Origin of the sequence: Streptomyces rapamycinicus NRRL 5491 (genome assembly GCF_024298965.1) — a bacterium.
Lineage (GTDB): Bacteria > Actinomycetota > Actinomycetes > Streptomycetales > Streptomycetaceae > Streptomyces > Streptomyces rapamycinicus.
Window position 1 is genome coordinate 6,060,399 of record NZ_CP085193.1, and the last position, 57,671, is coordinate 6,118,069.

52 protein-coding genes and 2 tRNA genes (1 of these 54 only partly in view) are annotated in these 57,671 nt (G+C 69.4%); 20 read left to right on the forward strand and 34 right to left on the reverse strand.

The window, feature by feature from the left end; genetic code table 11:
* Position 1, forward strand: a 1-nt sliver of a protein-coding gene (pknB, locus tag LIV37_RS25320) for a Stk1 family PASTA domain-containing Ser/Thr kinase (protein ID WP_020869942.1). It extends 2,012 nt beyond the left edge of the window; only 1 of the gene's 2,013 nt is visible here; its start codon lies beyond the left edge, outside the window; only part of the stop codon is in view: it crosses the left edge, with 1 base visible at position 1.
* Positions 2-93: 92 nt separating this feature from the next.
* Here pknB and LIV37_RS25325 read toward each other — a convergent pair whose 3' ends face one another.
* The 6 genes from LIV37_RS25325 to LIV37_RS25350 form a co-directional block, all read right to left on the reverse strand.
* Positions 94-834, reverse strand: a complete 741-nt coding sequence (locus tag LIV37_RS25325; RefSeq protein ID WP_254807113.1) for a class E sortase — start codon at positions 832-834, stop codon at positions 94-96.
* A 41-nt stretch (positions 835-875) separates the two neighbouring features.
* Positions 876-2,480 carry a class E sortase gene (locus LIV37_RS25330; RefSeq protein ID WP_121824527.1) on the reverse strand — a complete coding sequence of 535 codons (1,605 nt, stop codon included), beginning with the start codon at positions 2,478-2,480 and terminating at the stop codon, positions 876-878.
* A complete protein-coding gene (locus tag LIV37_RS25335; RefSeq protein ID WP_020869945.1) occupies positions 2,477-3,127 on the reverse strand; it encodes an aminodeoxychorismate/anthranilate synthase component II in 651 nt (216 codons plus the stop codon). Before LIV37_RS25335 ends, LIV37_RS25330 begins: the two co-directional genes overlap by 4 nt.
* A complete protein-coding gene (locus LIV37_RS25340; RefSeq protein WP_020869946.1) occupies positions 3,124-3,300 on the reverse strand; it encodes a hypothetical protein in 177 nt (58 codons plus the stop codon). The genes LIV37_RS25335 and LIV37_RS25340 overlap by 4 nt, the downstream gene beginning before the upstream one ends.
* 84 nt (positions 3,301-3,384) lie before the next feature.
* The gene (locus LIV37_RS25345; RefSeq protein ID WP_020869947.1) at positions 3,385-4,062 is read right to left on the reverse strand and encodes a class E sortase; all 678 of its coding nucleotides are present in this window, start codon (positions 4,060-4,062) and stop codon (positions 3,385-3,387) included.
* Between the two features lie 53 nt (positions 4,063-4,115).
* A complete protein-coding gene (locus LIV37_RS25350) occupies positions 4,116-4,886 on the reverse strand; it encodes a DUF881 domain-containing protein (RefSeq protein WP_020869948.1) in 771 nt (256 codons plus the stop codon).
* Positions 4,887-5,031: 145 nt separating this feature from the next.
* Between LIV37_RS25350 and crgA the strand changes: the two genes are divergently transcribed.
* Positions 5,032-5,289 (forward strand): cell division protein CrgA, encoded by a 258-nt coding sequence (crgA, locus tag LIV37_RS25355; protein WP_020869949.1) that lies wholly within the window; start codon positions 5,032-5,034, stop codon positions 5,287-5,289.
* Positions 5,290-5,606: 317 nt separating this feature from the next.
* Here the strand turns inward: crgA and LIV37_RS25360 are convergent, their stop codons facing one another.
* Together LIV37_RS25360 and LIV37_RS25365 are read right to left on the reverse strand one after the other, a co-directional pair.
* The gene (locus LIV37_RS25360; protein WP_020869950.1) at positions 5,607-6,491 is read right to left on the reverse strand and encodes a rhomboid family intramembrane serine protease; all 885 of its coding nucleotides are present in this window, start codon (positions 6,489-6,491) and stop codon (positions 5,607-5,609) included.
* Between the two features lie 127 nt (positions 6,492-6,618).
* Entirely contained in the window at positions 6,619-7,152 is a 534-nt protein-coding gene (locus LIV37_RS25365; protein WP_121825279.1) for a peptidylprolyl isomerase, read from the reverse strand.
* Between the two features lie 296 nt (positions 7,153-7,448).
* On the opposite strand from LIV37_RS25365, the gene LIV37_RS25370 reads away from it, so the two are divergent.
* Positions 7,449-8,171: a DUF5324 family protein gene (locus tag LIV37_RS25370; protein ID WP_020869952.1), complete on the forward strand. Its 723-nt coding sequence runs from the start codon at positions 7,449-7,451 to the stop codon at positions 8,169-8,171.
* 130 nt (positions 8,172-8,301) lie between these two features.
* On the opposite strand, the gene LIV37_RS25375 is transcribed toward LIV37_RS25370, so the two are convergent.
* Positions 8,302-9,453, reverse strand: a complete 1,152-nt coding sequence (locus tag LIV37_RS25375; protein ID WP_121824526.1) for a response regulator — start codon at positions 9,451-9,453, stop codon at positions 8,302-8,304.
* 187 nt (positions 9,454-9,640) lie between these two features.
* Positions 9,641-9,713: transfer RNA gene (locus tag LIV37_RS25380), tRNA-Ala, on the reverse strand.
* A 118-nt stretch (positions 9,714-9,831) separates the two neighbouring features.
* On the opposite strand from LIV37_RS25380, the gene LIV37_RS25385 reads away from it, so the two are divergent.
* Complete coding sequence (locus LIV37_RS25385; protein ID WP_020869955.1) at positions 9,832-10,377, forward strand: helix-turn-helix domain-containing protein; 546 nt, start codon at positions 9,832-9,834, stop codon at positions 10,375-10,377.
* 45 nt (positions 10,378-10,422) lie between these two features.
* Entirely contained in the window at positions 10,423-12,156 is a 1,734-nt protein-coding gene (locus tag LIV37_RS25390) for a serine/threonine-protein kinase (RefSeq protein ID WP_254807114.1), read from the forward strand.
* Between the two features lie 43 nt (positions 12,157-12,199).
* Here the strand turns inward: LIV37_RS25390 and LIV37_RS25395 are convergent, their stop codons facing one another.
* The 11 genes from LIV37_RS25395 to dnaA all read right to left on the reverse strand — a co-directional run bounded on the left by LIV37_RS25395 (position 12,200) and on the right by dnaA (position 26,691).
* Complete coding sequence (locus LIV37_RS25395) at positions 12,200-13,555, reverse strand: hypothetical protein (protein ID WP_020869957.1); 1,356 nt, start codon at positions 13,553-13,555, stop codon at positions 12,200-12,202.
* A gap of 277 nt (positions 13,556-13,832) precedes the next feature.
* Complete coding sequence (locus LIV37_RS25400) at positions 13,833-13,967, reverse strand: DLW-39 family protein (protein WP_003958712.1); 135 nt, start codon at positions 13,965-13,967, stop codon at positions 13,833-13,835.
* Positions 13,968-14,159: 192 nt separating this feature from the next.
* Positions 14,160-14,233: transfer RNA gene (locus tag LIV37_RS25405), tRNA-Ile, on the reverse strand.
* Between the two features lie 62 nt (positions 14,234-14,295).
* The gene (locus LIV37_RS25410; RefSeq protein ID WP_254807115.1) at positions 14,296-15,075 is read right to left on the reverse strand and encodes a DUF3566 domain-containing protein; all 780 of its coding nucleotides are present in this window, start codon (positions 15,073-15,075) and stop codon (positions 14,296-14,298) included.
* Positions 15,076-15,078: 3 nt separating this feature from the next.
* A complete protein-coding gene (gene gyrA, locus LIV37_RS25415) occupies positions 15,079-17,703 on the reverse strand; it encodes a DNA gyrase subunit A (RefSeq protein WP_020869959.1) in 2,625 nt (874 codons plus the stop codon).
* A gap of 42 nt (positions 17,704-17,745) precedes the next feature.
* Positions 17,746-19,776: a DNA topoisomerase (ATP-hydrolyzing) subunit B gene (gyrB, locus tag LIV37_RS25420; protein WP_020869960.1), complete on the reverse strand. Its 2,031-nt coding sequence runs from the start codon at positions 19,774-19,776 to the stop codon at positions 17,746-17,748.
* Positions 19,777-20,082: 306 nt separating this feature from the next.
* On the reverse strand, positions 20,083-20,643 hold the full coding sequence (locus tag LIV37_RS25425) for a DciA family protein (protein ID WP_020869961.1): 561 nt from the start codon (positions 20,641-20,643) through the stop codon (positions 20,083-20,085).
* Positions 20,640-21,782, reverse strand: coding sequence for a DNA replication/repair protein RecF (gene recF / locus LIV37_RS25430; RefSeq protein ID WP_020869962.1), 1,143 nt, complete (start codon positions 21,780-21,782; stop codon positions 20,640-20,642). The genes LIV37_RS25425 and recF overlap by 4 nt, the downstream gene beginning before the upstream one ends.
* A 57-nt stretch (positions 21,783-21,839) precedes the next feature.
* Complete coding sequence (gene gnd / locus LIV37_RS25435; protein ID WP_020869963.1) at positions 21,840-22,721, reverse strand: phosphogluconate dehydrogenase (NAD(+)-dependent, decarboxylating); 882 nt, start codon at positions 22,719-22,721, stop codon at positions 21,840-21,842.
* Positions 22,722-22,826: 105 nt separating this feature from the next.
* Positions 22,827-23,957 (reverse strand): DNA polymerase III subunit beta, encoded by a 1,131-nt coding sequence (gene dnaN, locus LIV37_RS25440; RefSeq protein WP_020869964.1) that lies wholly within the window; start codon positions 23,955-23,957, stop codon positions 22,827-22,829.
* Positions 23,958-24,816: 859 nt separating this feature from the next.
* Complete coding sequence (gene dnaA / locus LIV37_RS25445) at positions 24,817-26,691, reverse strand: chromosomal replication initiator protein DnaA (RefSeq protein WP_121824525.1); 1,875 nt, start codon at positions 26,689-26,691, stop codon at positions 24,817-24,819.
* 437 nt (positions 26,692-27,128) lie between these two features.
* Between dnaA and rpmH the strand changes: the two genes are divergently transcribed.
* The 9 genes from rpmH (at position 27,129) to LIV37_RS25490 (ending at position 33,885) form a co-directional block, all read left to right on the forward strand.
* Positions 27,129-27,266, forward strand: a complete 138-nt coding sequence (gene rpmH / locus LIV37_RS25450; RefSeq protein WP_003956500.1) for a 50S ribosomal protein L34 — start codon at positions 27,129-27,131, stop codon at positions 27,264-27,266.
* A gap of 24 nt (positions 27,267-27,290) precedes the next feature.
* A complete protein-coding gene (gene rnpA, locus LIV37_RS25455; protein WP_037954594.1) occupies positions 27,291-27,674 on the forward strand; it encodes a ribonuclease P protein component in 384 nt (127 codons plus the stop codon).
* Positions 27,671-27,988, forward strand: coding sequence for a membrane protein insertion efficiency factor YidD (yidD, locus tag LIV37_RS25460; RefSeq protein WP_020869966.1), 318 nt, complete (start codon positions 27,671-27,673; stop codon positions 27,986-27,988). The genes rnpA and yidD overlap by 4 nt, the downstream gene beginning before the upstream one ends.
* 3 nt (positions 27,989-27,991) lie before the next feature.
* Positions 27,992-29,134, forward strand: coding sequence for a membrane protein insertase YidC (yidC, locus tag LIV37_RS25465; RefSeq protein WP_020869967.1), 1,143 nt, complete (start codon positions 27,992-27,994; stop codon positions 29,132-29,134).
* Between the two features lie 15 nt (positions 29,135-29,149).
* Positions 29,150-29,659: a Jag family protein gene (locus LIV37_RS25470; RefSeq protein WP_020869968.1), complete on the forward strand. Its 510-nt coding sequence runs from the start codon at positions 29,150-29,152 to the stop codon at positions 29,657-29,659.
* 111 nt (positions 29,660-29,770) lie between these two features.
* Complete coding sequence (rsmG, locus tag LIV37_RS25475) at positions 29,771-30,484, forward strand: 16S rRNA (guanine(527)-N(7))-methyltransferase RsmG (protein ID WP_020869969.1); 714 nt, start codon at positions 29,771-29,773, stop codon at positions 30,482-30,484.
* Between the two features lie 226 nt (positions 30,485-30,710).
* Positions 30,711-31,799 (forward strand): ParA family protein, encoded by a 1,089-nt coding sequence (locus LIV37_RS25480; protein ID WP_121824524.1) that lies wholly within the window; start codon positions 30,711-30,713, stop codon positions 31,797-31,799.
* Complete coding sequence (locus LIV37_RS25485) at positions 31,796-32,941, forward strand: ParB/RepB/Spo0J family partition protein (RefSeq protein ID WP_020869971.1); 1,146 nt, start codon at positions 31,796-31,798, stop codon at positions 32,939-32,941. The genes LIV37_RS25480 and LIV37_RS25485 overlap by 4 nt, the downstream gene beginning before the upstream one ends.
* Before the next feature lie 326 nt (positions 32,942-33,267).
* Complete coding sequence (locus tag LIV37_RS25490; protein WP_020869972.1) at positions 33,268-33,885, forward strand: GNAT family N-acetyltransferase; 618 nt, start codon at positions 33,268-33,270, stop codon at positions 33,883-33,885.
* Positions 33,886-33,961: 76 nt separating this feature from the next.
* On the opposite strand, the gene trxA is transcribed toward LIV37_RS25490, so the two are convergent.
* The 7 genes from trxA to LIV37_RS25525 form a co-directional block, all read right to left on the reverse strand.
* The gene (gene trxA, locus LIV37_RS25495) at positions 33,962-34,291 is read right to left on the reverse strand and encodes a thioredoxin (protein ID WP_020869973.1); all 330 of its coding nucleotides are present in this window, start codon (positions 34,289-34,291) and stop codon (positions 33,962-33,964) included.
* Positions 34,292-34,333: 42 nt separating this feature from the next.
* A complete protein-coding gene (gene trxB, locus LIV37_RS25500; protein ID WP_020869974.1) occupies positions 34,334-35,284 on the reverse strand; it encodes a thioredoxin-disulfide reductase in 951 nt (316 codons plus the stop codon).
* A 151-nt stretch (positions 35,285-35,435) separates the two neighbouring features.
* Positions 35,436-36,416, reverse strand: coding sequence for an anti-sigma factor (locus LIV37_RS25505; protein ID WP_020869975.1), 981 nt, complete (start codon positions 36,414-36,416; stop codon positions 35,436-35,438).
* Positions 36,413-37,102, reverse strand: coding sequence for an RNA polymerase sigma factor SigM (sigM, locus tag LIV37_RS25510; protein WP_020869976.1), 690 nt, complete (start codon positions 37,100-37,102; stop codon positions 36,413-36,415). Before sigM ends, LIV37_RS25505 begins: the two co-directional genes overlap by 4 nt.
* A 36-nt stretch (positions 37,103-37,138) precedes the next feature.
* The gene (locus LIV37_RS25515) at positions 37,139-38,854 is read right to left on the reverse strand and encodes a protein kinase family protein (protein WP_020869977.1); all 1,716 of its coding nucleotides are present in this window, start codon (positions 38,852-38,854) and stop codon (positions 37,139-37,141) included.
* A gap of 110 nt (positions 38,855-38,964) precedes the next feature.
* On the reverse strand, positions 38,965-41,346 hold the full coding sequence (murJ, locus tag LIV37_RS25520) for a murein biosynthesis integral membrane protein MurJ (RefSeq protein ID WP_020869978.1): 2,382 nt from the start codon (positions 41,344-41,346) through the stop codon (positions 38,965-38,967).
* A 48-nt stretch (positions 41,347-41,394) separates the two neighbouring features.
* A complete protein-coding gene (locus tag LIV37_RS25525; RefSeq protein WP_121824523.1) occupies positions 41,395-43,752 on the reverse strand; it encodes a DUF6049 family protein in 2,358 nt (785 codons plus the stop codon).
* Positions 43,753-43,932: 180 nt separating this feature from the next.
* On the opposite strand from LIV37_RS25525, the gene LIV37_RS25530 reads away from it, so the two are divergent.
* On the forward strand, positions 43,933-45,423 hold the full coding sequence (locus LIV37_RS25530; protein ID WP_020869980.1) for a CCA tRNA nucleotidyltransferase: 1,491 nt from the start codon (positions 43,933-43,935) through the stop codon (positions 45,421-45,423).
* Positions 45,424-45,428: 5 nt separating this feature from the next.
* On the opposite strand, the gene LIV37_RS25535 is transcribed toward LIV37_RS25530, so the two are convergent.
* The 3 genes from LIV37_RS25535 to LIV37_RS25545 all read right to left on the reverse strand — a co-directional run bounded on the left by LIV37_RS25535 (position 45,429) and on the right by LIV37_RS25545 (position 48,694).
* Complete coding sequence (locus tag LIV37_RS25535; protein ID WP_020869981.1) at positions 45,429-46,766, reverse strand: MFS transporter; 1,338 nt, start codon at positions 46,764-46,766, stop codon at positions 45,429-45,431.
* Between the two features lie 85 nt (positions 46,767-46,851).
* Positions 46,852-47,934 (reverse strand): inositol-3-phosphate synthase, encoded by a 1,083-nt coding sequence (locus LIV37_RS25540; protein WP_020869982.1) that lies wholly within the window; start codon positions 47,932-47,934, stop codon positions 46,852-46,854.
* Positions 47,935-47,983: 49 nt separating this feature from the next.
* Entirely contained in the window at positions 47,984-48,694 is a 711-nt protein-coding gene (locus LIV37_RS25545) for a PadR family transcriptional regulator (RefSeq protein ID WP_020869983.1), read from the reverse strand.
* Positions 48,695-49,051: 357 nt separating this feature from the next.
* On the opposite strand from LIV37_RS25545, the gene LIV37_RS25550 reads away from it, so the two are divergent.
* Both LIV37_RS25550 and LIV37_RS25555 read left to right on the forward strand, forming a co-directional pair.
* Positions 49,052-51,736: a transglycosylase domain-containing protein gene (locus tag LIV37_RS25550; protein WP_121824522.1), complete on the forward strand. Its 2,685-nt coding sequence runs from the start codon at positions 49,052-49,054 to the stop codon at positions 51,734-51,736.
* 216 nt (positions 51,737-51,952) lie between these two features.
* Positions 51,953-53,437, forward strand: a complete 1,485-nt coding sequence (locus LIV37_RS25555; protein WP_020869985.1) for a glycosyltransferase family 87 protein — start codon at positions 51,953-51,955, stop codon at positions 53,435-53,437.
* A gap of 54 nt (positions 53,438-53,491) precedes the next feature.
* Here the strand turns inward: LIV37_RS25555 and LIV37_RS25560 are convergent, their stop codons facing one another.
* From LIV37_RS25560 to LIV37_RS25570, 3 genes are all read right to left on the reverse strand, one after another.
* Complete coding sequence (locus LIV37_RS25560; RefSeq protein WP_020869986.1) at positions 53,492-54,523, reverse strand: alanine racemase; 1,032 nt, start codon at positions 54,521-54,523, stop codon at positions 53,492-53,494.
* Between the two features lie 66 nt (positions 54,524-54,589).
* Positions 54,590-55,708, reverse strand: a complete 1,119-nt coding sequence (locus tag LIV37_RS25565; protein ID WP_020869987.1) for a lipid II:glycine glycyltransferase FemX — start codon at positions 55,706-55,708, stop codon at positions 54,590-54,592.
* Positions 55,709-55,826: 118 nt separating this feature from the next.
* The gene (locus LIV37_RS25570) at positions 55,827-56,144 is read right to left on the reverse strand and encodes a hypothetical protein (protein ID WP_020869988.1); all 318 of its coding nucleotides are present in this window, start codon (positions 56,142-56,144) and stop codon (positions 55,827-55,829) included.
* Between the two features lie 229 nt (positions 56,145-56,373).
* Between LIV37_RS25570 and rpsF the strand changes: the two genes are divergently transcribed.
* From rpsF to rpsR, 3 genes are all read left to right on the forward strand, one after another.
* A complete protein-coding gene (rpsF, locus tag LIV37_RS25575; RefSeq protein WP_020869989.1) occupies positions 56,374-56,664 on the forward strand; it encodes a 30S ribosomal protein S6 in 291 nt (96 codons plus the stop codon).
* 83 nt (positions 56,665-56,747) lie between these two features.
* A complete protein-coding gene (locus LIV37_RS25580) occupies positions 56,748-57,347 on the forward strand; it encodes a single-stranded DNA-binding protein (RefSeq protein WP_020869990.1) in 600 nt (199 codons plus the stop codon).
* Between the two features lie 85 nt (positions 57,348-57,432).
* On the forward strand, positions 57,433-57,669 hold the full coding sequence (gene rpsR, locus LIV37_RS25585; RefSeq protein WP_003978893.1) for a 30S ribosomal protein S18: 237 nt from the start codon (positions 57,433-57,435) through the stop codon (positions 57,667-57,669).
* The last annotated feature ends 2 nt before the right edge of the window (positions 57,670-57,671 follow it).

The window sequence follows — 57,671 nt, forward strand, 5'->3', positions numbered from 1 at the left end:
GCCGGCCTCCGGGCACCGTGACACGGGAAGCCCCCGGCGCCCTCTCAGGGCGCCCGGGGCTTCTCCGTGCCGGGGGCTTCCAGGGGCAGGGCGCTAGCGCAGTTCCTTGGGGGGCGTGCGGTCCGCGTCGACCTTCTCGGTGCGCTCCAGCTCGCCCCACACGATGTAGCGGTGGCGGGAGGTGTAGACGGGGGTGCAGGTCGAGAGCGTGATGTAGCGGCCCGGCCGCTTCCGGCCCGACTCCTTCGGGACCGAGTCCAGCACGTCCACGTTGTACTTCGAGGTCTCCGGCAGCGTCGCGTAGACCTTGTAGACGTACCAGGTGTCGCGGGTCTCGAAGACCACCGGGTCGCCCTCGTGGACCTTGTCGATGTTGTGGAACTTCGCACCGTGCCCGTCCCGGTGCGCGGCCAGGCTGAAGTTGCCCTTCTTCGCCCACGGCATCGCGGACTTGACCGGCTTGGTGTAGTAGCCGGCCACACCGTCGTTGAGGGTCTCGGTGGCGGTGCCCTTCTTGACCAGCACCTCGCCGTTGTGCATGGACGGCACGTGCAGGAAGCCGATGCCGCTCTTGGTGTCCAGCTTGCCCGGCCCCTGCTGCGCCCAGTGCCTGCGCACCCGGTCGCCCTGCTTCTTCGCCTCACGGTCGGCCAGGACGTTGGTCCACCAAAGCGAGTAGACGACGAACAGGGCGAGGATGATCCCCGCGGTGATCAGCAGCTCGCCGAAGACGGCGATGGCCGCTGCCACCCGTCCACGGCCGGGACGGCGGCTGGGCGTTGCGGGCGGGCCGGGGTGCCGGTCCCGCCGCTCGTCGTGGTCGGTCCGTACCACCGCGTCGTACCCCTTTTTTCTGGTTACCCGGCTGTTCCCGCTCATTCGACCAGCGCGTCCGGCTTTCCCTTGCTACGCGGCCGCTCGTCGACCATCTTGCCCCAGACGATCATCCGGTAGGTGCTGGTGAACTCCGGGGTGCAGGTGGTCAGCGTGATGTACCGCCCCGGTTCGGTGAAGCCGGAGCCGGGCGGCACCGGCTTGATGACGCCCGTGTTGGACGGCGACGTCTGCGGCAGGATGCTGCTCATCGCATAGGTGTAGTACCGGCTCTGCGTCTCGACAACGATCTCGTCGCCGGGCTTGAGGCGGTTGATGTAGCGGAACGGCTCGCCGTGGGTGTTGCGGTGCCCGGCGAGCGCGAAGTTGCCCTTCTTGTCCCACGGCATGGCGGTCTTCAGCGGGCTCTTGCCGTAGTGGCCGACCATGCCGCGGTCGAGGACCTTGTGCTTGTCGATGCCCTCCGCGATCGGGGCCTTCACATCCAGCTTGGGGATGTAGATGATCGCGAACCCCTGTCCGGGGGAGAAGGTGCCCGGATCGCGTTCGTCACCGCTCTCGTCCCACTTCTTCTGCAGGCTGTTCGCGGCGCCGTTGGCCTGCTGATGGGCAAGGATGTTCGTCCACCACAGCTGATAGGTGACGAAGAGCAGCATCACCACGCCGAGCGTGATGAACAGCTCGCCCACCACCCGGCTCGCCACCACCCCGGGGCTGTCCTTGCGCGCCCGCGCGGCGCGCCTGGCCTCCATACGGGTGCGGGGCCGGGCGTCCCCGGCGCTCCCCGCGACCTCCGCGGCCCGTGTGGCGTCCGCTTCCGCCGTGCCGCGCCGGGCGCGGGAGCCATGCTTTCCGGCGCGCTTCCCGGCCCCCTGGGCGGCCTTGCGGCGGGCGGCCCGGCCGCCGGGCGCGGGCTCGGGACCGCCGTCCGGGTCCGCCTCGACCTTGCGCAGCAACATGGTCTGGTCGGCGGGCGGTGCCTCCATTGCGCGCAGGGCGACCGTCTCGTCGTCGCCCCGGGGCGGCACCGGGGGCAGAACGGCCGTCTCGGCGGCCTCCGGGGCGGGTGCGGAGGCCTCGGCGGCCCGTGGGGACGTCTCGCCGGAGCGCGGGGACGGCCCCGGGACGCGGGTGGGTGGCTGAGCGGTGCGTGCGGCCCCTGAGGGCCCCGTGGGAGCCGTACGGGCGCGGCGACGCCCCGTGGGCGGCCCGGCGGCCTCAGCGGCCTCCTCCGGCCCCGAGGGGGCCGTACGGGCGCGTCTGCGCCCCGTGGGCGGCACGGCAGCCTCAGCCGCCTCCTCGCCCGAGGGGACCGCGCGGGCGCGGCGACGCCCCGTGGGCGACGCGGCCGCCTCGGCGGCCTCCTCCGGCCCCGCGGCGGCGGGGCGGGCGCGCCGCCTGCGGCCGGTGGGCGGCGGCACCGAGAGCGACGCGGTGCCCGTGGCGCGCCCCGTCGGTCCGGCCGGGGCGGAGTCCGGCAGGGGGTCCCGCAGGCCCTCCGCAGCCGCCGGGAACACGTCCGGGTCCCCATGGGCGCCACGCGCGCCAGGAGCGGCGTGCCGCTCATGAGACCCGTACGGCGCGTACGGGGCGGGCTCCCGGGCGCCCTGGGCGGCGCCCTCGCGCTCGGGGCGCGGTCCGGTCACTCGCCGGCCTTACCGCCGACCGCCCCGACCACCGGGGCGAGCCCCCCGGACCGCCCCACGGCATCCGTGTCCCCGCACTCCACCAGCCAGTTGGCGAGCATCAGGTGGCCCCATTCGGTCAGGACCGACTCGGGGTGGAACTGGACGCCCTCGACCCGCAGTTCACGGTGGCGCAGCCCCATGGCGATGCCGGTCTCCGTCCAGGCCGTGATCTCCAGCTCGGGGGGTACCGTCCCCCGTTCCACGGCCAGCGAGTGGTAGCGGGTGGCGGTGAAGGGGGTGGGCAGCCCGCTGAAGACGCCGGCCCCCTCATGGGTCACCAGCGAGGTCTTGCCGTGCAGCAGCTCCGGGGCCCGTCCGACGACGCCGCCGTACGCGACGGCCATGGACTGCATCCCCAGACAGACGCCGAACACCGGTACGCCGGTGCCCGCGCAGTGCCGCACCATGTCGACGCAGACTCCGGCCTCCTCCGGGGTGCCGGGCCCGGGCGACAGCAGGACCCCGTCGAAGCCGTCCTGGGCGTGGCCGAGGGAGACCTCGTCGTTCCGCACCACCTCGCACTCGGCGCCGAGCTGGTAGAGGTACTGGACGAGGTTGAAGACGAAGCTGTCGTAGTTGTCGACGACCAGGATGCGCGCGCTCATCGCGGACCCGCCATTCCCTGGTCGACCGTCACGTCGTTGAACGGCAGCAGGGGCTCCGCCCAGGGGAAGACGTACTGGAAGAGCACGAAGACGATCGCCAGAACCAGCACGAGCGAAATCAGCGCCCGCACCCATGCGTTACCCGGCAGATGCCGCCAGATCCAGCCGTACATGCCATCCCTACTCACCGATGACGAAGTCGATTGCAGCACCGGAGTGCAGCACCAGAGTAAGGGGCGAGGGGTGGGGCCGGAGGGTCAGCTGTACAAAGCCTTGGGCTTGCCTTGGGCTACGGATTGGGTCGCGTCGAGGTGTGCCCAGGTGATCAGCCGGTGGCTGTGGCCCCACTCCGGCTCACAGGTCGTCAGCGTGAGATAGCGGCCGGGGCGCCGGAAGCCGGACGCGCGCGGCACCGGATCGATCACCCCGGTGTCGGTCGGCAGGGTGCGGTAGGGCCGCCGGTCGACGCGGTAGGTGAACCAGGTGGTGCCGTCGGTCAGCACCACCGCGTCACCGGGGCGCAGCTCGGGGAAGTCCTTGAAGGGGTCGCCGTAGGTGCGGCGGTGCCCGGCGACGGCGAAGTTGCCGAGGGCGCCGAGGCGGGCGGTGCGGGAGTAGTGGCCGAGCCCCTTCTTCAGGGTGCCGGTGGCGGTGCCCTCCAGGACGGGCTTGGCCCAGTCCGCGCCGAACCGCGGGATGTACATGATCGAGAAGGAGGCGCCCGGCTCATAGCGGCGGGGCCGGGACGAGGGCTCGGCACCGGCGCTGACCGTGCCGGTGGCCCAGCGGTCCTGGAGGTGGTCGATCTCGCCGTCCATGGCGCGGTCGGCCCGTACGGAGGTCCAGTACAGGACGTAGACCACCAAAAGGATGATCAGGACTCCGACGGTGACGCAGATCTCACTGAGCGTCCTGACGATCAGCCGCGTTCTCATCGGCCCCCACTGTCCGCCCCGCTGACCCGGTGCCGCGCGCCGGTCCGCCGGTGCTATCCGATGGGCTGTGCCTGGTGCAGATCCACTGTGCCGGAGTAGCCGGGAAGAGTCACCGTGTCGTGCTGGTCGACTTTCCAGCCGAGGCCGTATGCGTCGACATAGCTGCGGTAGTTCTGGATCGCGGGCGAGGCGGCGAGGGCGGCGCCCAGCTTGTCCCGGTCACCCACGGCGGTGACCTTGTAGGGCGGCGAGTAGACCTGGCCCTGGAGGATCAGGGTGTTGCCGACGCAACGCACCGCACTGGTGGAGATCAGCCGCTGGTCCATGACCTTGATCCCCTCGGCGCCGCCCTGCCACAGCGCGTTGACCACGGCCTGGAGATCCTGCTGATGGATGACGAGATCGTTGGGCTGGGGGTCCGGGACGCCGGGGATCTGCGGGGTGGCGTTCGGCGGGGCGTCGGTGAGGGTGACGGTGAGCCCGGAGCCCTTGAGCTTCTTGGTGCCCGCGGTCTCCTCCAGCTCGGCCAGCTTGCGGCGCTCGGCCTGGGTGCTGCCGTTGTCCCGCCGGGCGAGGGCGTCGACCTCGGAGCGTATTTTGGCGGTGCTGTCGTCCAGGGTGCCGTTCTTACGGCTGCGCTCCTGGATGAGGTCGGAGAGCCGCAGCATCGATTCATCACTGCGGAGATTGGTGCCCTGGGCCGTGTTGAAACTGGTCCAGAAGATCACTCCGGCCAGTGCGAAGACCGCTCCGGTCAGCAGCCGTACGGGGCGGAAACGGGGGCGGCGGGACGCCGGGGTGGGGGAGTCAGCGGAATTGCTCAACGTACCCTTACTCCTTACGACGCCGCGGAAGGACTACGCTAACGGACGTGTGGGGGAGGGACGTGGTCCCCGTCGCTGTCCCGCCCCGGCGCCGTCCGTACACATCCCCGCGCGGTCACGCAGCGCATCGACAGGAGAGTTCCTCGTGCCGAAGTCACGGATCCGCAAGAAGGACGACTTCACGCCGCCGCCGGCGAAGCAGGCAGCCAGCATCAGTCTGAACAGCGGCCGCCGGTGGGTGGCGCCGCTGATGCTGGCCATGTTCCTGATCGGCCTCGCGTGGATCGTCATCTTCTACGTGACCACGGGGGACATGCCGGTCGAATCGCTGGGCAACTGGAACATCGTGGTCGGCTTCGGCTTCATCGCCGCGGGGTTCGTCGTCTCCACCCAGTGGAAGTGACCCGGCGGTCCCCACGCCCGTCCCCGGGTTGTCCACAGAGTTATCCACAGCCGGGGAAAACTCAGAAGATCTGTGGATAACCTCTGCCGTGTTGACGCCGGTGTGACCGGTGGCGGGCACCTGTTCGATCGTTCATACCCCCGCCTTCCTGCGAAAACGCAGGTCAGTCGGGGGGCGTACGCAAGTTCTCCACAGGTTGCGTAAGATCCGCCACACGCTGTGGACAACTGACCGGGTCCGGCTCTTCCCAGGTGGCCTATGGCCGACCGCTCATCGGTCGGCCGCTCCGCTCAGCCGATGAGCTTCGGCCGGCGGCTTCAGCCAGTGAGCTGCACCGTCCGGATCCACACCGTCGCGACGATCGCGAGCAGCACCAGGACGCAGGTCCCCCGCTGCACCAGCGCCCGCTTCTCCCGGGGCGCGTGCACCATCCCGTACGCCACCACCGTGCCCGCGACCAGGCCGCCGACATGGGCCTGCCAGGCGATGCCGGACCAGGTGAAGGTGAAGAGCAGATTCAGCGCCAGCAGCGCGATGACCGGCCGCATGTCGTAGTTCAGCCGGCGCATCAGCACGGCGGTGGCGCCGAGCAGGCCGAAGATCGCGCCGGAGGCGCCCAGCGACGGCTGGTTCTGCGCGGCCAGGAGATACGACAGCGCGCTGCCGCCCAGCCCCGACAGCATGTAGAGCACGATGAAGCGGACGCGGCCGAGCGCGGCCTCCAGCGGGCCGCCGATCCACCACAGCGAGAGCATGTTGAAGGCGATGTGCATCAGCTGCTGGTGGAGGAAGACCGAGGTCACCAGCCGCCACCACTGGCCCTCGGCGACGCCGACGATCTGCACCGTGCCGGGGTCGTAGGCCCGGCCGACCAGGTCGAGATCGTTCACCAGCCGGTCGCCCGCGGACAGCGCGGCGAGCCATACCGCGATGTTGATGGCCAGCAGGATCTTGGTGATCAGCCGGGGGTCCGAGGCCATCGTGCCGCCGGCCAGGGTGCGCGGCCGGGCGGCGCGCGGCGGGGGACCGGCGGCCGAGGCCCCGGACCCGGCGGACGCCCGTCCGCCCACACACTCGGGGCACTGGAACCCCACAGACGCGCTGATCATGCACTCGGGGCAGATCGGGCGCTCACAGCGGGTGCAGCTGATGCCGGTCTCCCGCTGGGGGTGCCGGTAGCAACAGACCGCCTGGTCCTCCATGGTGTCCCCTCGCCCCTTGTCCACTTCTGATCGGGCGTTCCCCCGCCCCGCTTGTTCACACGGACACTTGTTCACACGGACAAGCGGGGCATGAAAGTTCCCCGTACGGGTTCAGCCCCGTACGGATTCAGCCCTCGCGCGTCTCCACCACGACCGACTCGATGACGACGTCCTGGAGCGGACGGTCGGTGCGCGGGTTGGTCGCGGTGCCCGCGATCGCGTCGACGACCTTCTTGCTGCCCTCGTCGACGACCTCGCCGAAGATGGTGTGCTTACCGGTCAGCCACGCGGTCGGGGAGACCGTGATGAAGAACTGCGAGCCGTTGGTGCCCGGTCCCGCGTTGGCCATCGCCAGCAGGTACGGCTTGTTGAAGGCCAGGTCCGGGTGGAACTCGTCGCCGAACTCATAGCCGGGACCACCGGTCCCGTTGCCCAGCGGGTCACCGCCCTGGATCATGAAGCCACTGATCACCCGGTGGAAGACGGTGCCGTCGTAGAGCTTCTCCTTGGCCTTCTTGCCAGTGGCTGGGTGAGTCCACTCGCGACTGCCTTCGGCCAGTTCGACAAAGTTCTTGACCGTCTTGGGCGCGTGATTCGGCAGCAGCCGGACCACGATGTCGCCGTTGTTCGTCTTCAGGGTGGCGTATAGCTGCTCGGCCACGATCAACCTTCCATCGTTTTCACTTACGTCTCCTGATCCTCGCACGGACGCAAGGTGGACGAGTAGCCGCTGAGGCGGCGCCGGGCGCGCCGATCCGCGTGGTTTCCGCGAGAATCCTCCCTATGACCCAGATGCCCGATCACGCATGCTCGCCATGGATCGAACGGGCATCATCTCCACAAACAGGCATGATCTTTCTTGGGATGGAAACACGAAACTGGGCAAATAGAGCGCGCAACAAGAACGCACGACTCTGAACCCCGGAGCTTGACCACGCCACCGAGGAGGAGGATCCGGTGACCCGCATTGACAGCGTGCGAGCCGCGACCGGCACAGCCAAGGGCAGCGTCCTGCACGCCGCGGAGGCGGTGGCGCCCTATGCCGGCACGGCCAAGGACACCGCGACGCGCTACGCGCACGAGGCCCGCGTCCGGCTGGCGCCGAAGGTCTCGACCGCGGCACACCAGGCCCGGTGCACGGCCGGTGCCCAGTACCACGCCCATATCGCGCCACGGCTCGACCAGGCCCGCGGCACTCTGCCGCCGAAGGTGGACCAGGCCGCCACACGGGCCGCCAAGCGGACCCGTAAGGCGGCACGCCATGCCGCCGACTACACCGCACCGCGGGTGGAGCAGGCGATGGCCGGGGTGCGCGCCGCCGCAGGACCGGCGCGCGAGGAGGCGGCCGTCCGCACGGCGGCGGCCATCGCGGCGCTGCGCACCCATGTGACGGCCGCGGAGATCGAGAAGCTCGCCCGCAAGCACCGCCGCCGGGCCCGGGCCGCCCGCTTCGCCAAGCGGACGGCCTTCATCGGGCTGGTCGGCGCGGGTGTCTACGCCGCGTGGAAGTGGTGGGACAAGCAGGCCAACCCCGACTGGCTGGTCGAGCCCCCGGCGGCGACCGAGGTGGGCGACCGCGAGCGGATCTCGGCGGTGGACGGCAGCGATCAGGACGCCCTCGACCCCGAGGTGCAGGCCAAGCAGGCCGAGGCCGAGGCCCGCAGGGACGACGAGCGCTGACGGCGCCGCTCACGGCGCCCGGCGCAAACCCTCCACGAGGGGCGGGAGATCCCCTGATCTCCCGCCCCTCGTCCTCTGCTCCGGGACGGCTCCTCCTCCGGGACGGCCCCTCCTCCGGGGCCGCTCCGGCTCAGTCCACCGGGTCCTCCCCCTGGGAGCGGCGCTGCCGCCGCTCCAGGAAGATCTCGGTGAAGACCGAGACCTTGGCCCGCAGCGCCCAGGGGTCGAACGGCTTGGCCATGTAGTCCACCGCACCGGCCGCATAGCCCCGCGAGGAGTGCTCGGGATCGGAGCCCATCGCGGTGAGGAAGATGATCGGGATGTCGCGGTTACGGGGACGCCGCTTGATGTGGGCCGCTGTCTCATAGCCGTCCATCTCGGGCATCTGCACATCCAGCAGGATCACCGCGAAGTCGTCGTGGTCGAGCAGCGCCTTGAGGGCCTCCTGCCCGGAGGTCGCGGTCACCAGCTCCTGATCGAGCGTGGCCAGCACGGCCTCCATGGCCAGCAGATTGTTCTGCTGGTCGTCCACCACGAGGATCTTCGGCCGCGGCCCCATGGCCCGCTGGGGCGCCACAGGCCCCTCCCGTCCCATGGGCTCCTCCTCCTGCTGTGGCACCGCGGCCGGGCGCTGGGACTCCACCATGGCCAGCTGCCGCTCCAGGACCAGACAGCGGTCCTCCGCCAGCCGCCCCCGCAGCCGCACCTCGTCCAGCTCCTCGGTGAGCCGCCGCACCTCCTGCTGGAGCAGATCCCGCTCCTTGATCAGCTCCTCCCGGTCCGGGATGTCCCGCTCCAGCGCGTCCGCCCGGGCGCGCTCCGTCGCCCATGCCGCCTCGGCCTGGTTCAGCCGCACCTCGAGATCGGCGATGCGGTGCTTGAGGTCCAGCAGTGCCTCGCCCAGCACATCCTGGTGCGCCATGGAGACCCGTGCGTCCCGGTCGGCGTCGGCCAGCTGGATCTGCAGGATCTCCATGGCATGTCCGGGGGAGCGGCTGGTGCGGACCGCGGCCCGGTGCAGCTCCCGCACCAGCTCGATGGCGGCCGGGGTGGGGGCGACGCCCCGCCGCTCGGCGAGATCGGTGAACAGATCGAAGACGAACTCCCACGGCGGGATGCGGGTGCCGTTCAGGAACCGCGAGATGGTGCTCGGATCCCGGTGCCGCCGCACCGCGTATCTGCGCACCGAGACCCCGAGCCCCAGGAACAGCTTCCTCAGCTCCACAGCGAACGCCCGGCACTCCTCGGGCAGGTTCTCGCCCAGCGGATGCAGCACACTCATCCTGTCCCCCTGTACGGCGCACCGCGCCGATCAGACGACTCCCGGGCGATCTGCCCGAGTTGTGGAAAACACCCTGGAGCATCCCGCGGGTGTTGCGCCGGGCAATGACAAGAGTGGCAACACCGATATCAGAGGCGAAAACGGATCAGCCAGGACACCGGTCCGGCGTCCTGGCTGGTGGGGGCGGTGGAGCCTAGGAGAGTCGAACTCCTGACATCCGCCATGCAAAGACGGCGCTCTACCAACTGAGCTAAGGCCCCTTCGCCGATCAGGATACCTGGTACCGACCACCATTCCCGACCGGGTATCGCTCGCGCGTAGCGCTCTCCGTAGGATGCCACGCAAGATTCGCGGCAGCGAAGCGAAGGGGAGAGCGAGATGGACGCAACACAGCAGGATGCCACCGCGCGCGCACGGGAGCTTCAGCGCAGCTGGTACGGGGAGCCGCTGGGGGCGCTCTTTCGCCGTCTCATCGACGATCTCGGTCTGAACCAAGCCCGCCTCGCCGCCGTCCTCGGTCTGTCCGCGCCCATGCTCTCGCAGCTCATGAGCGGCCAGCGCGCGAAAATCGGCAACCCCGCCGTGGTCCAGCGGGTGCAGGCGCTGCAGGAGCTGTCCAGTCAGGCGGCCGATGGCAGGGTCAGCGCCGCCGAGGCCGCCGAGCGCATGGAGGAGATCAAGAAGTCCGCGGGCGGCTCGGTCCTCAACTCCACCCAGACCACGGCGAGCACGGGCGCCCCGACCGTACGGCGAGTGGTGCGCGAGATCCAGTCGCTGCTGCGGTCCGTGGCGGCCGCGGGGGACATCATCGATGCCGCCGACTCCCTCGCCCCCGCCCACCCCGAGCTGGCAGAGTTTCTCCGTGTGTACGGCGCCGGGCGGACCGCCGAGGCGGTCGCCCACTACGAGGCGCACCAGAGCTGACGGGCTGAACTGCTGACGAGTCGATGACGGGGCGGGCACGGCGCGATGGGTGAGATCTTCGCGGGCCGGTACGAGCTGGTGGACCCGATCGGGCGCGGGGGCGTGGGCGCGGTATGGCGCGTCTGGGACCACCGCCGCCGACGGTACGTGGCAGCGAAGGTGCTCCAGCAACGTGACGCCCATACGCTGCTGCGCTTCGTCAGGGAACAGGCCCTGCGGATCGATCACCCCCATGTGCTGGCACCGGCCAGCTGGGCGGCCGATGACGACAAGGTGCTGTTCACCATGGACCTGGTGGGCGGCGGCTCGTTCGCCCATCTGATCGGGGACTACGGCCCACTGCCGCCCCGCTACGTATGCACCCTGATCGACCAGCTGCTCTCCGGACTGGCCGCGGTGCACGCCGAGGGCGTGGTGCACCGGGACATCAAACCCGCGAACATCCTGCTGGAATCCACCGGGACCGGGCGGCCGCACGTCCGGCTGTCCGACTTCGGCATCGCGCTGACCAAGGGCGAGCCGCGCCTCACCGAGGCCAACTACGTGATGGGCACGCCCGGCTACTTCGCGCCCGAGCAGATGATGGGCGATGACCCCGACTTCCCGGCCGACCTCTTCGCCGTCGGGCTGGTGGCGCTCTATCTGATCACCGGGCACAAGCCGGACGGGGAGGCGCTCGTCAAGCTCTTCGAGCAAGGGGTGCCGAACGCGCCCACTGCGGTGCCCGAACCGCTGTGGCAGGTGATCGCGGGGCTGCTGCAGCCGGACCCCGAGAACCGCTTCCGCACCGCCACCGGCGCGCGGAAGGCGCTGGCGACCGCGGTCGACCTGCTGCCCGAGGCCGAGCTGGACGACGATGCCATCGAGGTCTTCGACCAACTCGGGCCGCTGCCCTCCGGGTTCGGCCCCGATGGCCCCACCCGACCGCGCCGCCGCCACGCGAAGGCCGACCCACCCCGGGGCAACGGCGCGGCGCCGGGCAGGCCCCAGTCCGCCGCCGACTCGGGCCCCGCCGACGAGACGGCCCCCGGCCCCGACGCGGCCGCTCCCCAGCAGCCGGCCGCCCCACGGCCGTCCATGTCCGACACCGGCAGCTTCACCCTCCCGCCGCCGCTCCCCCGGAACGATCAGTCCCGCGCCCCGCACACCGAGGCCCCCGGGTCTCTTGAGACCCCGTCTTCCGGCGCCCTGCCCGCCGAAGTCCGGCATCCCGAACCCCCCCCCCCCCAGACGCCCCTGAGCCGGACCCCACCGCACCAGACCCCACCGCCCCAGCCCGCGGGCCCACCGACGCCGACGCCCCCGCCGCCGACCGCACGGCCCGCGACTCCGCCCCCGCCGGTCCAGCGGCCGTCGATACCCCACCCACTGACCCCGCCGACCCCTTCGACGGCGGCCCCGATCCCACCGGCCCCACAGCCGCCCGTGCATCACCCGCACCACGCACAACAGCAGCCCCCACACTCCGTACCGCCGGTGCAGCACCCGCACCCGCATACGCCCACCCCCACTCCCGCTCCGAACGCGGCTCACACGCCGACACCAACGCCAACGCCAACGCCGACTCCGACTCCGACACCCACGCCGACTCCGACCCCGACACCGACGCCGCCCCCGCGTGACTTTCCCTCTACTCGTCCATACACCGCGGAGCGGCCGCGGGTTCCCTCAGCGACGCGACGGCGCCCCGGACCGTCCCGGAAAGCCACGCTCTCGATCCTGGTCGTGGCGGCGCTGTGCTTCGCCATCGGCGCATGGGCCCTGGTGGCAGCGGGCTGACCCCGCCCCAGGCCACAACGGGGAAACAGGCCCCAGACCCCAACTACCAAGCGGGCGGCGGCCCGTACCGCTGCCGCGCCGAGGCCCGCCGCCGGGCGGTGAGCGTCCACACCCCGAGCCCGAGCACCAGCACCGTCCCGGTGCCGATCCCCGCGTACCCGACCACCCGCAGCGCGTCCTTCGAGTCGGCGACGCCGGAGCCGGAACTCCCCATCGGGTCGCCGTCCGCCGCGAGCGGATGGCGCTTGGCCGCCCGACGGTCGGCCGCCGTCAGGCCGAACCCCGCCTTGACCGGGTCCTTGTCGTAGGCGGGCCCGCCGCGCGCGTCGCCCGCGACCCGTACCCGCAGCACCACCGGCACCGAGCTGTTCAGATGCGGTGCCACCTGCGGCGGGTTGACGGTGACCGCCAGGAAGTACCCACCGCTGAAGCTCATCGCGCGGACCGTGGAGCCGGTGTTCGCATACCGGTTTCCGTAGGCCACCGGCGCGGTGGCCACCTGGGTGCGGGGCGGCTCGCCGCTCTGTGCGGCGGGGGTGCCGCGCTTCGCGAGCCCGCGCGCCGGGTTGTAGGCGTGCAGCGCCAGGGCGCGGTCGAGCAGACGGGTGCTCTGGTCCTTGCCGTCGGCGGACAGTTCGGCGACGGCGGAGAGGCGCTGCCCCCAGTCCACGGGCACCCGGTAGAAGTGCGTCTCCCCCGGCGTGATCTCGTCCCTCCACACCCCGGTCCCCAGGGTCGGCGCGTCGGTGAAGCCGCGCCCGCCGCGCCTCGGCAGGGGGGTGCCGTCCAGCGGCTCGGGCGACGGCGAGCTCGAACTCCCCTCCGGGGCCGCCCCGGTGGCCCCGCCCTTCACCGGTGGCTCCACCATCAGCCGGAGCTCCACGGGCCAGCGCTCCTGGTCCGGTGACCCGTCCTGGCGCTCCACGGTCACCACATAGCGTCCCGCCTGGTGGCAGGAGGCCGGGCCGGAGTCGATCTGGCGGGAGGCGTAGTCGGCCAGGGGATAGGCCACACCGCTCGTCTCGATCTTCGGGGAGGCGGTGCCGCAGATGCCCCCGTCGGGGCTCTCCAGGGTCACCTTCACACCATCTCGGTACGAGGTCACCTCCGCGCCCGGCCGGGGTGCCGCGACCGCCGAGACATAGGCGGCTGACTTCGTGTCGAGCGTCACGCCGTAGAACCGCTTCTCGCCCGGCCCGACGCTGTCGACATAGGTGCGGCCGACCGCCAGGGAAGGGGCGCCCGCGTCACCGTCGGAGCCGGATATCCGGGTGCCGCGGGTCTCGTACGCCCGGGCTCCGGCGGCGCCGTCGGCGAGGGACGTGCCCGGTGCCGCGGCCACCGCGCACAGTGCCGCCGCCGCGGCGAGACCGGCCCTGACCTTGCGGCGGTCCTTCATCGCGCGTCACTCCTCGTCGTACCGGCCGGTCGGCCCGCTCAACCCCGGCCTGGTCGGGCTCGTTCGCCCCGGCCCGGCCGGCCCGCTCAACTTTGCCTGTGCAAGCTATTCGTTTGCGAGAGTGAAACACGAAGGCCCCCGTCATCCCATCCCCCCGACGCCCCCCGACATCCCGTCCCCGACGCCCCCGCCGCTTCCCCGCCACGGCGCCAGTAAAGCCGACGGGGCCCCGACCGCTCCAGCGGTCGGGGCCCCGTACCGGGACTGTTATAGGAGCTCACACACCCGAACCTGCGGGTACGGAGTCGGTCGCCTCCGTCCACAGATCCTGCTCGGCGCGATCCGCCTGGATCTGGCGGTACACGAGGAGCCCGCCGATGGCGGCCAGTGCGACCAGGAGCAGCTTCTTCACCGCGCTACCTCGTCTCTTTCTTGACGTAGGGGACCTCTGGCGCCCGATGATACACACCGACCGATACCGATCGGTGACCTATGACCGGCATTGGCCGATGAGAAACCGGGAAGGAAGCGGGGATCAACTCCCTGCCCCCCATACGACATCAGCCTGGACGAAGAAAATCTCCATCCAGGCTGATAGCGACGGTGGGGCTAACAGGACTTGAACCTGTGGCCTCTTCCTTATCAGGGAAGCGCTCTAACCGTCTGAGCTATAGCCCCGCGCTGCACCGAAAGATTAGCGCACCACCTGCCCCGTCCCAAAATCGGTAACCGGCGGCCCGCTACTCGTCCTCGGCCAGGGTCAGCTCGACGCCGCCCACGAAGCCCGCCGACAGGTTGTAGATGAAGGCCCCGAGCGTGGCCAGCGCGGTCGCCAGCACCACATTGATCACGGCGATGATCCCGGTGAACCCCAGGACACGCGGAAGCGACAGGAAGGACTGCAGGTCGAACCCGCTGCCCTTCTGCGACTCCGTGGCGTCGCTTATGGTGCCGCCCACCGCGCTGAAGACGCCCATGGCGTCCATGACCATCCACAGCACCGCCACCGCGATCACGGTGCAGATCCCCAGCGCGATCGCCAGCAGGAAGCTGACCTTCATGACCGACCACGGATCGACCCTGGCGACCCGCAGCCGCGCCTTACGGGTCCGCGGCGCCGGACGGGCCCCCACGGACGTACGAGGGCGCCGGACGGCCGTGGCGGCCTGCTGGTGCCCCGTCTGGGCGGCCTGGGCCGACTGGGCCGACTGCCCGGGCACCGCGGAGCCGCCCCGTCCGGCCCCGCCGCCGGGCGGCGGGGCGTATGCCTGCGGCGGGTGGTACGGCTGCGCGGGCTGGGCGGGGGCGGGACGCTCGTTGGGGAGCGGGCTGGAGTACTGGGGCTTGGGGTGCGGATCGCGCTGCGGTCGCAGCTTCCGGGTCTCGGTCACCGCCGCGGCGGAGTCCCCGGCCGGGGCACGGGCGCCGTCCCCAGCGGTGTGACCGCCCGTCGGGGCTCCCGATCCCGGACGCCCTCCGGCGTCCGCACCGCCGCCCGCGGCACCCGTGGCTCCACTCACGACTTACTCCTCGGTCTCGTCGGCCGGGGGCGCTGTGCCCTCGGCCGCCTCGGACTCGGCCTCCTCGGCTGGCGCGTTCACGGCCGCGGTTTCTTCCTCGACCTCTTCAGCCTCACGACCGGCCTCGGCGTTCCGGGCGATGCCGACGACGGCATCGCGCTTGCCCAGGTTGATCAGTTGGACGCCCATGGTGTCACGGCCCGTCTCCCTGACCTCATTGACCCGGGTGCGGATCACGCCACCGCTGAGCGTGATGGCGAGGATCTCATCGGTCTCCTCGACCACCAGCGCCCCGACCAGGGAACCGCGGTCCTCGACGATCTTCGCCGCCTTGATTCCGAGACCACCGCGCCCCTGGACGCGGTACTCATCGACATTGGTCCGCTTCGCGTACCCGCCGTCGGTGGCGGTGAACACGAACGTACCGGCCCGGACGACATTCATCGAGAGGAGTTCGTCCCCTTCGCGGAAGCTCATGCCCTTCACACCGGAGGTCGCGCGCCCCATCGGCCGCAGCGAGTCGTCGGTCGCCGTGAACCGGATCGACTGGGCCTTCCTGCTGATCAGCAGCAGATCGTCCGCGGAGGAGACCAGTTCGGCGCCGATCAGCTCGTCCTCGCGGCCGTCCTCCATCTCCCGGAGGTTGATCGCGATCACACCGCCCGAGCGGGGCGAGTCGTAGTCCTTCAGCGGGGTCTTCTTCACCAGGCCGGACTTGGTGGCCAGCACCAGGTACGGCACCGCCTCGTAGTCCCGGATGGCGAGAATCCGCGCGATCTTCTCATCGGGCTGGAAGGCCAGCAGATTCGCCACATGCTGGCCGCGCGCCTCACGTCCCGCGTCCGGCAGTTCGTACGCCTTCGCCCGGTAGACCCGGCCCTTGTTGGTGAAGAACAGCAGCCAGTGGTGGGTGGTCGAGACGAAGAAGTGGGAGACGATGTCGTCCTGCTTCAGCTTCGTCCCGCGCACGCCCTTGCCGCCGCGCTTCTGCGAGCGGTAGTCCTCGGTCTTGGTGCGCTTCACATAGCCGCCACGCGTGATCGTGACGACGATGTCCTCCTCGGCGATCAGGTCCTCGATGGACATGTCGCCGTCGAAGGGGACCAGCTTGGTGCGCCGGTCGTCGCCGAACTTCTCGACGATCGCGGTCAGCTCCTCGCTGATGATCTGCCGCTGCCGCTCGGGCGAGGCCAGGATCGCGTTGTACTCGTTGATCTTGGCCTGCAGCTCGTCATGCTCCTGGACGATCTTCTGACGCTCCAGGGCGGCCAGCCGCCGCAGCTGCATCTCGAGGATCGCGTTCGCCTGGATCTCGTCGATCTCCAGCAGGCCCATCAGGCCCTCGCGCGCGGTCTCCACCGTGTCGCTGCGCCGGATCAGCGCGATGACCTCGTCGATCGCGTCCAGGGCCTTGAGCAGACCGCGCAGGATGTGCGCCCGCTCCTCGGCCTTGCGCAGCCGGAAGCGGGTCCGGCGGACGATGACCTCGACCTGGTGGGTGACCCAGTTGCGGATGAACGCGTCCAGCGAGAGGGTGCGCGGCACGCCGTCGACCAGGGCCAGCATGTTGGCGCCGAAGTTGGTCTGCAGATCGGTGTGCTTGTAGAGGTTGTTGATGACGACCTTGGCGACCGCGTCCCGCTTGAGCACGATGACCAGGCGCTGGCCGGTGCGCGAGGAGGTCTCGTCACGGACGTCGGCGATGCCGCCGACCCTGCCGTCCTTCACCAGGTCGGCGATCTTCTGCGCGAGGTTGTCCGGGTTCACCTGGTACGGCAGCTCGGTGACCACCAGGCACTGCCGGCCCTGGATCTCCTCGACCTCCACCACCGCGCGCATGGTGATCGAGCCGCGCCCGGTGCGGTACGCCTCCTCGATGCCCTTACGGCCGACGACCAGCGCCCCGGTCGGGAAGTCCGGGCCCTTGATCCGGTCGATCAGGGCGTCGAGCAGCTCTTCCTGGGTGGCCTCGGGGTTGGCCAGGGCCCACTGGGCGCCCTCGGCCACTTCGCGCAGATTGTGCGGCGGGATGTTGGTGGCCATACCGACCGCGATCCCCGCCGAGCCGTTGATCAGCAGGTTCGGGAAACGGGCCGGCAGGACCGTCGGCTCCTGGTTGCGGCCGTCGTAGTTGTCCTGGAAGTCGACGGTCTCCTCGTCGATGTCCCGGAGCATCTCCATCGACAGCGGCGCCATCTTGCACTCGGTGTACCGCATGGCCGCCGCGGGGTCGTTGCCCGGGGAGCCGAAGTTGCCGTTGGAGTCGACCAGCGGCATCCGCATGGACCACGGCTGGGCCAGCCGCACCAGCGCGTCGTAGATCGACGAGTCGCCGTGCGGGTGGTAGGTGCCCATGACGTCGCCGACGACGCGGGCGCACTTGTAGAAGCCCTTCTCGGGGCGGTACCCGCCGTCGTACATCGCGTACAGCACCCGGCGGTGCACCGGCTTGAGGCCGTCCCGGACGTCGGGCAGCGCACGGCTCACGATCACGCTCATCGCGTAATCGAGGTACGAGCGCTGCATCTCCGTCTCTAGGCCGACCGGCTCGACGCGGAGGGCGGCGCCGTCGGCGAGCTCGTCGGGGGTCAGGTCGTCGGGCGTGTTCGGGGTGTTCTCGTCGGCCATTGCTGGTCAAAGTCCTTCTGTCGTCTGCGGCTGGGGGCCGACTCAGATGTCGAGGAAGCGGACATCCTTGGCGTTGCGCTGGATGAACGAGCGCCGTGCCTCGACGTCCTCACCCATGAGGACCGAGAACAGGTCGTCGGCCTGGGCCGCGTCGTCCAGCGTGACCTGGCCCAGAACGCGGTGGTCCTGGTCCATCGTGGTCACCCGCAGCTCTTCGGCGTTCATCTCGCCCAGACCCTTGAAGCGCTGGACGGAGTCGTCCCTGATGCGCTTGCCCTGCTCCCGGCCGGCCTGGATCAGCGCGTCCCGCTCCCGGTCCGAGTACGCGTACTCGACCTCGTCCCGGCCCCACTTGATCTTGTAGAGGGGCGGACGGGACAGGAAGACGTGCCCCGCCTCGACCAGCGGGCGCATAAAACGGAAGAGGAAGGTCAGCAGCAGGGTGTTGATGTGCTGGCCGTCGACATCGGCGTCCGCCATCAGAATGATCTTGTGATAGCGGAGCTTGGCGATGTCGAAGTCCTCGTGCACCCCGGTGCCGAAGGCGGAGATCAGCGCCTGGACCTCGTTGTTCTGGAGGATCTTGTCGACCCGGGCCTTCTCGACGTTGAGGATCTTGCCTCGGATCGGGAGGATCGCCTGGTACTGCGGGTTGCGGCCGGACTTGGCCGAGCCGCCGGCGGAGTCACCCTCGACGATGAAGATCTCGCACTTCGACGGGTCGTTCGACTGGCAGTCGCTCAGCTTGCCCGGCAGCGAAGCGGTCTCCAGCAGCCCCTTGCGGCGGGTCAGATCGCGCGCCTTACGGGCCGCGACGCGGGCCGTGGCCGCCTGGATGCCCTTGCGGACGATGTCCGCCGCCTCGTTGGGGTTGCGGTCCAGCCAGTCGGCGAGATGCTCGTTGACGATCTTCTGGACGAAGGTCTTGGCCTCCGTGTTGCCCAGCTTGGTCTTGGTCTGGCCCTCGAACTGGGGCTCGCCCAGCTTGACCGAGATGATCGCGGTCAGGCCCTCGCGGATGTCCTCACCGGTGAGGTTGTCGTCGCGCTCCCGGAGCAGCTTCTTGTCGCGCGCGTACTTGTTGATCAGGTACGTCAGCGCGGCGCGGAAGCCCTCCTCATGGGTGCCGCCCTCATGGGTGTGGATGGTGTTCGCGAAGCTGTAGACACCCTCGGTGTACTGCGCGTTCCACTGCATCGCGAGTTCGAGGGAGAGCATCCGCTCCTTGTCCTCGGCCTCGAAGCCGATCACCGTGGGGTGGACCAGCTCGCCCTTACGGGAGTTGAGGTAGGTGACGAAGTCGACGATGCCGCCCTCGTAGTGGTACTTCACGGAGAGCGGTTTGCCCTCCTCGTCCACATGTGCCTCGCGCTCGTCCGTCAGCGAGATGGACAGGCCCTTGTTGAGGAACGCCATCTCCTGGAAGCGCCGGGCCAGCGTCTCGAAGGAGTACTCGGTGGTCTCGAAGACGTCCGGGTCCGCCCAGAAGGTGACCGTGGTGCCGGTCTCCTCCGTGGCCTCGTTCCGGGCCAGGGGCGCGGTCGGCGCTCCCGTCTTGTAGTCCTGGGTCCAGCGGTAACCGTCCGTCCTGACCTCGACCGACACCTTCGACGACAGGGCGTTGACGACGGAGACGCCGACGCCGTGCAGACCGCCGGAGACGGCATAGCCGCCGCCGCCGAACTTGCCGCCCGCGTGCAGCACGGTCAGCACGACCTCAACGGCCGGCTTCCCCTCCGAGGGGACGATGCCCACGGGGATACCGCGGCCGTTGTCCACGACGCGGACGCCGCCGTCGGCGAGGATCGTGACCTCGATGGTGTCCGCGTGACCGGCCATGGCCTCGTCGACGGAGTTGTCGACGACCTCCTGGACGAGGTGGTGCAGGCCGCGCTCACCGGTGGAACCGATGTACATACCGGGTCGCTTGCGGACCGCCTCCAGCCCCTCCAGAACGGTGATCGCACTGGCGTCGTACGACGGCGGAGCCAGGGCCTCGCCGTCGGGCGTGGACGGGATGTTTTCGATGGGGTTGCCGGAATCGGCCACGAAGCGCCCTTTCTGGCACAGCACAAGCCGTCTCCGGGCAGGCGGGAGCGGCTGCGTCGTTCAACATGTGTCCGCAAGCGCTCGGTGCGCCAGCGGCGACGGTGTACGGCCCCAGTCTACCGGTAGCGCCGACAAGAATGGGGGCTTGCTGCCGCCTGAGTCCGCATGTGCCGCCCTGAACCGGCCGCCGCCGACTCCCCATATGCGGGGACGGGCTCCAAGAGGCTCACGCCGCCACTCAGCGCTTCGGGCTGTCAACCACCGGCTACCGTGACCGGGGTCTCAGCAGTCACCCTGTTACCGCCGGTTAACACAGGGCTCGAACCCCGGTCAGCCGTAGGTGTCCCCCGGGCCCGTGGAGCCCGGGGAACGCAGCGGGCCGTAGCGCCGGGGCGGGCCGCCGGGGCCCAGAACCTTGATCAGCTTCACCGTGCCCTGGCCCAGATCGGCGTTGAGCCGGGCCACGAGCTGGGGGGCGAGCAGCCGCAGCTGAGTCGCCCACGCCGTGGAGTCACAGCGCACCGTGAGCACCCGGGCGTCCTCGTCGTAGCGCTGGGGCTCGCAGTGCTGGGCCACCTCGGGGCCCACCATCTGGGGCCAGCGGCCCATCACCCCGCCGACCGCGGCCGGGGTCTCCCAGCCACGCTCGGTGATCAGCCGGTTGATCGCCGCACCGAGCGGAAGCGGATCGCGGCCATCGGCGCGCGCGCCGGAGCGCAAGCCCCCTCTGCGCGCCTGCTTCTTCTGCTGGGCCGCGGCTCCCCGGGCGCGCGCCTGCTCCTTGGCCGCGCGCAGCGCCACCCGCGCGAGATCGACCCCTGAGGGCTCCGGCACCGGCGGGGACCCGGGCGCCGCCGAGGGCAGCGCGGGCTGGTCCGTCCCGTCCGTCATACCCGCCGCACCTCGCCCTCGGACACCGCGAAGCGCGTACCGGCCAGCACATGCGGGACGTCGTCCTCCACCGCCGCGGTCACCAGCACCTGCTCCCCGGGGGCGACCAGCTCGGCCAGCCGCTCCCGGCGCCGCTCGTCCAGCTCCGCGAAGACGTCGTCGAGCACCAGCACCGGCTCGCCCGCCTCGGTGCGCAGCAGATCGTAGGAGGCCAGCCGCAGAGCGAGGGCGTACGACCAGGACTCGCCATGGCTGGCGTAGCCCTTCGCCGGGAGCCTGCCCAGCTTGAGGACCAGGTCGTCGCGGTGCGGGCCCACCAGCGTGACCCCGCGCTCGATCTCCTGCTTGCGGGCCTCGGTGAGGGCGGCCATCAGCAGCTCGTACAGCTCCTCGCGGCTGCCCGCACCGGCCGGCGCCTCACCGGCCGAGCCGCGGTACTCCAGCAGCACCGGGCCGCCGCCCGGGGCGAGCTGCTCGTACGCCTTGTCGGCGAGCGGCTGGAGCACGGAGATCAGATCGAGCCGCTGGGCGAGCAGCTCGGCACCGGCCCGGGCCAGATGCTGGTCCCAGACGTCGAGGGTGGACAGGGCCGCGTCGCCGCCCCCGCTGCGCGAGCCGTGGCGCCGGGCCAGGGCGGCGGTCTTCAGCAGGGTGTTGCGCTGCTTCAGCACCCGGTCGTAGTCGGAGCGGACCCCCGCCATCCGGGGCGCCCGCGCGGTGATCAGCTCGTCCAGGAACCGGCGCCGCTCGCCGGGATCGCCCTTGACCAGGGCCAGATCCTCGGGCGCGAACAGCACCGACCGCAGGATCCCCAGCACATCACGCGGCCTGACCTGCGACGATCGATTGATCCGGGCGCGATTGGCCCTGCCCGGGTTGAGCTCGAGCTCGATCAGCTGCTGCCGGTCCCCCTGGGCGACCGCGGCCCGGACCACGGCCCGCTCCGCGCCCATGCGCACCAGCGGGGTGTCGGAGGAGACCCGGTGGCTGCCGAGGGTGGCGAGATAGCCGACGGCCTCGACGAGATTGGTCTTGCCCTGGCCGTTGGGCCCGACGAAGGCCGTGACGCCCGGGTCGAGCGCCACCTCGGCCCGGGCGTACGAGCGGAAGTCGGCGAGCGAGAGATGCGTGACGTGCATAGTGGGCTGCGCCGACCTCCCCCGGCAGTACTGCTTGCTTCCGACCCCGAGGGGTGGTTACTTCTCGTTGCTCTCGACCGCGTGGCCACCGAACTGATTGCGCAGCGCGGCGACCATCTTGATCTGCGGCGAGTCCTCCTGGCGGGAGGCGAACCGGGCGAAGAGCGACGCGGTGATCGCGGGCAGCGGCACGGCGTTGTCGATCGCGGCCTCCACGGTCCAGCGGCCCTCACCGGAGTCCTCCGCGTAGCCCCGCAACCCGTCCAGGTGCTCGTCCTCGTCCAGGGCGCGGACGGCCAGGTCGAGCAGCCAGGAGCGGATGACCGTGCCCTCCTGCCAGGAGCGGAAGACCTCGCGGACGTCGGTGACCGAGTCCACCTTCTCCAGCAGCTCCCAGCCCTCGGCGTACGCCTGCATCATCGCGTACTCGATGCCGTTGTGGACCATCTTGGCGAAGTGGCCCGCGCCGACCTTGCCGGCGTGGACGGCGCCGACCTCGCCCTCGGGCTTGAGCGCGTCGAAGATCGGCTGGACCTGGGCCACATGGTCGGCGGCGCCGCCGTACATCAGCGCGTAGCCGTTCTCCAGACCCCAGACACCGCCGGAGACACCGCAGTCGACGAAGCCTATGCCCTTGGCGTTGAGCTGCTCGGCGTGGATCTCGTCGTCGGTCCAGCGGGAGTTGCCGCCGTCCACGACGACGTCGCCGGGCGACAGCAGCTCGGCCAGCTCATCGATGGTGATCTGGGTGGGGACGCCCGCCGGGACCATGACCCACACCACTCGCGGGCCCTTGAGCTTGTTGACGAGCTCATCGATGCTGTGGACATCGGCGACGTCCGGGTTGCGGTCGTATCCGATGACGGTGTGGCCTGCGCGGCGGATGCGCTCGCGCATGTTGCCGCCCATCTTGCCGAGGCCGATGAGACCGAGCTCCATCAGTGATCCTTTGTGCCGTAGTCCGTTGCGTTTCGCGGTGAATCCGAGCCTACGCCCGCGGGTAGCCGCACAGATGTGGGCTACACCCGCTCATCCGCTCGGCTTTCAGCCACTCAGTCGGACCGGCATGATCAGGTACTTGTACGCCTCGTCCGCCTCGGCGTCCATGGCGGGCTTGCCACTCAGCAGGGCGGGCTTGGTCGAGGTGGTGAAGGACAGCTGGGCGACCGGCGAGTCGATCGCGCTGAGGCCGTCCAGCAGGAACGTCGGGTTGAAGGCGATCGAGATGTCGTCGCCGTCGAGCTGGGCGTCCACCCTTTCCACAGCCTGTGCGTCGTCGCTGGACCCGGCCTCCAGGATCAGCACGCCCTGCTCGAAGGTGAGCCGCACCGGGGTATTGCGCTCGGCGACCAGGGCCACCCGCTTGACGGCCTCGACGAACGGGGCGGTCTCGATCACCGCGACCGAGTTGAACTCGGTGGGGAAGAGCGTGCGGTACTTCGGCAGGTCGCCCTCGAGCAGCCGGGTGGTCGTACGGCGCCCGGCGCCCTCGAAGCCGATCAGGCCCTCGCCCGCACCCGAGCCGGAGAGCGCGAGCGCGACGGTGTCACCGCTGGTCAGCGACTTGGCGGTGTCGAGGAGCGTCTTGGCGGGCACCAGCGCGACGGCGGAGATGTCGGGGGTCTCGGGCTTCCACAGGAACTCGCGGACCGCGAAGCGGTAGCGGTCGGTGGAGGCCAGCGTGACGGTGTCGCCCTCGATCTCGATCCGCACACCCGTGAGCACCGGCAGGGTGTCGTCACGGCCGGCGGCGATGGCGACCTGGGCCGCGGCGGCGGCGAAGACCTCACCGGGGACGGTGCCGGTCGCCGTCGGCATCTGCGGCAGCGTCGGGTACTCCTCCACAGGCAGGGTGTGGAGTGTGAATCGCGAGGAGCCGCAGACCACGGTCACCCGCACGCCGTCGCTGGAGATCTCCACAGGGCGGTTGGGGAGGGCGCGGCAGATGTCGGCGAGAAGGCGGCCGGAGACGAGGACCGTGCCGTCGTCCTCGATGTCGGCCTCCACCGAGACGCGGGCCGAGACCTCGTAGTCGAAGCCGGAGAGGCTCAGCGCGCCTTCCTCCGCCTTCATCAGGATCCCCGCGAGGACGGGCACCGGCGGTCGGGCCGGGAGGCTGCGGGCCGTCCAGGCCACCGCCTCCGCGAGTACATCGCGCTCCACCCGGATCTTCACCGTAAGCCGCCTCCTGCTGTTGCTGGCTCGCCCTGCTGGCCTTCGTCGTCGGCTGTGTTGCCGGAGACCAGTCTGACGCACGCCGCCGACAGTCGGTGCGGCTCGGGGTCAAGTCGGTGCGCGGGGTGTCGGGCGGCTCGGCCCGAGGTTGTGCACAGGCCCCACTTCGAAGCGGTTTCCTCGCTATCTCTATGTGGTCGTAGTAGTAGGCCCTGTGGAAACCGTGGAAAACTCAATCGGCCCTGGTCAGAGACCACTTTTTGTCCACCGGGCCTGTGGGTGGAGGCGGTGGACAACCAGGGCTTTCTGTGGATGCCGAAGAGTTCTGCACATGCGATGCACAGACATCGCCCGGTTCTCCCCAGCGTCGTCCCCAGTTTTACCCACCTTCCCCACAGCCCAACCCGCCTCTTCGGTGTGACGCCTTTCACTCAGCCGGGTGACCGTGGCCGTTTCGTTGCCGAACAGTGGACAGCGGTGTGGAGAAGCTGTGGGCAACGGGCCTTCGGCTGTGGGTTGCCGGTGGACAAGCTGACGCGCGGCCTGTGGGCATCTCGATCGTCCACAGTCTGTGGACTCCGGTTAGCCACAATTCCACAACCGGCTGACCTCGGAGGATCCCCTTCCCACCGGACAGCCTGTGGACGCGATCGGGACAACTCCCATGTCCCCAGGGTGTGGACGGTGGATGAGCTGTGGATCTGTGGAGAACCGGGCCGGCCGGACAGGGAATCGAACAGCCTCGTAGCGGTGAACGACGAGGGACGGCGACGTGACGAGGGGGACGACGAAGGGCGCCCCGGGAGATGTCCGTCCCGGAGCGCCCTTCAGCGGTTCGTGGTGGCCCTGCTGGCCCCTCTCAGCCGTTCTTGATGCGGTTGGTCAGCTCGGTCACCTGGTTGTAGATGGAGCGCCGCTCGGCCATCAGCGCCCTGATCTTGCGATCGGCGTGCATCACTGTCGTGTGGTCGCGGCCGCCGAACTGCGCGCCGATCTTGGGCAGCGAGAGATCGGTCAGCTCCCGGCAGAGGTACATCGCGATCTGCCGCGCGGTGACCAGCACCCTGCTGCGGGAGGCGCCGCAGAGATCGTCGACGGTGTGCCCGAAGTAGTCCGCGGTCGCGGCCATGATCGCGGTGGCGGTGATCTCCGGGGCCGCGTCCTCGCCGCCGGGGATCAGATCCTTCAGCACGATCTCGGTGAGCCCGAGGTCCACCGGCTGCCGGTTCAGGCTCGCGAAGGCCGTCACTCTGATCAGCGCGCCCTCCAGCTCACGGATGTTGCGGGAGATCCGCGAGGCGATGAACTCCAGCACCTCCGGCGGCGCGTTCAGCTGCTCCTGCACCGCCTTCTTACGGAGGATCGCGATGCGCGTCTCCAGCTCCGGCGGCTGCACATCGGTGATCAGGCCCCACTCGAAGCGGTTGCGGAGCCGGTCCTCCAGGGTGACCAGCTGCTTGGGCGGCCGGTCGGAGGAGAGCACGATCTGTTTGTTGGCGTTGTGGAGCGTATTGAAGGTGTGGAAGAACTCCTCCTGCGTCGACTCCTTGCTCGCCAGGAACTGGATGTCGTCGACCAGCAGGATGTCCATGTCGCGGTAGCGCTTGCGGAACGCGTCCGCCTTGCCGTCGCGGATGGAGTTGATGAACTCGTTGGTGAACTCCTCCGAGCTCACATAGCGCACCCGGGTGCCGGGGTAGAGGCTGCGCGCGTAGTGCCCGATGGCATGCAGCAGGTGGGTCTTGCCGAGCCCGGACTCGCCGTAGATGAACAGCGGGTTGTACGCCTTGGCCGGCGCCTCGGCGACGGCGACCGCCGCGGCGTGCGCGAAGCGGTTGGACGCGCCGATGACGAAGGTGTCGAAGAGGTACTTGGGGTTCAGCCGCGCGGTCGGCTCACCGGGGCCGGACGCGGGCGCGGGCTGAGCGGCGAGCGGGCCGGGGGCACCGGTCTGCGAGGGCAGCACGGGCGGTCCGCCGCGCGCGCGCTCGAGCGGGTCGGGCAGATCGTGGCGCTGCTCGTACGGCGGGCGCTCGGGGCTCGCCCCGGGGCGGGGGATGCCACCGGGACCGCCGCCGGGGCCGTGGCCCGGCCCGGGGCGCTCGGCGCCCGGTCCGCGGTAGTCGCCGCGCGGCTGCTCGTACGGCTGCTGGTCGTAGCCGGACTGCTGGTCGTAGCCGGATTGCTGGTCATAGCCGGACGGGGCGCGCTGGGAGGCGTACGGGTCGCTCTCCGGGAAGCCGCCGAGCCGGGGCTGCTGCCAGCCGTAGTCGTCACGGCCCCGCGGCCAGGCGCCCGGTTCGGGGCGGGACTGCTGATACCCGGGGTACGCGGGGCGGGCCGACGGAAGATCGTCCGGCGCCTGGCGGCCATAGCCGTCCCGGCCGTCGTAGCCCTCATAGGACTCGCGCTGCTCGCGCTGCGGCTGCGGGGGCACGATCGGCTCGCCGGCGGACTCGTCCACGGTGATCGCGATGCGGATAGGACGGCCGCACTCCCGGCTCAGCGTTTCGCTGACGACTGGGGCCAGCCGGCCCTCCAGTACGCCCTTGGCGAATTCGTTGGGGACGGCGAGCAGCGCGGTGTCGGCGACGAGCGCGAGGGGCTGGCACCGCTTGATCCAGTGCTCGTCCTTGGCCTCGACGCCTTGTCCGCCCTGCCCGGAGCCCTCTCCCAGCAGCCGCTCGAGCACACGTGGCCACACTGCGGCAAGATCGGCGGGTACGTCAGCCACAGGGCACGCTCTCTCACTCGCTGGGTGGGGGACGCCGACAGGTCCCACGAATGTGTGGTTCTCGGGACGGGCGTGAAGGAATCGGAGCCCAGCCACGGTAGTCAGGCCGGGGTACAGGGTTCAAGTCGTTGTCCACAGGGTGTGTACAAATGTGCCATGCGATGTCGCCGGGCGTTCCCTTGCCCCTAGGCTGTGGGGGCATAGCGCGCTGTCAGGGTGTCGGCCACCGGTTTGACCGGATGGCGTAACCGCGCGTACCGTAACCAGGTCGAGTTGTCGATGGCTGCTGCCGCCTGCCTCCGATGGGCAAGGATTCACGGGCTGATGATCCGTGGTCGTGAAGCGGTGCACTCGGGCGTATTGCGAGCTACTCGTGGGCGCACGGTGACAGCCAAGCGATAGACCGCCACCATCCGATTCATTTCTGGAGCCCCCGAGTGAGCAAGCGCACCTTCCAGCCGAACAACCGTCGTCGCGCGAAGACCCACGGCTTCCGGCTGCGGATGCGCACCCGTGCCGGCCGCGCGATCCTCGCGTCCCGCCGTAGCAAGGGTCGCGCCCGCCTGTCGGCCTGAGCAGCCTGACTCAAGGTCCATGACGTGCTGCCTACCGAACATCGGCTGAGGCGGCGCGAGGACTTCGCGGCCGCGGTACGCCGAGGACGCAGGGCCGGGCGCCCGCTCCTTGTCGTGCATCTTCGTACCGGCCTCACCAGCGGTGATACGGACCCGCACGCATCCGGGGAGAGTGCTCCTCCGGCGCGTGCGGGTTTCGTCGTAAGCAAGGCGATCGGCGGTGCCGTCGTCCGCAATCTGGTGAAGCGGAGACTGCGCCATCTGATGCGGGACCGCATCGACCGATTTCCCGCAGGTAGCCTTGTGGTCGTACGGGCGCTGCCCGGCGCGGGTGAGGCGGGTCACGACCAGCTGGCCCGCGATCTCGACACGGCAGTGCAGCGGCTACTGGGAGGGGTGCCGCGATGAAGTACCCGCTGCTGTGGTTGATCAAGCTGTACCAGTGGACCATCAGCCCGATGCTGGGACCGGTCTGCAAGTACTACCCGTCGTGCTCGCACTATGGCTATACGGCCATCAACCGGCACGGCGCGGTAAAAGGAACGGCGCTGACGGCCTGGCGCATCTTGCGCTGCAACCCATGGTCACTCGGTGGCGTCGACCATGTCCCGCCCCGGAAGCGTCCGGTGTGGCACCAGCGGCTGCGGAACCGCCTCGGCGGGCATCCGGCTGTGGAGCCCGCCGCACAGCCCGAGACCCAGCCCAAAGCCCAAGGAGCCTGATTCGTGGACACGATCCTCGGTCCTCTTTATGACGTAGTTTCCTGGATCATCGTCCAGTTCCACTCGTTCTACAGCTTGATCTTCGATCGGGACAGTGGCTGGGCGTGGGGTCTGTCCATCGTTTCGCTGGTGGTGCTGATCCGGATCTGCCTGATCCCGCTCTTCGTGAAGCAGATCAAGTCGACGCGGAACATGCAGGCGCTCCAGCCCAGGATGAAGGCGATCCAGGAGCGCTACAAGAGTGACAAGCAGCGCCAGTCCGAAGAGATGATGAAGCTCTACAAGGAGACGGGTACCAACCCGCTCTCGAGCTGTCTGCCGATCCTCGCGCAGTCGCCGTTCTTCATCTCGCTGTACCAGGTGCTCAACCACATCGCGAACAACAAGACGGTCGGTGTCATCGACCAGTCGCTGCTGGACAGCGCCCGTAACGCCCATATCTTCGGCGCTCCGCTGTCGGTGAAGTTCATGGACTCGGCCTCGAAGGTCGAATCCCTCGGCGCCTCGCTGACCGACGTCCGCGTCGTGACCATCACCATGATCGTCCTGATGTCGGCCTCGCAGTTCTTCACCCAGCGCCAGCTGATGACCAAGAACGTCGACCTCACGGTGAAGACGCCGTTCATGCAGCAGCAGAAGATGCTGATGTACGTCTTCCCGATCATGTTCGCCGTCTTCGGCATCAACTTCCCCGTCGGTGTCCTCGTCTACTGGCTGACCACCAACGTCTGGACCATGGGCCAGCAGATGTTCGTCATCCGCCGGAACCCGACCCCGGGCAGCGTGGCCTTCAAGGCCCGCCAGGAGCGGCTGCGGGCCAGCGGCAAGCTGAAGGAGGAGCCGGCCGAGGTCGCCGCGAAGGAGGCGGCCGAGACGGCGCGCGCCAACCGCCAGCAGCCCAAGCGCCAGACCAAGGCGAAGCGCTCCACGACCGGCCACAGCAAGGCCAGCTCGCAGCCGAGTTCCTCGGTCTCCATGGAGAAGTCCACCGAGGACAAGCCCGCCGAGAAGCCGGGACCGGGGCAGAAGAAGGGCGCGCAGGGCGGCAAGCCGGCCGGCGGCGGCTCGGCTTCCGGCTCCTCCCGTGGCTCGAAGTCCGGCCAGCGCAAGGGCCAGCAGCGCCCCAAGCACCCGTCCAAGAAGTAACGAAGGAGTCCATCCGTGACGGAAGGCACCACCCCGGCAGCCGAGGGTGTCGACACCCTGACCCGCCTTGAGCAGGAAGGGGAGATCGCGGCCGACTACCTCGAGGGGCTGCTGGACATCGCGGACCTCGACGGCGACATCGACATGGACGTCGAGGCCGATCGCGCCGCGGTGTCGATCATCAGCGACTCGACCAGCCGTGATCTGCAGAAGCTGGTCGGCCGCGATGGCGAGGTGCTGGAGGCCCTTCAGGAGCTGACCCGCCTCGCGGTGCACCGGGAGACCGGCGACCGCAGCCGGCTGATGCTCGACATCGCCGGATACCGGGCCCGTAAGCGTGCCGAGCTGACCGAGCTGGGCACCAAAGCGGCCGAGGAGGCGAAGGGCACCGGGCAGCCGGTGAAGCTCAAGGCGATGACGCCCTTCGAGCGGAAGGTGGTGCACGACGCCGTGGCCGCCGCCGGGCTGCGCAGCGAGTCCGAGGGCGAGGAGCCCCAGCGCTGCGTGGTCGTGCTTCCGGTCTGAAGCGGTTCCGTCTCGTGATCCACACGGCCCCGTCTGCACGCAGACGGGGCCGAATCTTGTCAGCCTTACATCATCGTTCAGCAGAGTGTTCGGTACGGAAGGACGGTCCCCGTGACGGAAGCAGCGGAGCTCCCCCCGGCGCCCCCCGAGGCAAGGGACGTATTCGGTGACCGTTTCCCGGAGGCCGTCCGCTACGGCGAGCTGCTGGCGGATGTGGGAGTGACCCGCGGGCTGATCGGCCCGCGGGAGGTGCCGCGGCTGTGGGAGCGGCATCTGCTGAACTGCGCGGTGCTCTCCGAAGTGGTGCCCGAGGGGGTCACCGTCTGCGATGTGGGCTCGGGGGCCGGGCTCCCCGGTATCCCGCTCGCCCTGACCCGTCCCGATCTCCGGATCACGCTGCTGGAGCCCCTGCTGCGCCGGACGAACTTTCTGCGGGAAGTGGTGGAGCTGCTGGGGCTGGAGCATGTGACGGTGGTGCGCGGCCGCGCCGAGGAGGTCCTCGGGAAGCTGACCCCGATGCATGTGGTGACGGCACGGGCGGTGGCCCCGCTGGACCGGCTGGCCGGCTGGGGGGTTCCGCTGCTGCGCCCGTACGGCGAGATGCTGCTGCTGAAGGGTGACACCGCCGAGGAGGAGCTGAAGCAGGCCCGGGCGGCGCTGGGCAAGCTGGGCGTGGTGGGGACCTCGGTGCTGCATGTCGGTGCGGGAGTGGTGGACCCGCCGTCCACGGTGGTGCGAGTCGAGGTCGGGGAGAGCCCCGGAGGTGTGCGCTTCGCGGCGAAGCGGGCCAAGGCCGCTCGCCGCTCGCCGCGCCGTCGACCATGAATCAGGAGCATTGCTCCATACAAGCTGGCAAAACTACGCATACCGGAGTGTCGCGACCCATCGACGAGCCCTCCCGTGCATCGTGTTTCACGTGAAACGTCGCTCCCTGCTGCATGGAATCATCAGTCGCGGTCGTGCGGCGGCCTTGCCCCGCGACCGCCGACCCCGTATGAACGTGGATTCATCCACAGGAGAAGGGGCCTCGCTGGTTCACGACCCCAAAAGCATGGCAGGCTCTGCTTATTGCGAGCCTGATGTCGAGGAGAGTGAATCCTTGCGGTCCGACGCCAACATCGCGGGGCCGATGACCGATCCGGTCCCCGGCCCCCGTACTGAATCGCCGGGGGAGGATGTTTCACGTGAAACGCCGCCTCCGATGGACGACACCCCTATCGGCCGTGCCGCTCAGCTGGCCGTCGAAGCCCTGGGCCGCGCCGGTGAGGGGTTGCCCAGGCCGGAGCAGACCCGGGTGATGGTGGTCGCCAACCAGAAGGGCGGGGTCGGGAAGACCACGACCACGGTCAATCTGGCTGCCTCGCTCGCCCTGCACGGTGGTCGCGTGCTGGTGATCGATCTCGACCCACAGGGCAATGCCTCAACGGCGCTGGGGATCGACCACCATGCCGAGGTTCCATCGATCTATGACGTGCTGGTCGACAGCAAGCCGTTGTCCGATGTGGTGCAGCCGGTCCCGGATGTGGAGGGCCTCTTCTGCGCTCCGGCCACGATCGATCTCGCCGGTGCCGAAATCGAGTTGGTCTCCCTGGTGGCCAGGGAGAGCCGGCTTGAGCGGGCCATCGAGGCGTACGAGCAGCCGCTGGACTACATCCTGATCGACTGCCCGCCCTCGCTTGGCCTGCTGACGGTCAATGCGCTGGTGGCCGGCGCGGAAGTGCTGATCCCGATCCAGTGCGAGTACTACGCACTGGAGGGGCTGGGGCAGCTGCTGCGGAATGTGGATCTGGTGCGGGGCCATCTCAACCCCAAGCTCCATGTCTCCACGATCCTTCTCACCATGTACGACGGTCGCACCCGGCTGGCCTCCCAGGTCGCCGACGAGGTGCGGAGCCACTTCGGCGGTGAGGTGCTCCGGACGAGCATCCCACGATCGGTGCGCATCTCCGAGGCCCCCAGTTATGGGCAGACCGTCCTCACCTATGACCCGGGGTCGAGTGGGGCGCTCTCCTATCTGGAGGCGGCCCGTGAGATCGCCCTCAGAGGTGTCGGTGTGCACTACGAAGCCCAGCACGTCCATGCCTTGCCCGAGCTCAGCCAGCACGACCAGCACAGCAGCATGCAGGAGGGGATTCAGTGAGTGAGCGACGCAGAGGACTGGGCCGTGGGCTCGGTGCCCTGATCCCTCCCGCGCCGAAGGGGGCGGACAACGCCGCGTCCTCGGCGGGGGCGGGAACGGTCACGACGACCGGGGCCACCACCTCACCGACCGCGGTCCCGGTGCTCACCCAGGAGCGCGGAGTGGCGGCGGCCAAGGTGGCCGGACTGGCCACGCACACCGTTCCACAGGAAACCGAGCCCGCGCCACGGGAGCAGGAGCCCGAGGCCGTCGCCCCGGAGGCGATGCCGGAGGAGGTGGCCGGGGCTCATTTCGCCGAGCTGCCGCTGGACTTCATCACCCCCAACCCGCGGCAGCCCCGTGAGGTTTTCGACGAGGACGCGCTGGCCGAACTGGTCACCTCGATCCAGGAGGTCGGTCTCCTCCAGCCCGTCGTCGTACGACAGTTGGCGCCGGAGCGCTATGAGCTCATCATGGGTGAGCGCCGCTGGCGGGCCTGTCGTGAGGCCGGGCTGGAGAAGATCCCCGCGATCGTCCGGGCCACCGATGACGAGAAGCTCCTCCTGGACGCGCTCCTGGAGAACCTCCACCGGGCCCAGCTGAACCCGCTGGAAGAGGCTGCGGCGTACGACCAGTTGCTGAAGGACTTCAACTGCACGCATGACGAGCTGGCCGACCGTATCGGGCGCTCGCGTCCGCAGGTCTCCAATACGCTGCGGCTGCTGAAGCTATCCCCGTCCGTGCAGCGCAGGGTGGCCGCCGGGGTTCTCTCCGCGGGCCATGCCCGGGCACTGCTCTCCGTGGACGACCCGGAGGAGCAGGACCGGCTGGCCCATCGCATCGTCGCCGAGGGGCTCTCGGTGCGTGCGGTGGAGGAGATCGTCACCCTGATGGGGTCGCGCTCGGGCGGTACGACCAAGCCCAAGAGCCCGAGGGCGGGTGCACGGGTGTCCCCCGCGCTCACGGATCTGGCCTCACGTCTCTCCGATCGGTTCGAGACGCGGGTGAAGGTCGACCTCGGTCAGAAGAAGGGAAAGATCGTCGTCGAGTTCGCCTCAATAGAGGATCTCGAGCGGATCCTCGGCACGCTGGCCCCCGGTGAGGGGCCGGTGCTGGAGCAGCCGCTCTCCTCCGAGGACGGAGCGGTGGACGAGGACGAGTGAGGCGCTGCCCGTGCGGTTCAGGCCGTACGGAAGGGCAGCGCGGGGCGGGTCGCGTTCCGACATGGTCGGAACGCGACCCGCTGTTTGCCCAAGGGCGGTATCGGTGCAATCTCGGCACGGATACGATGCGGTCAGATAGGGCGGATCCATGTGGAGGCGCCGCATGTGGAGGGCAGGGCCATGCGATCGGTGAGCCGCACCGGACTGTTGGCCACAGGATTGGGCCTGGGAGCTGTCGGCGGTTTCGTCGGCAGTCTGCTCAGGGAGCGTAGTGCGCTGTCAGCCGCCCGTGGCGCGGCTGGCCACGGAAGTGAAGGACTGGCTTCATGGGGCGTCGGCTCGTACCGCTCACGTTGGACAACCTCCCGGACATCCCCAAGCGCTGCCGCGCCTGTGTCTTCTGGGAGCTCGATCCGGTCAGCGGCGAAGCAGCCGTAAGGGCCGGCCGGCCGGAGCTGGAGAAAGAGGCATGGATCTCTGCCGTTCTGCTGGAGTGGGGATCCTGCGGCCGAGTCGTCTATGTCGATGAGGTTCCGGTGGGCTTTGTGCTGTACGCGCCTCCGGCGTATGTACCGCGCTCCACGGCCTTCCCGACCAGTCCGGTCGCGGCGGATGCCGTCCAGCTGATGACGGCATGGCTGATGCCCGGATACCAGGGGCAGGGGCTGGGCCGGGTGATGGTGCAGACCGTCGCCAAGGATCTGATCCGCCGCGGCTTCAAGGCGGTGGAGGCGTTCGGGGACGCCACCTGGAAGGAACCGGCGTGTGTGCTCCCCGCCGAACATCTGCTGGCCGTGGGCTTCAAGACCGTACGGCCGCATCCGCGCTATCCCCGGCTGAGGCTGGAGCTGAGGACGACGATCTCCTGGAAGGAGGATGTCGAGCTGGCCCTGGACCGGCTGCTCGGCGCCGTCCAGAAGGAGCCCGCGCTTCGGCCGCTGTAGCGGGTTCCACGTGAAACACGAAGGGGCTGCCCCGATGGGCAGCCCCTTCGTGTATGAGGGCGAGGCGTGGTGCAGCTCAGCCGATGAAGTCGGCCAGGTCGCGCTCGATGGCGGCCTTGGGCTTGGCGCCGACGATGGTCTTGGCGACCTCGCCGCTCTGGTAGACATTGAGCGTCGGGATGGACATCACGCCGTACTTGGCGGCCGTCGCCGGGTTCTCGTCGATGTTGAGCTTGGCGATGACGATCTTGTCGGGGTGCTCGGCCGCGATGGCCTCCAGGGAGGGGGCGATCTGGCGGCACGGACCGCACCAGGCGGCCCAGAAGTCGACGAGTACCGGCTTGTCGCTCTTGAGGACCTTCTCCTCGAAGTCGGCGTCCGTCACGGTGACCGTGGCACCGGCCATGGCAATCTCCTTAGTGAGTTGGTGCAGAGGTGGGAAGCGGAGTCAGACGGTGGCGTCGCCTTGGCCGAGCGAGGCGAGGTACCGCTCGGCGTCCAGTGCCGCCGAGCAACCGGTGCCGGCCGCGGTGATCGCCTGACGGTAGGTGTGGTCCACGACATCGCCGGCGGCGAAGACACCGGGCAGGTTGGTCCGGGTGGTGGGCGCGTCCACCTTCAGGTACCCGTCGTCGTCCAGGCCCAGCTGGCCCTTGAACAGCTCGGTGCGCGGGTCGTGGCCGATCGCGATGAACAGCCCGGTGACCGGCAGCTCGGAGGTCTCGTCCTTCTTGACGTCGCGGATCGTGAGACCGGAGAGCTTGCCGTCGCCGTGGATCTCCTCGACCAGGCTGTCCCAGATGAACGAGATCTTCGGGTCGGCGAAGGCCCGCTCCTGCATCGCCTTGCTGGCGCGCAGGGTGTCCCGGCGGTGGACCACCGTGACCGACTTGGCGAACCGCGACAGGAAGGTCGCCTCCTCCAGGGCTGTGTCACCGCCACCGATGACGGCGATGTCCTGGTCCTTGAAGAAGAACCCGTCACAGGTGGCACACCAGGAGACACCGCGGCCGGAGAGCTCGTCCTCGCGCGGCAGCCCCAGCTTGCGGTGCTGAGAGCCGGTGGCCACGATGACGGTCTTGGCACGGTGGACCGTACCGGCGGAGTCGGTGACGGTCTTGATCTGCTCACTGAGGTCGACCGCGGCCACGTCGTCCGGAATGAGCTCGGCGCCGAAGCGCTCCGCCTGGGCCCGCATGTTGTCCATCAGGTCGGGGCCCATGATCCCGTCCCGAAAGCCCGGGAAGTTCTCCACATCGGTGGTGTTCATCAGGGCGCCACCCGCGGTCACGGAGCCTTCGAAGACCAGCGGCTTCAAGGAAGCGCGGGCGGTGTAGAGCGCGGCCGTATAGCCCGCGGGCCCGGAACCGATGATGATCACGTTGCGGACGTCGCTCACGGATGTCTTCCTTGTCTCTGCCGACTGCCGGACTGCTGACTGGGCGGGCGGCTCCGGGTCCTCCGGAATTCCGCTGCCACCCCACCCAACGGATCCTACGGGTCAGGCATTCCCGAGCGCTGTCAGGCAGGGCCCCGGTGTGCGGTGTGCCTCAGCGCCGCGGGTAGGTCCGGGTCACCAGGAGCTCCCCGGGAGTCGTCGGGGACGCCGAGACGCAGGACGCGTCGATCACGAAGGCATCGACGCGCGAGCTGTCGGAGGGGTGCGGGAGGACGACGATATAGGCGCTCTGGCCGTCGTAGATGTCCTGCTGTGCCGCGAGAGCCGGTTCCTTGCGGCCGGTGCCGCTCTGTACGCAGGAGGGCACCTCAGGGTCGTCATCGGCTCGCAGCGGCACATCGGGTGAGTTGCCCTGCCCGGTGACACCGTTCGACGCGGTGGACTTCCGGTCGGCGAGCAGTTCGTGCACGCGGTCCTTGAGCGTGCCCGAGGAGAGGGTGGAGTTCCCGGTGGAGCTCTGGCTGGCGTGCGCCTGGGTGTCGCTGTCGCTGGGATCGCCGGAGGAGCCGCCCTGGAGGAAGAAGGACCCGATGCCGATCACCGCCGCGGCGCATGCGCCGCCGAGGACGGCCTTGCGCCAGCGCCGGGCGCGGCCGGGGCGGGTGCCGGGTCCGGTGGTTCCTCGTCCTGGCCCAGTGGCCCCACGCGGACGCCCGGCGGGCCGGTCCGCCGCGATGGACGGCTTGGCCGTGGGCTCCACGGTGTCGGAGCCGGGGTCGCTGGAGGCGTCATCGGCCGTTTCACGTGAAACAGGCGGGTGCGCGGCGTCCGGATCCGGAGTTTCACGTGAAACATCGGCCACGCGCTCGGGCGCGGTCGCGTCGAGGAGCGCTTCGGCGGCCAGTGCCGCGTCGATGCGGCCCGCGACATCGGCGGGCATCCGTACCGGCCCCGGGAGGGTTCCGAGCAGGGAGCGGATCTCGTCCAGGGACTCCCATACGTCCGCACACAGCACGCAGCTCGAGAGGTGAGTGCGCACATCGACGGCGCGGGACGGAGAGAGCAGACCCTCGGTGAGTGCGGAGATCTCCGCGACTTCAGGGTGCTCTTCCGTGTCCGTCGAGGATGTCACGCTCGCCCACCTCCGCCCTTCACGGCATCTGTGTCGTTCGGTCCTGCCGTCGGTGGGACGGACGTCCCCTGCGTCCGGTTCCTTCCCATGCTCGAGGGTGAGCTACCCCTCCCACTGGGGTGGAGATGTGAGAGGAGGGGCAGCAGTCGTGCGCGGCCCCGGGCGCAGCGGCTCTTCACGGTTCCGGTGGGAACGTCCAGTACCTTCGCCGCCTCCGCGACGGGGTAGCCCTGCATATCGACCAGCACCAGGGCCGCGCGCTGCTCGGGAGGGAGGGTGCGCAGCGCCTGGAGGAGTTCGCGGTGGAGATCACCACGTTCGGCGGGGGCGGCGGCCGACTCATGGGGTTCCAGGAGTTGCTCGAGCCGCTCGGTGTCGTCGACGGGGGAGGTGCGACGGGAGGCGGCCTTGCGGGCCCGGTCCAGACAGGCGTTGACCGTGATGCGGTGCAGCCAGGTGGTCACGGCGGACTGGCCCCGGAACGTGTGGGCGGCGCGATAGGCGGAGACGAGCGCGTCCTGGACCGCGTCGGCCGCTTCCTCGCGGTCGCCGAGCGTGCGCAGCGCCACCGCCCAGAGTCTGTCGCGGTGGCGCCGCACTATTTCGCTGAAGGCGTCCGGGTCGCCGTCGACGTGCCGGGCGAGGAGCTCGCCGTCGCTCGCTCCGCCGATGGTGGCGTCGTCCAACGTTGAGCCCCTCCCCTCTCGGCCGACCGTAGAGGGTCAGCCCTTGACCTTGATCTCCGAGATGCCGCCACGGTAGCGATCGGGGGTGCTGGCCGGAAGCTCCGTGATGTGGACCAGGACGTATCGCGTCCGGACCGGCTTGTCGAGAACGGTGGACAGTTTCTTCCCGACGCTCTTCAGATCGGTGAGGCGTTTGGAGAAGGCGCTGAGTGAGGTGGGGTCGGAGGCGGAGGGATCGGCGGCGAGGACTTCCACCTTCTGGCCGGCGGCGTAGAAGTCGATGTCGAGGCTCGAGACGCGTTTGGCGCTGCCGAGGTCGACGATGATGCCGCTGCCCTGCTTGCGATTGGGCAGGTTACCGAAGTTCGGGTAGCCGTAGAACAACTTGGTCACCCAGGCGGTGTTCGTATCGCCGTCGACGGCGCCGTCGACCTTGTCCGGGGCGAAGGGCGCGTCCAGCGGCGAGAATTCCGTGGCGCTCTCGATGCTGAGCGGCTTGGCCACGGGCTTGAGGCCCTTGCCGTCGTCCTTCTCACCGGTGGACTTGCCCGGGCTGGACTTGTTCTCCTCCTTGAGGAGGGTGTCCGCCAGCTGCCAGCTGCCGAGGCCGAGAGCGGCGATCAGAAGGGCGGAGACGGTCCACTTGAGGGCCTTGCCCGTACGGCTCTGCAGCGGCGGTGGAGGCGGCATGGGAGCGGCCGGACGGGCCGCGTGCGCGGTGCCGCCTCGGTTCGGCTGCTGGCCGTACACACCCTGTTGGTACGTCGTGCGCTGGTACGCCGGGGAGGGGGTGAAGGCGGGCTCCGGCGGCCGGATGCGCGGCATGGCCGCGACGGCCTTGGCCAGCTCCTCGGGGGTGGTGCAGGGCTGGTCCTGACGGGAGGCGGTGGCCCCGTCGTTGACCAGCGCGCGCATCGCGAGCTCGGACAGACCGCGGTGCACTCCGGCACGGACCTGGTCGGGGGCGATCAGGCCCACGCCCTTGGGCAGCCCGGAGAGGCCGTAGGCGTCGGCCTCGTACGGCCAGCGCTGAGTGAGCGCCGCGTACAGCAGCGCGCCGATTGCCTCGGTGTCGGTGCGCTGGGGGTGGTCGACGCTGATACCGCGCAGGGCGGCCATGACGGCCAGCCCGCGGATGCGGTACTGGCCGGACTCGGTGCGCAGCACGGAGCCGGGGTTCAGCCGCAGATGGGCCAGGCCCTCGCGGTGGGCGGCGGCCATGGCCTGGGAGACCTGGCTGACCAGTTGGTACGCGTCGTGCGGTTCGAGCGGCCCGGCGGCCAGCACGGCGGTGAGCTCGGTGGCGTCGGGAAGCCACTCATGGACAACATAGACAAGATCGTTCTCCTCGACGGCGTCGAGGACCTGGACGAAGCGGGGATCGCCCAGCAGGGCCGCCGAACGGGCGGCGGCGAGCACCGACCTGGCGCGCGGATGGTCCGCGGGCACGACATGCACCCCGACGGCACGCCGCAGTTTCTCGTCCACGGCACGCCAACTGCTGAATCCGTCCAGACGGGTGACGCACTCCTCCAGACGATAGCGTCTGGCCAACTTATGACCGCTGTGCAGTTCGAGCGGGTTCGCTTCGGCCGCGGCGCCCGTATCGTCGGCGGCCGCGGCCTCTGTACCCTTGCCGACCTTCTGTTTCGTCCCCGCCCCGTCGGCCGTGGCCTTACCCGCCTCGGCGGTCAGCGGCTCCTCTCCACCGCTGTCGGCCACGTCGACGGCAGCCGTGCTCCGTTCCGCCACCGTCGTTCCTGCCTCCCCATCCGTTGCGCCTACTCCGAGCCAAGACAATTGTGCCCACAGTCCGCCGCTATGCACGACACACGGTGGCGGACGATGGTTGTGCTCAACGATCAACGTCCGAGTCGTCCGCGCACCATACCGACCATGGCCGTCAGCTCATCAACGCGCATCCGTTTCGCAGCAATGTAGAAGACCGCGATAAGAACGAGACCGCCGCCCAGCAAAGCCGCTACGGAGCCGACGACGCCCATTCCGAGGGTCTGCATGATGGTGTAGGCCGAGCCACCGCCCAGGAGGGCGGCGGGGACGCTGGCGCCGACGAGACGGGTGTAGGTGCGCACGACGCGGGGGCCGTCCAGATCGCCGCCCAGCCGGTTGCGCAGCCGCTTCCAGGCCACACCCACGCCGATGGCGTAGGCCAGGCCGTAGGCGGCCGCCATACCGGCGACGGCCCAGCGGGCGGGGAGCAGGAGATAGGCGAGCCCGGATCCGGCGGCGTTGACGGCGGCGATGATCACCGTGTTGTAGAAGGGGGTGCGGGTGTCCTCATAGGCGTAGAAGCCGCGGAGGACGACGTACTGCACGGAGAAGGGGATCAGACCCAGGCTGAACGCCATGAGGATGTAGCCCATGGAGACCGCCGCGTCGGTACCGGAGGCGCCGAACAGCAGCGTGCACATGGGGATGCCCAGGGCGATGAAGCCGAAGGCGAGCGGGACGATGGCGACCGCGGAGGTGCGCAGGCCCTGCGAGATGTCGTCGCGGACCGCTCCGGCGTCCCCGTCGTGGGCCGCCCGGGAGATCCGGGGCAGCAACGAGGCCATGACGGAGACGGTGATGATCGCCTGCGGCATGCCCCAGATGAGCTGGGCGCTGGAGTAGCCGACGAAGCTCATGCCGGGCGCGTTCTGGTTCTCGGCCTCGGCACCGGCCGCGGTGGACAGCTGGGTCACGACCAGTACGCCCGCCTGGTTGGCGAGGACGAACAGGACCGTCCACTTGGCCAGCTTGGCGGCCTTGCCGAGGCCGTGGCCGCGCCAGTCGAAGCGCGGCCGGAAACGGAAGCCGGTGGCACGCAGGTAGGGGAACATCGCCAGGGACTGGACGATGAGCCCCAGCAGGGTGCCCATGCCCAGCAGCCGGATGCCTTCGGCGGTGATGGTCGTGGTGTCCATCTTGGAGCTGCCGGCGGTGCCGAACACCCAGATGAACAGGCCGAAGGTGAAGATTATGACGATGTTGTTCAGGACCGGGGTCCACATCATCGCCCCGAACCGGCCCCGGGCGTTGAGGATTTGGCCGACCACCACGTGAATGCCCATGAAGAAGATGGTGGGCAGGCAGTAGCGGGCGAAGGTGACCGCGACCTCGTTGTCGGCGGGGTTGTCCGCGATGGTCGGCGACATCACGCGGATCAGCACCGGCGCGGCGAGCACGGTCACCGCGACCAGGAGGCCGAGCACCACCATCACCAGGGTGAGCAGCCGGTTGGCGAATGCCTCGCCGCCGTCGTCGTCCTCCTTCATCGCGCGCACGAGCTGCGGGACGAAGACGGAGTTCAGACCGCCGCCGATGGTGAGGATGTACACCATCGTCGGCAGCGTGTAGGCGAGGGCGTAGGTGGAGCCGAGGGTGGCCGCGCCCAGGCCCGCGAGGACCACCATCTGCCGGACGAAGCCGGTGAGCCGGGAGACCAGGGTGCCCGCGGCCATCAGCGCGCTGGACTGGAGCACGCTGGACGCGCGGCCCTTGCCCGCTGAGGGCTTCCTCGGCTCGGCCCCGGTCGCGGGGGCGGTCACCACCGGGGCGGCCACCGTGGGGGCGGCGGCCGTCGCGCCGACGGGCTCGGATCTGGACGGTCCGGGGAACGGCGCCTGCCCCTGAGCGGGCGCCTGGCCCTGGGGGTAGCTCTCCGCGCCCTGTGGATAGCCCTGGCCCTGGCCGGGCCGGGACTCATAGGGCTGCTGCTGATCGCGGTAGAGGTGCGCGAAGGCGTCCCGCTGCGGCTGCTCCCCCGCCCCGTAGGCGCCACCGGCCCCCGGATAGCCCTGGCCCGCCTGATCGGCGGTATACGGCTGCTGTGCCGTGCCCTGGTGGCCGGCGGCGGCCTCGGGGGACCAGGCGCGCGGGTCGGGGCCCTGCGGCGTGGGGGGCTGCTGGTAGTACTGCTGCTGGTAGCCGTCCTGCTGCGGTGCGTGGGAGGAGCGCCGGTCGTACAGGGGGTCCGTCAGCGGGTCGTGGGCGTACCGATCCTGCGTCGGATACGGGTAGGGCGTGAAGCTGCCCGTCGCGTACGAATCGTCCAGGTACGGATCAGGTGCGTAGTACTGCTGGCCGTAGGACTGGCGCGGATCGGCCGGGGGCGCCTGCTGGGCGTCGCCCAGATACGGATCCCGCTGGTGGGGTTCCTGTCCGTAAGGGTCGTGGGGGCCGTGAGGGGACGGCTGTGGCGGCGGTGGCACTCGGCCATCACCGTCATACGGCGCGTTCATCGCTACCCCACCTCATCGTCCACTGCGGCCCACCGGCCCCGGCATTGCTCAATGGTCCACTTTCTCACCCGAGCCGGACGGGCCAGCGCTTTGCGATCCGGTGTCCGACGCCGGGTCACTCGGCTGCTCGGGCACAAGGGCGTGTGCGGGGTCACACCGGTCGGTCTCCGGGGCCTCGCTGTCGTCCTCATCCTGCCCGTGCGCCTCCTCGGCGTCTTCCCCGTCCCCGCCGTCCTCACCATTCCTGGCGGCCGCGCGCTTGCGCTGCACATAGATCCGGACACCGGCGAGGACCAGCAGCAGCACACCGCCGGCGATCACGAGAATCACGGTCGACGTGATTTCGGTGACATTCACCTCGAACAGCATCTCGTCGCCGTACGGCTGGCCGTCCGGGGTGTAGAGCTGCGCCGAGACCCACACCGGGCCGTTCGCGTTGGCCGTGGTCCCGAACTTCACGGACTGGCTGTGGCCGCCCTCCACATTGACCAGCTGGGGGTCGCTGACCGCCAGCCGGTTGCCCTGCTGCGAGCGCAGGACGAGCCGCAGCTCGACGCTCTGCACCAGGTTGTTCTGCACGGTCACCGGGACGGTCGCGCTGCGCCCGGAGAGGGTCATGTCGGTCTTGGGGACCAGGCGCACCTTCTTGGTGAGCCCGGAGAGATAGGTCTGCACATCGTGCCGGAAGCCGGTCGCGTTCTGCGCCTCGCTGCGCCACGAGGTCGACATCTCGCGCCTGATCGCGTTCCCGAAGGGGGTGACCACCCGGTATTTGGCGGTCAGGATCGGCTCGAAATTGTCCAGGGTCTTCTGGGTCTCCTGGATCCGGTCGAACGCCTCGGTGGGCAGCTCCCGTGCGCGCAGCGACCGGGGGTAGGAGCGGGTGCTCGGCACCCGCTGGGTGGCGCTCGGGTCGGGCTTGGCCTTCGCGGCCTGCCCCAGGCTCAGCGGCTGCGTCCACTGCCCGGAGAGGCCCTCCATGGCGGCCGCCATCGCCTGCGCCTGGCTCGTGGTGGGCGTCCGCTGGGGGGCGACCACGATGCTGCGCTGCCTGTCCGGCGCCTGGAGGTTGATCATCTGGCTCTGGGCAAGGAACCGCTGGATGGCGAGGGTGGAGTTCTCCGCCTTGGACATGTCGCCGGTGAAGGCCGTCGACAGCCGCGCGTCGGCGACCACCGCCGTATTGCCGCCGCCGATCTGGCGGGCCGCGGTGGGGGTGTAGGAGAGCCCGCCGGTCTCGCGCAGACTGTCGCTGCGGGCGATCACGTTGTGGGCGCCGGCGGAGGTGGCGACGTCGACGATCGAGGAGTCGACCGCGCCCTCGACGGGCCAGGCGAAGTCCGTGCGCGGCCGCGCCCCGAGGATGGTCTCCACGGTCGTCGAGGCGAGTTCGGTGGCGCCCTGGAGGTGGCTGAGGGCGCCGGTGACGTTCTTACCGCGGTGGGCGAGCGAGGCGAGGTCGGGGTCGGCGAACGGCAGCGCGACCACCTGCTTGCCTTCCACGGCCTTCTGGAGGGCGTCCAGCCACTGCTTGGCGACGGTCTGGCCGCGGCCCGCCCTGGTCCCGTTGCCCGAGGGGTTCTGGACCTCGTACTTCTTGGTCATCGCGTCGACCGTGGCGAGCAGGTCGGGGTCGACCACCCAGGTGATGGGGAGGTTCTTCCCCAGGGCGACCATCTGCTGCAGCCGACCGCCCGGGGCCAGCTCCTTGACCAGGCGGTCGTCCCGGAAGATCGGGGTGCGGTCCTCGTCGTTGTCCGTGCGGGCGGTCACATGGGTGGCGGAGATCAGCGGCCACAGATAGGTGAGCTGGGACTTCTTCTGGGACGGGCCCGACTGCCAGGGCAGGAAGGTCCGCTCGATGCCCAGCACCTGCGGCCAGGGCTGATGGGAAGTGCCACCGGTGAGCGAGACGCCGAGCTGATAGACGCCGTTCTCCCCCAGGTGCAACTGATCCACCGGTATGGAGAGGGAGAAGTCACGGCTGGTGCCGGCCGCCAGCTTGCCGATCTTCTTGGCGTATTTGCCGTCGATCTCGGTGCCGTCGAGCCCCTCCGTATAGCCGGTGCGGTGGGCCGTGGTGTCGATCGCGCTGCGGCCGCTCATGGTCGGGCCGACGCGGAGGCCCACACGGGCGTCCGAGACCGTGCCCTTGGTGTCGTTGGTGACGGTGCCGCTGACGGTGAGGGTGTCGCTCTTCTTGGGCGCGGTGGGGGTCAGTGAGGTGATGGAGACATCCACCGATCGCGAGCCGGTGGCCTTGCTCTCGGCGTGGGCGGCGGGTGCCGCCGGAATCTGTGCCAGGCCCGCGAGCATCGGCGCCGCGGCCAGCAGGGCCGCCGTGCGCCGCAACCATCGCCGGGCACGAGCGGAAGTTGTCCCCCGGAGGTCTGCCGCATCGGCCACGCGCTCGCCCGTCCCTTGTCGTCAGTAGGTCGTCAGTGGTCGTCGCAATGTGCGTCCACGAAATGGTAACGATGCCCGCTGTGACGAAGTGCTGTGGAGGGCTCCACAAGATCGTTACGCAGTGGTGGCCCCATCGGGGGTGGAGTCTCGGGGGCGCACGGCCACGTACCCTGTTCTGTTGTGCCGAACGCCAACAATGACAGCCGATCCCCGCAGTCGACCAACGAGCTCAGCCAGGTGCAGCGCCGCGCCGTGGGCGAGCTCCTGCGGGTCTCACCCGTTGCCGACGATCTTGCCCGTCGTTTCCAGCAGGCCGGTTTCCGCCTGGCCCTGGTCGGCGGCTCGGTACGGGACGCGCTGCTCGGCCGGCTCGGTAACGATCTGGATTTCACGACGGACGCACGGCCGGACGAGGTATTGAAGATCGTACGGCCCTGGGCGGACGCGGTCTGGGACGTCGGCATCGCCTTCGGTACGGTCGGCTGCCGAAAGGGCATGTCGCCAGGAAGCGGGTCGGATCAGAGCTTCCAGATCGAAATCACAACTTATCGGTCAGAAGCCTACGACCGGACATCTCGGAAGCCCGAGGTGTCCTACGGCGACTCCATCGAGGAGGACCTGGTCCGCCGGGACTTCACGGTCAACGCGATGGCGGTGGCGCTTCCGCAGAAGGAGTTCATCGACCCGCACCACGGTCTGGAGGATCTCGCCGCCCGGGTGCTGCGCACTCCGGGGACGCCCGAGGAGTCCTTCTCCGACGATCCGCTGCGGATGATGCGTGCCGCGCGCTTCGCCGCGCAGCTGGACTTCGAGGTGGCCCCCGAGGTCGTCGCCGCGATGACGGCGATGGCCGAGCGCATCGACATCGTCTCGGCGGAGCGGGTGCGTGATGAACTCAACAAGCTGGTCCTGGCCGATCACCCCCGCAAGGGGCTGCGGCTGCTGGTGGAGACCGGGCTCGCCGACCGCGTCCTGCCGGAGCTTCCGGCGCTGCGCTTGGAGCGCGATGAGCACCACCGCCACAAGGATGTCTACGAGCACTCGCTGACGGTGCTGGACCAGGCCATGGACCTGGAGACCGAGGGTCCCGATCTGACGCTGCGGCTGGCCGCGCTGCTGCATGACATCGGCAAGCCCAAGACGCGCCGCTTCGAGAAGGACGGCCGGGTCTCCTTCCACCACCACGAGGTGGTGGGGGCCAAGATGACCAAGTACCGGATGACGAGGCTCAAGTACTCCAATGAGCTGATCAAGGAGGTCTCCCGCCTGGTCGAGCTGCATCTGCGCTTCCACGGCTATGGCACGGGGGAATGGACCGACTCCGCGGTCCGCCGCTACGTCCGTGACGCCGGGCCGCTGCTCGACCGGCTGCACAAGCTGACCCGCTCGGACTGCACCACGCGCAATCGGCGGAAGGCGACGGCGCTCTCGCGTGCGTACGACGGTCTCGAGGAACGCATCGCCCGGCTGCAGGAGCAGGAAGAGCTGGACGCGATCCGCCCGGATCTGGATGGCAACGAGATCATGAAGATCCTCGGCATCCCCCCGGGGCCGCAGGTCGGCAAGGCGTACAAGCATCTGCTGGAGCTGCGGCTGGAGCACGGCCCGATGGAACGGGACGCCGTGATCTCCGCGCTTCAGGAGTGGTGGGAAGCTCAGCCGGAGGGCTGAGCCCCTCACGTTTCACGTGAAACATCGACCCGCTTGGCGCTCTGCCGGTCATGTTTCACGTGAAACCTCACCAGGAGCGTGGTGGCCGCGTAGAGCAGCGCCACACAGATCAGCAGTGCGGCCGATCTGCCGTCCGGCGGCAGTATCACCGCGGCGACCGCCGCGGCTCCCACGAAGGCGACATTGAACAGCACGTCGTAGAGGGAGAAGATCCGCCCGCGGAAGTCATCGGCGATGGAGGACTGCACCACGGTGTCGGTGGCGATCTTCGCGCCCTGGGTGATCAGCCCGAGGACAAACGCGGCGATCAGCATGGGGGCGGGCTCGAAGGGCAGTCCGAGCCCCGGTTCCAGGAGGGCCGCGCTCCCGGCGCACACCATCACCCAGGAAAGCCGTCCGTCCGGCTGGGCGGGTGAACGGGCCCCGAGCCGGGTCACCGCCCATGGCGTGATCACCGCCGCGGCGAAGAAGCCCGCCCCCGAGACGCCGACGGCCAGCCCCAGAAGTGCGAGCCCCTGGGACTCGGTGTCGGCCCATGCGTAGCGGCAGAGCATCAGCACCGTCACCGTGAGCGCGCCGTAGCAGAAGCGCATCAGTGTCATCGCGGTGAGCGCCACGGTGGGATCCCGGCGCTCCAGCAGATGGCGTACGCCCGCGACCAGGCCCCGCGCGGTGCTCATCAGGGCCGCGGAGAGGCGGGGCTGAAGGGCCGCGGGGTCCGGCCCCAGCAGACCCGGTGCCATCAGCAGGGCCGTGAGCCCGGCGATGAGATAGAGCGCGGCGCCCACCAGGACGACGAGCGCGTCCGAGGAGGTGCCTCCCGGGCCCGACAGCCGGACGATGAAGGCGAGGCTGCCCCCGGCCGTGGCGGCGAGCGTTCCGGCCGTGGGTGAGAGGGAGTTGGCCATGACCAGGCGCTCCTGGCTGTCCACGACCCGGGGCAGGGCCGCCGAAAGTCCGGCCAGCACAAAGCGGTTGACGGCCGTCACCGACAGGGCCGAGACATAGAAGAGCCACTCCGGCACCTGGCCCAGCACCAGCACGGCGGTTCCGGCGGCCAGCCCCGAGCGCAGCAGATTGCCGTAGAGCAGCACCTGCCGCCTGCGCCAGCGGTCCAGCAGCACCCCGGCGAAGGGGCCGAGCAGGGAGTAGGGGAGCAGCAGGACGGCCATGGCGGAGGCGATGGCCGTGGCGGAGGTCTCCTTCTCCGGGGAGAAGACCACATAGGTGGCGAGCGCCACCTGGTAGACGCCGTCGGCCGACTGGGACAGCAGCCGGATGGCCAGGAGGCGGCGGAAGTCCCGCAGTTGCAGCAGTACGCGGAGATCACGCACAACAGGCATGGCGTCAGCCTCACACACCACACGGGCCTCCGGGTGTATTACCCGAAGGCCCGTGATCACGCGGCGGGAATCAGCGCATGGCGCCTCAGCGCTCGACCTCGCCCCTGATGAACTTCTCCACGTTCTCCCGCGCCTCGTTGTCGAAGTACTGCACCGGAGGCGACTTCATGAAGTACGAGGAGGCCGAGAGGATCGGGCCGCCGATGCCGCGGTCCTTGGCGATCTTCGCGGCGCGCAGCGCGTCGATGATGACACCCGCGGAGTTCGGGGAGTCCCACACCTCGAGCTTGTACTCCAGGTTCAGCGGGACATCGCCGAACGCACGGCCCTCCAGGCGGACATAGGCCCACTTGCGGTCGTCCAGCCAGGCCACGAAGTCCGAGGGGCCGATGTGGACGTTGTCGGCGCCGAGGTCGCGGTCGGGGATCTGGGAGGTGACGGCCTGGGTCTTGGAGATCTTCTTGGACTCCAGGCGCTCCCGCTCGAGCATGTTCTTGAAGTCCATGTTGCCGCCGACGTTCAGCTGCATGGTGCGGTCCAGGACGACGCCCCGGTCCTCGAACAGCTTGGCCATCACGCGGTGCGTGATGGTCGCGCCGACCTGCGACTTGATGTCGTCACCGACGATCGGCACCCCGGCCTCGGTGAACTTGTCCGCCCACTCCTTGGTGCCGGCGATGAAGACCGGGAGGGCGTTGACGAAGGCGACCTTCGCGTCGATGGCGCACTGGGCGTAGTACTTGGCGGCGTCCTCGGAGCCGACCGGCAGGTAGCAGACCAGAACGTCGACCTGCTTGTCCTTGAGGACCTGGACGACGTCGACCGGGGCCTCGTCGGACTCGTCGATGGTCTCGCGGTAGTACTTGCCGAGTCCGTCGAGCGTGTGGCCGCGCTGGACCGTGACACCGGCCGTCGGCACGTCACAGATCTTGATGGTGTTGTTCTCGCTGGCGCCGATGGCGTCCGCGAGGTCCAGGCCGACCTTCTTCGCGTCCACGTCGAAGGCGGCCACGAACTCCACGTCCTTCACGTGGTAGTCGCCGAACTGCACGTGCATCAGACCCGGCACGCGGGTGTCCGGGTCGGCGTCCTTGTAGTACTCGACGCCCTGCACCAGCGAGGCGGCGCAGTTGCCCACGCCGACGATGGCTACACGAACCGAACCCATTCCGGTTGCTCCCTGTGTGTACTGGACGAGGCCCCGCGGATGCCGGGCCTCACTTGGCGGTGTCATCGGACGGATCCGGCCGGGAACCACCCCGGTGCCGGGGCGGGCCGTCCGCATCTTCTGACTGGTCCTGCTGTGGTGGCCGGTCCTCGTCCCGCTCGGTCGTCCGGACCTGCCCGGCGGTGCCGTCGCGCCGATCGCGCCCGGCCCGCTCGCTCTCGATCAGCTCGTTCAGCCAGCGCACCTCGCGCTCCACCGACTCCATTCCGTGTCGCTGCAGCTCGAGGGTGTAGTCGTCCAGGCGCTCGCGGGTACGGGCCATGGCGGCGCGCATCTTGTCCAGGCGCTCCTCCAAGCGGCTGCGCCGCCCCTCCAGCACCCGCATCCGAACGTCTCGTGACGTCTGGCCGAAGAAGGCGAACCGGACACCGAAGTGCTCGTCCTCCCAGGCGTCCGGCCCGGTGTGGGAGAGCAGCTCCTCGAACCGCTCCTTGCCCGCCGCCGTGAGCCGGTAGACGATCTTCGCCCGGCGGCCGGAGAGGGGCGCCGCGAGGGCGTCCGGGGAGGTGCTGCCGGATTCCTCGATCAACCAGCCGTTGCCGACCAGCGTCTTGAGGCAGGGATAGAGGCTGCCGTAGCTGAACGCGCGGAACACCCCGAGTGAGGTGTTGAGCCGCTTCCGCAGCTCATATCCGTGCATCGGTGACTCGCGCAGCAGGCCGAGAACGGCGAACTCCAGGACGCCTGAGCGTCTGCTCATTCCCCGCCTCTCCTCTCCTCCGGGCCCGCTATGTCGAGCTGATGTATCGACTCGATACATCAAGACGATAGAACCGTGCGCGGGAAGGGACAAGAGGGACCACGGTGAACGCCGTCACATCACCAATTCGAGACACTCAATCTGACGGTTATGGAGTGAAGGTGGCGGCTGGGCGGGTTTTGACCGTGCGTACTCTGTTCGCCATGCAGACCTATGGGAACCAAGTGACGCCGCGATGCGTCCTCGTCCCGGATGCAGTGCGTCCGGTTGCCTGGTGCGACCGGATCGCACATTGGGGGGACCGGAAGCCATCTGCCGCTTTCAGGCGATAGCGCCTGCCCGAGGAGAAGTCGTTCCATGAGCGAGCACCGTCGCAAGCCGCCGCAACCCCAAGGCGGCGGACGAGCAGCGGCCCGGCGAGCCGGACAGCAGTCGTCCGGCCGCCGCGCAGCACCGACGCACAACGCCGCAGCCGGGTCGGGCGCCACCCCGCAGGGGGAAGAGCGCCCTTACGGTGGCCGCGCGGCGGCCCGCAGGGCCGCCCAACGCAGCGGTGGCCGTAGACGAGGATCCGAGGCGAGCGCGGCCGGCGCGGGCCCCGGCGGTCGCGGAGGCGGCCGACGGGGGACCGGCGGCGGCCGCGGACGTGGTCCGGGGGGCGATGGGCCCCCCGGCAAGAAACGCTTTATCGACTACCCGCGCGGCGGGCGGTCGGGGTTCCGGCGCTGGGTGCCGTCCTGGAGGCTGGTGACGGGAACCTTCATCTTCTTCTTCGCGGTGCTGCTCGGCGCCGTCGGCATAGGGCTGTGGCTGGTGGAGGTGCCGACCGCCCAGGCCGCCTCCCAGACCCAGAAGAACGTGTACTACTGGGCGGACGGCAAGCAGATGGTGGTCTCCGGCGGTGGTGACCTCAACCGCCAGATCGTCCCCCTCAGCAAGATCCCCAAGTCCATGCAGAACGCGGTGATCTCCGCGGAGAACGCCAGCTTCTACGACGACAGCGGCGTCGACCCGATGGGTATCGCCCGCGCGGTCGTCAACATGGCGAAGGGTGGCGCGACCCAGAGTGGTTCGACCATCACCCAGCAGTTCGTGAAGAACACCTACCTCGACCAGTCACAGACGCTCACGCGTAAGGTCAAGGAGCTGTTCATCTCCATAAAGGTGGGCGCGACCAAGGACAAGGACTACATCCTCGGGAGCTATCTGAACACCGCGTACTACGGACGTGGTGCCTATGGCTGCCAGGCCGCCGCCCGCGCCTACTTCGACCGGGACTGCTCGAAGCTGACGCCCAGCCAGAGCGCCTTCCTGGCCTCTACGCTCAACGGCCCCAACCTCTACGACCCCAATGGCGGTTATGGCGCCGCCGCCACCAAGGAGGCCAACACCAAGCGCGCCAAGCAGCGCTGGGAGTGGACCCTGCGGCGTGAGGTCGCCGTGCACAGGATGCCCAGGACCGAGGCCCAGAAGTGGATCGCCAAGGGTTTCCCGATGCCGCAGAACCCGAAGGTGGCCACGAACAAGCAGGGCCAGATCGGCTACCTCACCGACCTCGCCGACAACTACATCATCGCCCAAACCGGCATCAGCAAGTCGCAACTGGACAAGGGTGGCTATCAGATCCACACCACCTTCGACCGGAAGAAGATCGGTGAGCTGACCCGGGCGGTCGAGAAGGTCTCCAAGGAGAGCATCAAGCCGAAGGAGCGCGAGGTGGACAAGCACGTCCAGTTCGGCGGCGCCTCGGTGGAGCCCAAGACGGGCAAGATCCTTGCGATCTACGGCGGCAAGAACGCGCTGGAGCACTACCGCAACAACGCCGACTACACCGGTGTCCAGGTGGGTTCGACCTTCAAGCCCTTCGTGATGGCCGCCGCGATGACCAATGGCGCCCGCGATCCGAAGGGCCAACGGGAGCAACCCGATTCCGAGCGCACCCTGGTCTCGCCCAGCAGTGTCTACAACGGCGACAACAAGGTGACCCTGCGGGACTACGACGGAACCGTCTGGCACGACAAGGACGGCAAGGAGTGGCACCAGCGGAACGACGGTGACGAGGACAAGGGCCCGATCAGCCTGCGCACCGCGATGCAGTACTCGGTGAACACCCCGTTCATCCAGCTGGGCATGGACGTCGGCACCGACAAGGTGCGGGACGCGGCCCTGGCCGCGGGCCTCAACAAGGAGCAGCTCTCCTCGATCACCCCGACGTTCTCGCTCGGCACCTCCGCACCCAGCGCCATCCGGCTCGCCGGGGCGTACGCCACCTTCGCGGCCAGCGGTCAGCAGGCCGAGCCGTACTCGGTGGAGCGGGTCGAGGACAAGAACGGCACCGTCTACGACCACAAGCAGGATGCCGAGGTCAAGCGGGCGTTCGACTCGAACGTGGCGAACAACGTCACCGACGTCCTTGAGAACGTGGTCCAGCACGGCACCGGCACCTCGGCCAAGATCGGCCGTCCGGTCGCGGGCAAGACCGGAACCACCGACGAGAACAAGTCGGCCTGGTTCTCCGGCTACACCCCGCAGCTGTCCACGGCGATCGGCATGTGGCGGGTGGACGACCAGGCCAAGAGCCAGAAGTTCCTGTCCATGCGCGGTGTGGGCGGCCAGAAGACGATCCACGGTGCGTCGTTCCCGGCGCAGATCTGGGCCGACTACATGCGCGGTGCCCTGAAGGGCGTGCCGGTCAAGAACTTCCCCGCGGCCACCCCGATCGGCCAGAAGGTCTTCGGCGAGGACGCCAGCCCGAGCCCGACCCCGACGACGGACAAGCCGTCCGAGTCCCCGTCGGAGTCGCCTTCGGAGTCGCCGTCGGAGTCCCCCTCGGAGTCGCCGTCCGGCAGCCCGACCCCGACGGGCACCTGTGACCCGCTGGACCTGGACTGCCAGGACAACGGCGGCAACGGCAACGGCGGCAACCAGAACGGAGGCGCGAACGGCGGTCCGGGAGGTCCGTCCACGTCGCCGACCACGGAGGACCCGGGCGGTCCCGGTGGCATATTCGGCGGCCCGTCCGGGGCCCGCAGGGAGGAATAGCCCGCGGCTCCGTACGACCCGTTCACCTCTCCCCGGCCGCGCCGGAGCGAACCCGCTCCGGCGCGGCCGGCGCCGTTCCAGGCCCTGGACGGCTCTCTGCGCCTCCGGTACGCCTCTCCCCTACTCCGGAGCCCCGCCCGGCGTCCGCGGCGCGCTCAGCGGCCGCTGGGACGGTCCTGACTCCTCCTGAGGGGCTCGTACGGCAGGATGGGGGCCATGAGCGTGCGCGAGGACCCACAGGCCCAGCCCGTCAGGCCGACCTCCGAGGACCCGGTGGCCGCGGCCGGCAGCGAGCTGATCGGTGGGCCGACCGGGCGCCGGGCCCTGCTGGGCACGAGCTGGTGGACCCCCGTGCGGATCGTGGCGATCGTCGCCATCGGCATGTTCGCCCTGGGCATGGTGCAGAAGCTGCCGTGCTACGACGGCGGCTGGTTCTACGGGGCCACCGCCCAGTACACCCACGCCTGCTACTCCGACATACCGCACCTCTACAACGGCCGCGGCTTCGCCCTCGACCTCGTCCCGTACTTCGACCGGATACCGGACAACGTCTCGGGCGGGATGCAGTACCTGGAGTATCCGGTCCTCACCGGCCTCTTCATGGAGGTCGCCTCCTGGATGACCCCGCACAGCGGCTCCATTCAGGACCGGGAGCAGATCTACTGGCTGGTCAACGCGGGCATGCTGATGGTCTGCACCGCGATCATCGCGGTCTGCGTGGCCCGTACGCACCGGCGCCGCCCCTGGGACGCACTGCTGGTCGCCCTCGCCCCCGCCTTCGCGCTCACGGCCACCATCAACTGGGACCTGTTCGCCGTCGCCCTTACGGCCGCCGCCCTGCTGATGTGGTCCCGCAGCCGCCCGCTGGCCGCCGGTGTGCTGCTGGGGCTCGCGACGGCCGCCAAGCTCTACCCCGCGCTGCTCCTCGGTCCGCTGCTGGTGCTCTGCCTGCGGGCGGGGCGGCTGCGGGCCTTCTGGACGGCCGCGGGCGGAGCCCTGGCCGCCTGGCTCGTGGTGAACCTCCCCGTGATGGTCAGCACGCAGGGCGGACTGCACATCCGCGACGGCTGGAAGACCTTCTACACCTTCAGCCAGGAGCGCCCCGTGGACTTCGGCTCCGTGTGGCTGATCATCTCCCAGCGCACCGGGAACTCCCTGGAGGACGTCAACACCTACGGGACCGTGCTGATGGCCCTGGCCTGCCTCGGAGTGGCGGCGCTCGCCCTGTGCGCCCCACGCCGTCCGCGCCTGGCCCAGCTGTCCTTCCTGATCGTCGCGGCGTTCGTGCTCACCAACAAGGTCTACTCACCGCAGTACGTGCTGTGGCTGATCCCGCTGGCCGCACTGGCCAGGCCGCGCTGGCGGGACTTCCTGGTCTGGCAGGCGTGCGAGGTCATGTACTTCCTGGGGATCTGGATGTACCTCGCGTACACGGGCAGCGGCGACCAGCACCGGGGGCTGCCTGCGGAGGGCTATCAGCTGGCCATCGCCGTACATCTGCTGGGGACGCTCTATCTGTGCGCCCTGATCATCCGGGACGCGCTGGTGCCGGAGCGGGACCCGGTGCGCAGGGACGGGTCGGACGACCCCGGGGGAGGCGTGCTGGACCGGGCCCCGGACGCGTTCGTGCTCGGAGAGGCGCGGCGCGCCTCCCGCTATGAGGGCGCGGCGCTGGTGGACTGGGGCGTCCACCGGGAGTGAGCCCCGGACGGGAGCCCCTCCCGGTGGTGCGGAGCCCCGCCCGGTGGCGTGGGTTCAGCGGTCGAGCAGCCGGTCGAACTGCGTGGTGGTGTGCCGCAGATGCGCGACCAGCTCATCCCCCACCTGGGGCGCCTGGACATCGCTGGGCACGAACAGGATGGACACCTGCATGTGCGGCGGTTCGGCGAACCACCGCTGCTTGCCCGCCCACACGAACGGCGAGAGGTTGCGGTTGACGGTCGCCAGACCGGCACGGGCGACCCCCTTGGCGCGGGGCATCACCCCGTGCAGGGCCTTGGGCGCCTCCAGACCGACACCGTGGGAGGTGCCGCCCGCGACCACGACCAGATGGCCGTCGGACGCGGCCTTCTGCTGGCGGTAGCCGAAGCGGTCGCCCTTCGAGACCGGGGTGACGTCGAGCACCGAGCCCCGGTACTCCGTCGAATCGTGGTCGCCCAGCCACAGCCGGGTGCCGATGCGCGCCCGGAAGCGGGTCTGCGGGAACTGCTGCTGCAGCCGGGCCAGTTCCTCGGCCTTGAGGTGGCTGACGAACATGGTGTGCAGCGGCAGCCGCGCCGCCCGCAGCCGGTCCATCCAGGCGATGACCTCCTCGACCGCGTCCAGGCCGTCGGTGCGGTCGAGCGGGAGGTGGATGGCGAACCCCTCCAGCCGGACGTTCTCTATCGCGGCGTGCAGCTTGGGCAGGTCCTCCTCGGTGACGCCGTGCCGCTTCATGCTGCTCATGACCTCGATGACCACGCGCGCGTTCACCAGGCCGTAGACGCCGTCGACCGACGAGACCGAACGGATCACCCGGTCCGGCAGCGGCACCGGCTCCTCACCGCGGCGGAAGGGGGTGAGCACGAGCAGGTCACCGCTGAAGAAGTCCTTCATCCGGGCGGCCTCGTACGTGGTTCCGACCGCGAGGATGTCGCTGCCGAAGCGGGCGGCTTCCTCGGCCAGCCGCTCATGGCCGAAGCCGTAGCCGTTGCCTTTGCAGACCGGGACTATCCCCGGGAACTGCTGGATCACCGTTTGCTGATGCGCCCGCCAGCGAGCGGTGTCGACGTAGAGGGTGAGCGCCATTGACCGGTCCCGGAACCTTTCTCGTAGCCGCGGTGTATTGGAGGTATGGGAGACAGCGAATCGTGGTCAGCGGCGCGACATGTAGATGTCGAGCGCCTTGTGCAGGAGCTTGTTGAGCGGGAAGTCCCACTCACCGAGGTATTCGGCAGCCTGCCCGCCGGTGCCCACCTTGAACTGGATCAGGCCGAAGAGATGATCCGTCTCATCGAGGGAGTCGCTGATGCCGCGCAGGTCATAGACGGTCGCACCCAGCGCGTAGGCGTCGCGGAGCATCCGCCACTGCATCGCGTTCGAGGGCCGGACCTCGCGCTTGTGGTTGGCGGAGGCGCCGTAGGAGTACCAGACGTGCCCGCCGACGATCAGCATCGTGGCGGCGGCCACGGCCTCGTTCTCGTGCATCGCGAAGTACAGCCGCATCCGGTTGGGGTCCTCGGTGTTGAGGGCCGTCCACATGCGCTGGAAGTAGCTGAGCGGGCGGGGCCGGAAGTGGTCGCGCTCCGCGGTGATCTCGTAGAGCCGCTGCCACTCGGGCAGATGCTCGAAGCCGCCCTGGACGACCTCGACACCGGCCTTCTCGGCCTTCTTGATGTTGCGGCGCCACAGCTGGTTGAAGCCCTTGTGGACATCCTCGAGGGAGCGGTTCTCCAGCGGCACCTGGAAGACGTACCGCGGCTGGACGTCACCGAAGCCGGCCCCGCCGTCCTCGCCCTGCTGCCAGCCCATGCGCCGCAGCCGGTCGGCCACCTCGAAGGCGCGCGGCTCGATGAAGGTGGCCTCGACATCGCGCAGCCGCTTGACGTCGGGGTTCTGGATACCGGACTTGATCGCGGCGGAATCCCAGCGGCGGATGATGACCGGCGGGCCCATCTTCACCGAGAAGGCGCCCTGCTGCTTCAGATGCGCGAGCATCGGACGCAGCCAGTCCTCCAGGTTGGGGGCGTACCAGTTGATGACCGGGCCCTCGGGAAGATAGGCGAGATAGCGCTTGATCTTGGGCAGCTGACGGTAGAGGACGAGACCGGCGCCGACGAGCTGACCCGTGGCGTCGAACCAGCCGAGGTTCTCCGAGCGCCACTCCGACTTGACGTCAGCCCATGCAGGCACCTGCATGTGGCTTGCCGCCGACAGGCTCTGGATGTACGCCAGATGCTGCTCTCGGCTGATCGTCCTCAGGGTCAGGCTCATGTGGGGCGCTCCTCGGCAGGTTTGTCCCCAGGGTCGGGGCTCCGGCTCTCGCGCCGAAGCCTACTGCGACCGGGACACGCCCCGTTCGGGCCCGGGGACAACCGGGCTCCGGGCGGGTTCAGCCCAGCACGCCGCCGAAGAGCCCCCCATGCGCCATGCCGAGATAGAAGCCGACCCCGGCGGCACCGAGCCCGATGATCAGCAGGAACCGCTCACCGGTGGTCACGGACCTCAGCTGGCCCCAGGCACCGCTGATCATGCCGATCAGCCCGACCCATGAGCTGACCAGGTGGAGATGGGGGAAATGAGCCGTGACAAAGGCGATCACGCCGATCACCACGGTCGCCACGGCGACCGCGTTCTCTACGGGATGCGACTTGCCGTCGGTGTCCAGGAAGGTGAGCAAGCCGTGGTGGGATCGTGCTGCCTGTGCCATGGGGCACCTCCAGGTAGGCACATAGAGCAAGGCGGCGAACTGTTACGCCGCTCACACCCGATGTGTACAGATTGCGGGCCAAGACGCCCGGATTTCAAGCGGGCGGCCGGAGCCGGGTACTGTGTACCGTCCGCGGTGGTGTCTGCACTGACGCCGAAGCGGATACGCATCACGACCCTCCTGCCACGGAACGACCGTGGCCGCTGAGTCCAAAGGAGGTGGGTTCCACATGCGTCACTACGAGGTGATGGTCATCCTCGACCCCGATCTCGAGGAGCGCGCTGTCTCCCCGCTGATCGAGAACTTCCTTTCCGTCGTCCGTGAAGGCGACGGCAAGGTCGAGAAGGTCGACACCTGGGGCCGTCGTCGTCTCTCGTACGAGATCAAGAAGAAGCCCGAGGGCATCTACTCGGTCATCGACCTGCAGGCCGAGCCCGCGGTCGTCAAGGAGCTCGACCGCCAGCTGAACCTGAACGAGTCGGTCCTCCGGACCAAGGTCCTCCGTCCCGAGACCCACTGACCGCGTAAGCGTTCAGCGGTCATCGGGGCCGAATCGCAACGAGTAGCAAGCAGCCCAGCAGTACCCGCCGAGAGGTTCCCCCAATGGCAGGCGAGACCGTCATCACGGTCGTCGGCAATCTCGTCGACGACCCCGAGCTGCGTTTCACCCCGTCCGGTGCGGCGGTCGCGAAGTTCCGCGTCGCGTCCACTCCCCGTACCTTCGACCGGCAGACCAACGAGTGGAAGGACGGCGAGAGCCTCTTTCTCACGTGCTCGGTGTGGCGGCAGGCCGCGGAGAACGTGGCCGAGTCCCTTCAGCGCGGCATGCGCGTCATCGTGCAGGGCCGTCTGAAGCAGCGGTCCTATGAGGACCGCGAGGGGATCAAGCGCACGGTCTATGAGCTGGATGTCGACGAGGTCGGCGCCAGCCTGCGCAACGCCACAGCCAAGGTCACCAAGACCACCGGTCGCGGTGGTCAGGGTGGTTACGGCGGCGGTGGCGGTGGCGGCCAGGGCGGCGGTGGCTGGGGCGGTGGCCCCAGCGGCGGTGGCCCCAGCGGCGGCCAGCAGCAGGGCGGCGGCGCTCCGGCCGACGACCCGTGGGCGACCGGCGCTCCGGCCGGTGGCCAGGGCGGCGGTGGTGGTGGCTGGGGCGGCGGCTCCGGCAACTCCGGGGGCTACTCGGACGAGCCGCCCTTCTAGACCCGAGGCGTTGTTTCACGTGAAACAGCGCGCGGTCTGGTCGGGGCGACCAGCACACACTTCTTGATCACACTGGAGAGATACAATGGCGAAGCCGCCTGCTCGCAAGCCTAAGAAGAAGGTTTGCGTGTTCTGCAAGGAGAAGATCTCCTACGTCGACTACAAGGACACGAACCTGCTGCGGAAGTTCATCTCCGACCGCGGCAAGATCCGTGCCCGCCGGGTCACCGGCAACTGCACCCAGCACCAGCGTGATGTCGCCACGGCCGTGAAGAACAGCCGTGAGATGGCGCTGCTGCCCTACACCTCCACCGCGCGATAAGG

What these genes read in the sequence shown, in the direction of transcription:
- LIV37_RS25335 (WP_020869945.1), bottom strand. Translation starts at nt 3,127, where the DNA reads ATGAGCGCGCGCATCCTGGTCGTCGACAACTACGACAGCTTCGTCTTC.
- LIV37_RS25340 (WP_020869946.1), bottom strand. Translation starts at nt 3,300, where the DNA reads ATGTACGGCTGGATCTGGCGGCATCTGCCGGGTAACGCATGGGTGCGG.
- LIV37_RS25345 (WP_020869947.1), bottom strand. Translation starts at nt 4,062, where the DNA reads ATGAGAACGCGGCTGATCGTCAGGACGCTCAGTGAGATCTGCGTCACC.
- LIV37_RS25360 (WP_020869950.1), bottom strand. Translation starts at nt 6,491, where the DNA reads ATGGAGGACCAGGCGGTCTGTTGCTACCGGCACCCCCAGCGGGAGACC.
- LIV37_RS25375 (WP_121824526.1), bottom strand. Translation starts at nt 9,453, where the DNA reads ATGAGTGTGCTGCATCCGCTGGGCGAGAACCTGCCCGAGGAGTGCCGG.
- LIV37_RS25385 (WP_020869955.1), top strand. Translation starts at nt 9,832, where the DNA reads ATGGACGCAACACAGCAGGATGCCACCGCGCGCGCACGGGAGCTTCAG.
- LIV37_RS25390 (WP_254807114.1), top strand. Translation starts at nt 10,423, where the DNA reads ATGGGTGAGATCTTCGCGGGCCGGTACGAGCTGGTGGACCCGATCGGG.
- LIV37_RS25395 (WP_020869957.1), bottom strand. Translation starts at nt 13,555, where the DNA reads ATGAAGGACCGCCGCAAGGTCAGGGCCGGTCTCGCCGCGGCGGCGGCA.
- gyrA (WP_020869959.1), bottom strand. Translation starts at nt 17,703, where the DNA reads ATGGCCGACGAGAACACCCCGAACACGCCCGACGACCTGACCCCCGAC.
- LIV37_RS25425 (WP_020869961.1), bottom strand. Translation starts at nt 20,643, where the DNA reads ATGACGGACGGGACGGACCAGCCCGCGCTGCCCTCGGCGGCGCCCGGG.
- recF (WP_020869962.1), bottom strand. Translation starts at nt 21,782, where the DNA reads ATGCACGTCACGCATCTCTCGCTCGCCGACTTCCGCTCGTACGCCCGG.
- gnd (WP_020869963.1), bottom strand. Translation starts at nt 22,721, where the DNA reads ATGGAGCTCGGTCTCATCGGCCTCGGCAAGATGGGCGGCAACATGCGC.
- yidD (WP_020869966.1), top strand. Translation starts at nt 27,671, where the DNA reads ATGAAGTACCCGCTGCTGTGGTTGATCAAGCTGTACCAGTGGACCATC.
- LIV37_RS25480 (WP_121824524.1), top strand. Translation starts at nt 30,711, where the DNA reads ATGGCAGGCTCTGCTTATTGCGAGCCTGATGTCGAGGAGAGTGAATCC.
- LIV37_RS25490 (WP_020869972.1), top strand. Translation starts at nt 33,268, where the DNA reads ATGGGGCGTCGGCTCGTACCGCTCACGTTGGACAACCTCCCGGACATC.
- trxA (WP_020869973.1), bottom strand. Translation starts at nt 34,291, where the DNA reads ATGGCCGGTGCCACGGTCACCGTGACGGACGCCGACTTCGAGGAGAAG.
- murJ (WP_020869978.1), bottom strand. Translation starts at nt 41,346, where the DNA reads ATGAACGCGCCGTATGACGGTGATGGCCGAGTGCCACCGCCGCCACAG.
- LIV37_RS25535 (WP_020869981.1), bottom strand. Translation starts at nt 46,766, where the DNA reads ATGCCTGTTGTGCGTGATCTCCGCGTACTGCTGCAACTGCGGGACTTC.
- LIV37_RS25540 (WP_020869982.1), bottom strand. Translation starts at nt 47,934, where the DNA reads ATGGGTTCGGTTCGTGTAGCCATCGTCGGCGTGGGCAACTGCGCCGCC.
- LIV37_RS25545 (WP_020869983.1), bottom strand. Translation starts at nt 48,694, where the DNA reads ATGAGCAGACGCTCAGGCGTCCTGGAGTTCGCCGTTCTCGGCCTGCTG.
- LIV37_RS25550 (WP_121824522.1), top strand. Translation starts at nt 49,052, where the DNA reads ATGAGCGAGCACCGTCGCAAGCCGCCGCAACCCCAAGGCGGCGGACGA.
- LIV37_RS25555 (WP_020869985.1), top strand. Translation starts at nt 51,953, where the DNA reads ATGAGCGTGCGCGAGGACCCACAGGCCCAGCCCGTCAGGCCGACCTCC.
- LIV37_RS25560 (WP_020869986.1), bottom strand. Translation starts at nt 54,523, where the DNA reads ATGGCGCTCACCCTCTACGTCGACACCGCTCGCTGGCGGGCGCATCAG.
- LIV37_RS25565 (WP_020869987.1), bottom strand. Translation starts at nt 55,708, where the DNA reads ATGAGCCTGACCCTGAGGACGATCAGCCGAGAGCAGCATCTGGCGTAC.
- LIV37_RS25570 (WP_020869988.1), bottom strand. Translation starts at nt 56,144, where the DNA reads ATGGCACAGGCAGCACGATCCCACCACGGCTTGCTCACCTTCCTGGAC.
- rpsF (WP_020869989.1), top strand. Translation starts at nt 56,374, where the DNA reads ATGCGTCACTACGAGGTGATGGTCATCCTCGACCCCGATCTCGAGGAG.
- LIV37_RS25580 (WP_020869990.1), top strand. Translation starts at nt 56,748, where the DNA reads ATGGCAGGCGAGACCGTCATCACGGTCGTCGGCAATCTCGTCGACGAC.
- rpsR (WP_003978893.1), top strand. Translation starts at nt 57,433, where the DNA reads ATGGCGAAGCCGCCTGCTCGCAAGCCTAAGAAGAAGGTTTGCGTGTTC.